This is a genomic window from Streptomyces sp. NPDC058534 (genome assembly GCF_042717365.1).
GTDB lineage: Bacteria > Actinomycetota > Actinomycetes > Streptomycetales > Streptomycetaceae > Streptomyces.
In genome coordinates this window covers 1-56,218 of record NZ_JBHXNW010000031.1, presented here as the reverse complement: position 1 = coordinate 56,218, position 56,218 = coordinate 1, and the positions used below count along the sequence as shown (strand labels likewise).

General features: G+C 72.1%; 49 protein-coding genes. 25 read left to right on the top strand and 24 right to left on the bottom strand.

The genetic code is table 11. The features are described from left to right. Nucleotides 1–272: 272 nt before the first annotated feature. Genes ACFWR9_RS20345 through ACFWR9_RS20335 form a run of 3 tightly spaced genes read right to left on the bottom strand, consistent with a single transcriptional unit; the run spans nt 273 to nt 4,510 of the window. Nucleotides 273–1,643: a carboxyl transferase domain-containing protein gene (locus tag ACFWR9_RS20345; RefSeq protein ID WP_383843954.1), complete on the bottom strand. Its 1,371-nt coding sequence runs from the start codon at nt 1,641–1,643 to the stop codon at nt 273–275. Next, a complete protein-coding gene (locus tag ACFWR9_RS20340) occupies nt 1,636–3,081 on the bottom strand; it encodes an acyl-CoA synthetase (protein ID WP_383843951.1) in 1,446 nt (481 codons plus the stop codon). The genes ACFWR9_RS20345 and ACFWR9_RS20340 overlap by 8 nt, the downstream gene beginning before the upstream one ends. 49 nt (nt 3,082–3,130) lie before the next feature. Continuing rightward, a complete protein-coding gene (locus ACFWR9_RS20335) occupies nt 3,131–4,510 on the bottom strand; it encodes an SLC13 family permease (RefSeq protein ID WP_383843948.1) in 1,380 nt (459 codons plus the stop codon). Between the two features lie 191 nt (nt 4,511–4,701). Between ACFWR9_RS20335 and ACFWR9_RS20330 the strand changes: the two genes are divergently transcribed. Then, nucleotides 4,702–5,409 carry a FadR/GntR family transcriptional regulator gene (locus ACFWR9_RS20330; protein WP_383843944.1) on the top strand — a complete coding sequence of 236 codons (708 nt, stop codon included), beginning with the start codon at nt 4,702–4,704 and terminating at the stop codon, nt 5,407–5,409. A 19-nt stretch (nt 5,410–5,428) separates the two neighbouring features. On the opposite strand, the gene ACFWR9_RS20325 is transcribed toward ACFWR9_RS20330, so the two are convergent. After that, entirely contained in the window at nt 5,429–6,067 is a 639-nt protein-coding gene (locus ACFWR9_RS20325; RefSeq protein ID WP_383843940.1) for a hypothetical protein, read from the bottom strand. Between the two features lie 212 nt (nt 6,068–6,279). Between ACFWR9_RS20325 and ACFWR9_RS20320 the strand changes: the two genes are divergently transcribed. Beyond that, complete coding sequence (locus ACFWR9_RS20320) at nt 6,280–7,053, top strand: IclR family transcriptional regulator (protein ID WP_383843938.1); 774 nt, start codon at nt 6,280–6,282, stop codon at nt 7,051–7,053. Next, on the top strand, nt 7,050–7,913 hold the full coding sequence (locus tag ACFWR9_RS20315) for an SMP-30/gluconolactonase/LRE family protein (protein ID WP_383843935.1): 864 nt from the start codon (nt 7,050–7,052) through the stop codon (nt 7,911–7,913). Before ACFWR9_RS20320 ends, ACFWR9_RS20315 begins: the two co-directional genes overlap by 4 nt. A 308-nt stretch (nt 7,914–8,221) precedes the next feature. On the opposite strand, the gene ACFWR9_RS20310 is transcribed toward ACFWR9_RS20315, so the two are convergent. The 5 genes from ACFWR9_RS20310 to ACFWR9_RS20290 all read right to left on the bottom strand — a co-directional run bounded on the left by ACFWR9_RS20310 (nt 8,222) and on the right by ACFWR9_RS20290 (nt 13,944). Beyond that, on the bottom strand, nt 8,222–9,628 hold the full coding sequence (locus tag ACFWR9_RS20310) for an NAD(P)/FAD-dependent oxidoreductase (RefSeq protein ID WP_383843932.1): 1,407 nt from the start codon (nt 9,626–9,628) through the stop codon (nt 8,222–8,224). Continuing rightward, nucleotides 9,618–10,829: an MAB_1171c family putative transporter gene (locus tag ACFWR9_RS20305; RefSeq protein WP_383843929.1), complete on the bottom strand. Its 1,212-nt coding sequence runs from the start codon at nt 10,827–10,829 to the stop codon at nt 9,618–9,620. Before ACFWR9_RS20305 ends, ACFWR9_RS20310 begins: the two co-directional genes overlap by 11 nt. 31 nt (nt 10,830–10,860) lie before the next feature. Continuing rightward, nucleotides 10,861–12,081 (bottom strand): MAB_1171c family putative transporter, encoded by a 1,221-nt coding sequence (locus ACFWR9_RS20300; protein ID WP_383843925.1) that lies wholly within the window; start codon nt 12,079–12,081, stop codon nt 10,861–10,863. Then, a complete protein-coding gene (locus ACFWR9_RS20295; protein ID WP_383843922.1) occupies nt 12,078–12,605 on the bottom strand; it encodes a toxin in 528 nt (175 codons plus the stop codon). The genes ACFWR9_RS20300 and ACFWR9_RS20295 overlap by 4 nt, the downstream gene beginning before the upstream one ends. Nucleotides 12,606–12,696: 91 nt before the next feature. After that, nucleotides 12,697–13,944 carry an MAB_1171c family putative transporter gene (locus ACFWR9_RS20290; protein WP_383843919.1) on the bottom strand — a complete coding sequence of 416 codons (1,248 nt, stop codon included), beginning with the start codon at nt 13,942–13,944 and terminating at the stop codon, nt 12,697–12,699. A 256-nt stretch (nt 13,945–14,200) separates the two neighbouring features. On the opposite strand from ACFWR9_RS20290, the gene ACFWR9_RS20285 reads away from it, so the two are divergent. From ACFWR9_RS20285 to ACFWR9_RS20265, 5 genes are read left to right on the top strand one after another with little or no spacing between them, the layout of a single operon-like run. After that, on the top strand, nt 14,201–15,559 hold the full coding sequence (locus tag ACFWR9_RS20285; protein WP_383843916.1) for an extracellular solute-binding protein: 1,359 nt from the start codon (nt 14,201–14,203) through the stop codon (nt 15,557–15,559). Further along, complete coding sequence (locus ACFWR9_RS20280; protein ID WP_383843913.1) at nt 15,556–16,497, top strand: carbohydrate ABC transporter permease; 942 nt, start codon at nt 15,556–15,558, stop codon at nt 16,495–16,497. Before ACFWR9_RS20285 ends, ACFWR9_RS20280 begins: the two co-directional genes overlap by 4 nt. Continuing rightward, nucleotides 16,494–17,357: a carbohydrate ABC transporter permease gene (locus ACFWR9_RS20275; protein ID WP_383843910.1), complete on the top strand. Its 864-nt coding sequence runs from the start codon at nt 16,494–16,496 to the stop codon at nt 17,355–17,357. The genes ACFWR9_RS20280 and ACFWR9_RS20275 overlap by 4 nt, the downstream gene beginning before the upstream one ends. Next, nucleotides 17,354–18,325: an arabinan endo-1,5-alpha-L-arabinosidase gene (locus ACFWR9_RS20270; RefSeq protein ID WP_383843907.1), complete on the top strand. Its 972-nt coding sequence runs from the start codon at nt 17,354–17,356 to the stop codon at nt 18,323–18,325. The genes ACFWR9_RS20275 and ACFWR9_RS20270 overlap by 4 nt, the downstream gene beginning before the upstream one ends. Nucleotides 18,326–18,382: 57 nt before the next feature. Continuing rightward, nucleotides 18,383–19,888, top strand: coding sequence for an alpha-N-arabinofuranosidase (locus ACFWR9_RS20265; RefSeq protein ID WP_383843904.1), 1,506 nt, complete (start codon nt 18,383–18,385; stop codon nt 19,886–19,888). 24 nt (nt 19,889–19,912) lie between these two features. Here the strand turns inward: ACFWR9_RS20265 and ACFWR9_RS20260 are convergent, their stop codons facing one another. Beyond that, entirely contained in the window at nt 19,913–22,666 is a 2,754-nt protein-coding gene (locus tag ACFWR9_RS20260; RefSeq protein ID WP_383843901.1) for a beta-galactosidase, read from the bottom strand. Between the two features lie 94 nt (nt 22,667–22,760). Here ACFWR9_RS20260 and ACFWR9_RS20255 point away from each other — a divergent pair, with 94 nt between their 5' ends. Both ACFWR9_RS20255 and ACFWR9_RS20250 read left to right on the top strand, forming a co-directional pair. After that, on the top strand, nt 22,761–23,219 hold the full coding sequence (locus ACFWR9_RS20255; protein ID WP_383843899.1) for an RrF2 family transcriptional regulator: 459 nt from the start codon (nt 22,761–22,763) through the stop codon (nt 23,217–23,219). A gap of 207 nt (nt 23,220–23,426) precedes the next feature. Beyond that, nucleotides 23,427–24,080 carry a DUF4360 domain-containing protein gene (locus ACFWR9_RS20250; protein WP_383843896.1) on the top strand — a complete coding sequence of 218 codons (654 nt, stop codon included), beginning with the start codon at nt 23,427–23,429 and terminating at the stop codon, nt 24,078–24,080. A gap of 29 nt (nt 24,081–24,109) precedes the next feature. On the opposite strand, the gene ACFWR9_RS20245 is transcribed toward ACFWR9_RS20250, so the two are convergent. From ACFWR9_RS20245 to ACFWR9_RS20220, 6 genes are all read right to left on the bottom strand, one after another. Beyond that, complete coding sequence (locus ACFWR9_RS20245) at nt 24,110–24,778, bottom strand: histidine phosphatase family protein (RefSeq protein ID WP_383843893.1); 669 nt, start codon at nt 24,776–24,778, stop codon at nt 24,110–24,112. Nucleotides 24,779–24,829: 51 nt separating this feature from the next. Continuing rightward, nucleotides 24,830–25,000 carry a hypothetical protein gene (locus ACFWR9_RS20240; protein WP_383843891.1) on the bottom strand — a complete coding sequence of 57 codons (171 nt, stop codon included), beginning with the start codon at nt 24,998–25,000 and terminating at the stop codon, nt 24,830–24,832. 43 nt (nt 25,001–25,043) lie between these two features. Next, nucleotides 25,044–26,255, bottom strand: a complete 1,212-nt coding sequence (locus ACFWR9_RS20235) for a helix-turn-helix domain-containing protein (RefSeq protein WP_383843888.1) — start codon at nt 26,253–26,255, stop codon at nt 25,044–25,046. A 183-nt stretch (nt 26,256–26,438) separates the two neighbouring features. Next, nucleotides 26,439–27,380, bottom strand: coding sequence for a hypothetical protein (locus ACFWR9_RS20230; protein ID WP_383843885.1), 942 nt, complete (start codon nt 27,378–27,380; stop codon nt 26,439–26,441). Between the two features lie 54 nt (nt 27,381–27,434). After that, entirely contained in the window at nt 27,435–29,060 is a 1,626-nt protein-coding gene (locus tag ACFWR9_RS20225) for a DUF6801 domain-containing protein (RefSeq protein ID WP_383843882.1), read from the bottom strand. 124 nt (nt 29,061–29,184) lie between these two features. Next, the gene (locus tag ACFWR9_RS20220; protein ID WP_383843879.1) at nt 29,185–29,826 is read right to left on the bottom strand and encodes a hypothetical protein; all 642 of its coding nucleotides are present in this window, start codon (nt 29,824–29,826) and stop codon (nt 29,185–29,187) included. 653 nt (nt 29,827–30,479) lie between these two features. Between ACFWR9_RS20220 and ACFWR9_RS20215 the strand changes: the two genes are divergently transcribed. From ACFWR9_RS20215 to ACFWR9_RS20150, 14 genes are read left to right on the top strand one after another with little or no spacing between them, the layout of a single operon-like run. Further along, on the top strand, nt 30,480–31,490 hold the full coding sequence (locus tag ACFWR9_RS20215; RefSeq protein WP_383843876.1) for an ABC transporter ATP-binding protein: 1,011 nt from the start codon (nt 30,480–30,482) through the stop codon (nt 31,488–31,490). Continuing rightward, nucleotides 31,487–32,251, top strand: a complete 765-nt coding sequence (locus ACFWR9_RS20210) for an ABC transporter permease (RefSeq protein WP_064727728.1) — start codon at nt 31,487–31,489, stop codon at nt 32,249–32,251. The genes ACFWR9_RS20215 and ACFWR9_RS20210 overlap by 4 nt, the downstream gene beginning before the upstream one ends. A gap of 6 nt (nt 32,252–32,257) precedes the next feature. Next, the gene (locus tag ACFWR9_RS20205) at nt 32,258–33,064 is read left to right on the top strand and encodes an MlaE family ABC transporter permease (RefSeq protein WP_383843873.1); all 807 of its coding nucleotides are present in this window, start codon (nt 32,258–32,260) and stop codon (nt 33,062–33,064) included. 1 nt (nt 33,065) lies between these two features. Continuing rightward, the gene (locus ACFWR9_RS20200; RefSeq protein WP_383843870.1) at nt 33,066–34,322 is read left to right on the top strand and encodes an MCE family protein; all 1,257 of its coding nucleotides are present in this window, start codon (nt 33,066–33,068) and stop codon (nt 34,320–34,322) included. Next, nucleotides 34,319–35,383 (top strand): MCE family protein, encoded by a 1,065-nt coding sequence (locus tag ACFWR9_RS20195; protein WP_383843867.1) that lies wholly within the window; start codon nt 34,319–34,321, stop codon nt 35,381–35,383. Before ACFWR9_RS20200 ends, ACFWR9_RS20195 begins: the two co-directional genes overlap by 4 nt. Beyond that, nucleotides 35,380–36,420, top strand: a complete 1,041-nt coding sequence (locus ACFWR9_RS20190; RefSeq protein WP_383843865.1) for an MCE family protein — start codon at nt 35,380–35,382, stop codon at nt 36,418–36,420. Before ACFWR9_RS20195 ends, ACFWR9_RS20190 begins: the two co-directional genes overlap by 4 nt. After that, nucleotides 36,420–37,442 carry an MCE family protein gene (locus ACFWR9_RS20185; protein ID WP_383843862.1) on the top strand — a complete coding sequence of 341 codons (1,023 nt, stop codon included), beginning with the start codon at nt 36,420–36,422 and terminating at the stop codon, nt 37,440–37,442. The genes ACFWR9_RS20190 and ACFWR9_RS20185 overlap by 1 nt, the downstream gene beginning before the upstream one ends. After that, nucleotides 37,439–38,578, top strand: a complete 1,140-nt coding sequence (locus tag ACFWR9_RS20180; RefSeq protein ID WP_383843859.1) for an MCE family protein — start codon at nt 37,439–37,441, stop codon at nt 38,576–38,578. Before ACFWR9_RS20185 ends, ACFWR9_RS20180 begins: the two co-directional genes overlap by 4 nt. Next, nucleotides 38,575–39,855 (top strand): MCE family protein, encoded by a 1,281-nt coding sequence (locus tag ACFWR9_RS20175; protein ID WP_383843856.1) that lies wholly within the window; start codon nt 38,575–38,577, stop codon nt 39,853–39,855. The genes ACFWR9_RS20180 and ACFWR9_RS20175 overlap by 4 nt, the downstream gene beginning before the upstream one ends. Next, a complete protein-coding gene (locus ACFWR9_RS20170; protein WP_383843854.1) occupies nt 39,852–40,367 on the top strand; it encodes a hypothetical protein in 516 nt (171 codons plus the stop codon). The genes ACFWR9_RS20175 and ACFWR9_RS20170 overlap by 4 nt, the downstream gene beginning before the upstream one ends. Further along, nucleotides 40,364–41,014, top strand: a complete 651-nt coding sequence (locus ACFWR9_RS20165) for a hypothetical protein (RefSeq protein ID WP_383843851.1) — start codon at nt 40,364–40,366, stop codon at nt 41,012–41,014. The genes ACFWR9_RS20170 and ACFWR9_RS20165 overlap by 4 nt, the downstream gene beginning before the upstream one ends. Before the next feature lie 23 nt (nt 41,015–41,037). Further along, complete coding sequence (locus ACFWR9_RS20160) at nt 41,038–41,586, top strand: hypothetical protein (protein ID WP_383843848.1); 549 nt, start codon at nt 41,038–41,040, stop codon at nt 41,584–41,586. A gap of 49 nt (nt 41,587–41,635) precedes the next feature. Then, nucleotides 41,636–42,382 carry a hypothetical protein gene (locus tag ACFWR9_RS20155; RefSeq protein ID WP_383843845.1) on the top strand — a complete coding sequence of 249 codons (747 nt, stop codon included), beginning with the start codon at nt 41,636–41,638 and terminating at the stop codon, nt 42,380–42,382. Between the two features lie 47 nt (nt 42,383–42,429). Then, the gene (locus ACFWR9_RS20150) at nt 42,430–43,704 is read left to right on the top strand and encodes a lytic transglycosylase domain-containing protein (RefSeq protein ID WP_383843842.1); all 1,275 of its coding nucleotides are present in this window, start codon (nt 42,430–42,432) and stop codon (nt 43,702–43,704) included. Nucleotides 43,705–43,724: 20 nt separating this feature from the next. Here the strand turns inward: ACFWR9_RS20150 and ACFWR9_RS20145 are convergent, their stop codons facing one another. The 8 genes from ACFWR9_RS20145 to ACFWR9_RS20110 form a co-directional block, all read right to left on the bottom strand. Continuing rightward, the gene (locus ACFWR9_RS20145; RefSeq protein ID WP_383843839.1) at nt 43,725–45,347 is read right to left on the bottom strand and encodes a pyridoxal phosphate-dependent aminotransferase; all 1,623 of its coding nucleotides are present in this window, start codon (nt 45,345–45,347) and stop codon (nt 43,725–43,727) included. 134 nt (nt 45,348–45,481) lie between these two features. Then, entirely contained in the window at nt 45,482–46,630 is a 1,149-nt protein-coding gene (locus ACFWR9_RS20140; protein WP_383843836.1) for an aldose epimerase family protein, read from the bottom strand. Between the two features lie 63 nt (nt 46,631–46,693). Next, complete coding sequence (mmsB, locus tag ACFWR9_RS20135; RefSeq protein ID WP_383843834.1) at nt 46,694–47,938, bottom strand: multiple monosaccharide ABC transporter permease; 1,245 nt, start codon at nt 47,936–47,938, stop codon at nt 46,694–46,696. Then, a complete protein-coding gene (mmsA, locus tag ACFWR9_RS20130) occupies nt 47,935–49,494 on the bottom strand; it encodes a multiple monosaccharide ABC transporter ATP-binding protein (protein WP_383843831.1) in 1,560 nt (519 codons plus the stop codon). The genes mmsB and mmsA overlap by 4 nt, the downstream gene beginning before the upstream one ends. 32 nt (nt 49,495–49,526) lie before the next feature. Then, nucleotides 49,527–50,636 (bottom strand): multiple monosaccharide ABC transporter substrate-binding protein, encoded by a 1,110-nt coding sequence (gene chvE / locus ACFWR9_RS20125; RefSeq protein ID WP_383843828.1) that lies wholly within the window; start codon nt 50,634–50,636, stop codon nt 49,527–49,529. A 98-nt stretch (nt 50,637–50,734) separates the two neighbouring features. Then, complete coding sequence (locus ACFWR9_RS20120) at nt 50,735–51,706, bottom strand: hypothetical protein (protein ID WP_383843825.1); 972 nt, start codon at nt 51,704–51,706, stop codon at nt 50,735–50,737. A gap of 146 nt (nt 51,707–51,852) precedes the next feature. Continuing rightward, nucleotides 51,853–52,863, bottom strand: coding sequence for a zinc-binding dehydrogenase (locus ACFWR9_RS20115; RefSeq protein ID WP_383843823.1), 1,011 nt, complete (start codon nt 52,861–52,863; stop codon nt 51,853–51,855). Further along, entirely contained in the window at nt 52,860–54,026 is a 1,167-nt protein-coding gene (locus tag ACFWR9_RS20110) for a mandelate racemase/muconate lactonizing enzyme family protein (protein ID WP_383843820.1), read from the bottom strand. The genes ACFWR9_RS20115 and ACFWR9_RS20110 overlap by 4 nt, the downstream gene beginning before the upstream one ends. Before the next feature lie 219 nt (nt 54,027–54,245). On the opposite strand from ACFWR9_RS20110, the gene ACFWR9_RS20105 reads away from it, so the two are divergent. Further along, nucleotides 54,246–55,517, top strand: coding sequence for an RNA-guided endonuclease InsQ/TnpB family protein (locus ACFWR9_RS20105; protein WP_383843817.1), 1,272 nt, complete (start codon nt 54,246–54,248; stop codon nt 55,515–55,517). The last annotated feature ends 701 nt before the right edge of the window (nt 55,518–56,218 follow it).

Below are 56,218 nucleotides of genomic sequence, written 5' to 3'. Positions count from 1 at the left end.
CCGCGCCTGCGTTTGGGGCGCGTGGCGGCGTGGGTGCGGTCGCGCGCTGCGGCGCCCGCGCGGGGGGGGGGGGGCCCCCCCGCCGCCGGGTTCTCGGACCGTCAGACCAGCCAGCCGACGAAGTGGACGATGCCGGCGAGGATGTCGGTGAGAAGGTTCATGATCGTGCAGCTCCTTGCGCTGTGCATGTGTGGGACCTACTTGGGACATGTGCGTCAACTACGGTCTGCAGCCCGTTGCTTGCACACGGTTAGTATCGTTGGTCCCTGCAGTCACATACGCTCTTCAGAGCGACGATCACCTGTTCCAGGGAACAACTGATCGCCTGTTCGGATCACGCCCAGCTCGGCCAAGTCCTGTGGACGCAGTCGCAGTTGGTCCGCCGTGGCCTCCACCTCCCCGGGCGGCCGCTTCAGGATCGCCGCCGCGAGCTCCGGCGCGATGACGGAGAAGTAGCTGTCCGGGGTGGCCCAGGTGCGGCCGGGCGCCGCGAGCGCCAGCGCCCCGCCCGAGCCGCCCTCGCCGATCACCAGTGTGGTCACCGGCGTGCGCACCGAGGCCACCGCGCCGAACAGCTCGGCGATCGCCGCGCCCACGCCCTGCCGCTCCGCCTCCGCGTCGTTGGCCGCCCCCGGCGTGTCCACCAGGGTCAGCACCGGGATGCCGAGCCGCTCCGCGAGACGGATCAGCCGGGTGGCGGTGCGGTACCCGGCGGGCCCGGTCGCCGTACCCGTCTGGGCGGCGTACGCGACGGTCCGCCCAGCGTGCTCGCCGAAGCCGCACAGCATGCCGTCCGGGTCGGTGCCGCCGCAGCGGTCCCCGGAGAGGGCGACGCGGTGGGTGAAGTAGGCGTCCAGGTACGCCCCGGCCCGCGGACGGCCGGGCGCCCGGGCCCGGCGGACCGCGTCCCAGCCGGTGGCCGGGAGGCCCCGCGCCCCCAGCGGTCCTGGCACCGGCGCCGGATCGCCGGACGGTGCCGTCAGCAGCCGCAGCCACCGTCCCAGCGTGCCGCGCAGCTCCCCGGCCGGCACCACGGCGTCCGCGCTGCCCGCCACCACCTGGGCCTCCGCCGTGTACGCCGCCGGATCGGCGTCCGGCGGCCGGACCCGGGAACCGGCGAAGCCGACCTGGGCGCCGGGCAGCGCGAGGACCACGTCGGCACCCGCGCCCAGGGTCGCCCAGCCGCCGCCCGTGGCCGGGTCCCGCACCACGGCGATCTGCGCCAGCCCCGCCTCCCGGGTGAGCGCCGACTCCCGGGCCACCCGCTGGAGCTGGGTCAGCGCGAGCATCCCCTCCTGCATCCGGCTGCCGCCGGTGGCGACCAGCGGCACCACCGGGAGCCGGTGTTGGCGGGCGTAGGTGTACGCGGCCTCCAGCCGGTCGCCGGTGCGCCGGCCCAGCGAACCGCCGAGGAACCCGAACTCGAACGCGACGAGCACGGCCCGCACGCCCGCCACGTGCCCGGTGCCGCAGACCACCGACTCCTCCTCGCCGGTCCGCTCGGCGGCGCGGGCCCGGGCGGCGTCGTAGCCCGGCCAGCCCAGGGGGCCGTCGGGCGCCGACCGGCCGCCGGGGTGGGGGAGTTCGGTGAAGTCGTCGGTGACGACGGCCAGGAACTCCCGCGCCGACGGACGGTCAGTCACGGTTCAGCGCCCGCTTCATGATCTTCCCCATGTCGTTGCGGGGCAGCGCGTCGAGGTACCGGACCGCACGCGGCCGCTTGTGCGGGGCGAGCCGGGCGGCCACGTGGTCGGCCAGCGTCTCCAGCGCGGGCGGCGCCTCCGGGTCGGCCGGCACGATCCACGCCACGATCCGCTCCCCGAGGTCCGGGTCGGGCTCCCCGGTGACGGCCGCCTCCCGCACCGCCGCGTGTTCGAGGAGCGCGTTCTCGATCTCGCCGGCCCCGATCTTGTACCCGCCGCTCTTGATCAGGTCGGTGGCCTTGCGGCCGACGATGCGGACATAGCCGTCGGGGTCGCGCACCGCCATGTCGCCGGTGCGGAAGAAGCCGTCCCCGGTGAAGGCGGCGGCGGTGGCGTCGGGGCGGTTGAGGTACTCGGTGAACAGGTTCGGGCCGCGCACCTGGATCTCGCCGACGCTTTCCCCGTCCAGCGCCGCGATCGGCGTGCCGTCCTCCTCCACCAGCCGCAGCTCCACCCCGGGCAGCGGCACGCCCACGGTGCCGGCGCGCGGCTCGCCGTCCGCCCGCACGCTCGTGTTCATGAGCGTCTCCGTCATGCCGTACCGCTCGATCACCCGCCGGCCGGTCGCGGCGGCGATCCGCTCGTGGTCGTGCACGGGCAGCGCGGCCGACCCCGAGACCAGCAACCGGGCCCCGGAGAGGGCCTTCGCCAGTTCCGGGTCGCCGGGCAGGGACTCGGCGATCCGGTGGTACATCGTCGGCACCCCGAACAGCATGGTCGCGCCGTCGTTCAGCTCCCGCGCCGCGCCCTCGGTGGAGAACCTGCCCAGGTGCCGCACGGAGCCGCCGCGCCGCAGCGGCCCGAGGACGCCCAGCACCAGTCCGTGCACGTGGAACAGGGGCAGCCCGTGCACCAGTACGTCGTCGCCGGTCCACTGCCACGCGTCGGCGAGCGCGTCCAGGGTCGTCGCGAGCGCGCGCCGGGGGATGACGGCGCCCTTGGGCGGGCCGGTGGTGCCGGAGGTGTAGACGACGAGCGCGGGGTCCCCGTCGTCGGAGCGGTCCTCGGGCACGGGCCCGGTGGCGTGCGCGTCGACGTCGACGCGCCCCAGGGCGCCCAGGGCCGACGGGAGTTCGGCGTCCGGGGCGGCCAGGACCAGCGACGGCTCGCTGTCGGAGAGGATGTGCGCCAGTTCCTTGTCGCCCGACTTCGGGTTGAGCGGTACGGCGGGGACCCCGGCCAGCAGCGCCGCCACCACGGCGACCGCGGTCTCCATCGCCGGTGTCGCCCAGACGGCGACCCGGCCGGCGGTCCCGATCCGCCCGGCCGTGGCGCCCGCGGCGGCGGCGAGTTCCGCGTACGTCAGTGAGCGCTCGCCGAACCGCAGGGCGGGCCGGTCGGCCGGGGCCGGGGAGAGGGCCGGGAAGAGAGAGGACACGCGTCGTACTCCTTAGCTGTTGCTCACGATTGCCGGTCTTCCGAGGGGCCTACCCGAAGCCGGGCACGACCAGTACGAGCCACGCCAGCGCGGGCACGGCCGCCACCACGATCCCGCCGTACACCATCAACTGCCGGAAGAAGCGGTCCCGGTCGACGTCCGGCGCCGCGGCCAGCACCAGCGCGCCGTTGGTCGAGAAGGGACTGACGTCCACGACCGTCGCCGACACCGCGAGCGCCGCCACCATGCCGACCGCGCCGATCTCGCCCTGCGCGAGGAACGGCACCGCCAGCGGGATCAGCGCCCCCATGATGCCCACGGAGGACGCGAAGGCCGACACGATCGCGCCGATGTAGCAGAGCAGCACCGCGGCCAGCAGCGGGACGCCGATGCCGCCGACGCCCTCACCGGCCCAGGTGATGGTGCCGATCTCCTCCAGCACACCGACGTAGGTGAGCACGCCGCAGATCAGCAGGACCGTGGACCAGGCGATCTCACCGACCGCGCGGCGGCTGTCGTCCGGCCAGGCGGTGCTCAGCACCACGGCGAGGCTGACCGCGGTCAGACCGGCGTCCAGATCGAACCCGAGGACGGCCACGACCAGCGCGACCAGGGCGACGAGCGTGGCGGTCCGGGCGGGGGTGAGGCGGGTGGCGCCGCCGGTGCCGTCGGCATCCTGGTCGGGGCGTACGGCGACGGCGGTGGGGGCGGTGGGGGCGGTTCCTCCGGCGCCGGTGCCGGACCCGGTGCCCGCGCCCCCGCTCGTACCGGTCCCGGTCGTCTTGGTCCCCCCGCCCTCGCCGTCCACCGGCACCGACCCCCGCGCCCACAGCTTCCGCCCGCCGAGCACCGCGAACAGCACGGACGCGATGAGGAGGTTGGCGATCAGTGAGGCGAGGAAGAGGCCGACCTCGCTGCCCGGCAGGTCTTCGCGCTCGACGATGCCGTTGACGATCGAGCCGTAGATGCTGATCGGCGAGAACCCGCCGGCCTGCGCGCCGTGCACCACCATCGTGCCCATGAGCAGCGGGCTGATCGAGTAGCGGGTGGCGAAGCTCAGCGCGATCGGCGCGACGATGGCCACCGCGGCCGGGCTGACCGCGCCGATCGCCGTGAGCGCCCCGGTGAGCGCGAACATCACCCAGGGGATCAGCGCGACCCGCCCCCTGACCAGCCGGACGGCCGCGTGCACCAGCCAGTCCGTGGTGCCGTTGGCGCGGGCGATCGCGAACAGATAGGTGACGCCGACGAGGACGACGAACAGATCGCCGGGGAAGCCGGCGAAGATGCCGTCCGCGTCGAGGTCGGCGACGAGCGTGCCCACCCCGAAGGCGGCGGCGAAGGCGAGCGCGCCCATGTTGACGGAGCGGGTGGTGGCGATGACGAACACCACGACCAGGACGAGGATCGAGACGAGTTCGGGGGACATGCGGGGGCTCCCGGGTGCTGTCCTGCTGGAAACCTGAATGGCCGAGTGGCTGAGCCACTGTGCCTTGGAAGGTGCGGTTGGCAGGTCAGCGTGGGCCCCGACCGGAGCGCCGTCAAGGGGTCGCGCAGAAATTGGCTCAGCCACTCGGCCATCGGGCGCCCGGTGCTACGCTCCCGGCGAGAGGGGGATCCGTGACCGACGCCCTGCGCCCCATGACCAAGCAGCGCCTCTACGAACAGGTGCTGGAGCGGCTGCGCCAGTACGTCACCGACGGCGGCCTGCGGGCCGGCGACCGGCTTCCGCCCGAACGGGACCTCGCCCAGCGCCTCGGCGTCAGCCGGGCCTCCGTGAAGCAGGCCATCGTGGTCCTGGAGGTCCAGGGCCTGGTGGAGGCGCGGCACGGCGGCGGGACGTACCTGGTCCGGGACAGCCTCGACGTGGAACCCGTCGAGAGGATGGTCGAACGCCGCCGGCGCCTGCCGGACGTCCTGGAGGCCCGCGAGGCGCTGGAGACGAAACTCGCCGAACTGGCCGCGGAGCGCCGCACGGAGGACGACGTGGCCGCGATGCGGGCCGCGCTGACCGTGATGGCCGAGGAGATCGAGCGGGGCGACCACGGGGTCGAGGGGGACCGCCTGTTCCACGCCGCGGTGACGGCGGCGGCGCACAGCAGTCTGCTCGCCGAGTTCATGCGCTCCATCGCCCACCAGATCGCCGAGAGCCGCACCGAGTCGCTGCGCCAGCCCGGCCGGCCCGGCCGCTCGCTGGCCCAGCACCAGGCCATCCTCGACGCGATCGCCGCCGGGGAGCCCCGGCAGGCGGCCACCGCGATGCGCCGCCATGTCCGCACGGTCGCCAAGGTCCGGCTGCTGGATTGGGACCCCGAGGAGGAGCGCTGACCGTGGCGCCGGACGGCCGCTAGCCGGGGGGCGCTTGGCCGGCGACCGCCGTGCGCTGGAGCAGCCCCCACGTGAACTCCGCGACCACCTCGTGCCGTACGCCGTCCCGGTCCGGGGCGGTGAAGGCGAGGCCCCAGCGGGTCGGCGCCGAGCCCTGGAGGGGGCGGGCGGGGGAGAAGGCGCGGGCCGCCTCGTCGACCGTGCAGGACCACGGGGTCAGGTCGTCCAGGGTGCGCAGGTCCGGTGCCTCGGCGCCGGGGGCGCGCACCAGCCACGCGTTCCAGACCACGCCCTTGTCCGCGACGAGCACCTCGAAGCGCAGGTCCGGCCAGAGGGGCAGCGCCCACCGCCGGGCCTCGCACTCCAGGTCGCCGATCCGGCGGGGAGTCGCCGACTCGGGTTCGCCCAGGACCGAGCGGATGGGGGTACCTCCCATGCCCTTAAGGCAATGGGGGAGGGCGGCGGCCGAGCGGGAGCGCGGCGAGCGGAGCATCGCCTGCCAGCGCTTGTTGGCCTCCCTCATCTCGGCCGGCGAGGCGCCCAGCTCGCGGCGGGCGTCCTCCACCGGGCCGGGGTTGTGGTCGGCCATGCGGCGCAGCAGCACCAGCTGGAAGTCGCGCGGGGTGAAGGGGCCGGCGGGCTGCTTTCCGGTGGGCATGGACCCCATCGTGGACCATGCGGTCGCCGCCGTGTGGCCATGCGCGGCGACGCACGCCCATTGCCCCGGCAAACGCGGTATGAGTAGCCTGTGTTCGCGATTACGACCGCTTGTTGAAATCTCGAACACACCGAACACGCCGAACACACCGAACACACCGAACACACCGAACACACCGAACACACCGAACACACTTAGGGAGGGGACCGGACATGGGACGTCTCGTACCCGCCGTGACCCGGGCTCTCGACATTCTGGAGCTCTTCCTCGACGGGGACGGCACGCTCTCCGCCCCCGACATCGTGCGCCGGCTCCAGCTGCCCCGCACCACCGTGCACGAGCTGGTCACCACGCTCGCCGCCCGCAAGTACATCGTCCAGGTCGCCGGGCAGCCCGGACGGTACCGGCTGGGCGTGCGTCCGTACCAGCTCGGCGCCCGCTACGCCGAGCACCTCGACCTCGCCGCCGAGGGCCAGCAGGTCGCCCGGAGCGTCGCCGAGACCTGCGACGAGACCGTGCACGTGGCGATCCTGGAGGACACCGACGTCATCTACATCGCCAAGGTCGACTCCACGCACGCGGTGCGCATGGTGTCCGCGGCCGGACGCCGGCTGCCGGCCCACTGCACGTCCGTGGGCAAGATGCTGCTGGCCTCGCTGCCCGAGCCGGAGGTCGCCGCGCGCTTCCCGGACGGCACCGAGCTGACCGCGATGACCCCGAACAGCATCACCGACCCGGCCGCCCTGCGGGAGGCCCTGGCCGGCGTCCGCGAGCGCGGCACGGCGGTGGAGAGCCGCGAGTCCAACCCGGACGTCTCCTGCGTGGCCGCCCCGGTGCGCGACCGCACGGGCCGGGTCGTCGCCGCGCTGTCGATCTCCGTGCCCATGATCCGCTGGAGCGAGGAGCGCCTCGGCGAGCTGGAGGAGCTGGCCGTCAAGGGCGCCGCCGACCTGTCCGAGCGGCTCGGCCACCGGAGCGCGGCGTGACGGCGGGCGGTACGGCGTACGAGGTGGCCGTCCGGGCGGAGGCGGCCCTCGGCGAGGGGCCCACCTGGGACCCGGCGACCGGCCGGCTCCTGTGGATCGACATCCTGAACTCCCGCGTCCACACCTACGACCCGGCCACCGGGCGGCGTACGGTGCGCCGCACCGACCAGCACGTGGGCGCCGTCAAGCCGCGCGCGGGCGGCGGCCTCGTCCTCAATCTGCGCGACGGGATCGGCCTCCTCGACCCCGACGGCGCTTTCCGCTGGCTGCACCGCGAGGCCGTTCCCGGCCGCCGCGCCAACGACGCCGCCGTCGCCCCCGACGGCAGCCTCTGGGCGGGCACCATGCGCTACGACGAGGCGACCGGCGGCGGCACGCTGACCCGGTTCACCGCGGACGGCACGGCCGAGGTCGTCCTCGACGACGTGACGGTGAGCAACGGCACCGGCTGGAGCCCCGACGGCCGGCTGATGTACTACGTCGACACCCCGACCTGCCGCATCGACGTCTTCGACACCGACCCCGCCGACGGCCGGATCACGGGCCGCCGCCCGCTGGCCGTGATCGAGGAAGGCGCCGGCTTCCCCGACGGCCTGTGCGTCGACGCGGACGGCAGCGTCTGGGTCGCCCTGTGGGACGGCGGCGCGGTACGCCGCTACACCCCGTCCGGCGACCTCGACCGCGTACTCCCGCTCCCCGTCCCCCGGGTCACCGCCTGCGCCTTCGGCGGCCCCGGCCTGACCGACCTGTACATCACCACGGCCCGCGTGGGCCTGTCGGCCCCGCCCCCGCTCGCGGGTTCCCTCCTGGTGATCCCGGACGCGGGCCGTGGTCTGCCCCAGCCGGCGTTCGCGGGCTGAGCGGCGCGTTCGCGCCGGGCGCCCTGCGGCCCCCGTTCCCGGGTGCAGCTGCGGTCGGCGTTCGCGCGGAGAAGCGCGTGGCCCGCGGCGGGTGGACCCGGGTGAGCGCGTCAGGCGCCCCCGTCCCCGGGGGCACCCCCAGCCGGCGTTGGCGGGCTGAGCGGCGGCGCTCGCGGCGGGCGGACCTCGGCGCGCCGCTTGCTGCGGGCGGACCCGGGCGAGCCCGTCGGCCTCCCCGTCCCCGGGGCCGCCCCAGTCGGCGTTCGCGGGCTGAACCGGGGCTCCCGCAGTGGACGGGTGAGGGGCCGTCAGGCCCCCGTGCGGTCCAGGGTGCCCAGTACCCCGCGTTCCTCCGGCGTCAGGGGCGGGCCGGACAGTGGGGGGAGGGGCGAGCCCGTCAGGGCGGCCACGGCGGCGTCGGGGCGGAACATGCGGGTCGGGGGTGTGCGCATGCTCGTGACGTCCCAGATCGCCGAGGCCGCCGCGAAGGAACCGGTCGCCGCCCTCGTCATGCGCCGCGTGTACGCCGTCACCACCCGGTCGGTGGCGCCGGGCCGCCCGCCGCGCACTCCGGGGTAGAGGACGTCCTGGCCGACGGCCATCGACCACGCCGCGTCCACCGAGCGGGCCGCGCCCCGCAGCGCCCGCCGGGCGAGACCGGGCGCGTCGACGCCGTCGGCCCGGTCCAGTTCGCGGCCGAGGACGCGCGCGCCGAACGCGGCCACCGACATGCCCTGCCCGTAGGCCGGGTTGAAGGTGCCGAGCGCGTCACCGAGGACCACGAAGCCCTCCGGCCAGAGGGGCGCCTTCTCCAGGTAGCGGCGCACGTTGCTGGTGGACCGGCTCAGGTGGATGTCGGTGAGCGGTTCCGCGCCGGAGATCAGCCGCCCCACGATCGGGTCCGGCAGATCGAGCGTGTACCGCAGGAACCCCTCCGGGTCGGCCGGCGGTTCACCGCCGCGCGAGCCGCCGCAGCTCACCAGCCAGCGGTCGCCCTCCACCGGCATGACCATCGCGCTCCGGGCCGGCCGGGACACGTACGGGTTGGCCTGCACGATCGTGAGGGGGAACCGCGCCGCTCCGGCCGGTACCCGGTACACGCGCGAGGCGTTGACCAGCCCCGAGTCCACGGTCCGCGTCCGGACACCGGACAGCCCGAGGCCCTCCAGCCAGCCGAGGACCCGGGTGCCGCGCCCGCTCGCGTCGACGACCAGGTCGGCGTCGAGGTCCGTGTCCCCGCCGGGCGCCGCGATCCGCACCCCGCGCACCCGCCCCGCGGACCCGGTCAGTCCGACCACGGTGGCCCTGCGGACCTCGACCGGCGCCTGTTCGAGCACCGCGGCCCGCACCGTCCAGTCCACCAGCGCCCGGGTGCAGGTGAGCATGACCGGCCCCTCCCGCCGCCACCGGCGCAGCCAGCCCTCCGGGGTGAGCGCCAGCATGCCCGAGCTGAGGGATATCTCGTGGGCCCCGGCGGCCAGCAGCCGCTTGCGCAGGCTCACGCCCGGCACGATCTCCTCCATGGCCGCCAGCCCGCCGGTCATCAGCAGATGCGCGTGCCGCCCCTGCGGCAGCCCCCGGCGCTGGTGCGGCCCCTCGGGCAGCTCGTCGCGGTCCAGCACGACCACCTCGTCCACCGCACCGGCGCTGGACAGCACGGCCGCGGCCAGCATGCCGGCCAGACCGGCACCGACGACGACAGCTCTACGCGACATGGGGCTCCTCGGGTTCGGTCAGGGTCCTGGGCAGGGCGGACGGTCCGGCGCCGTCGGGCGCGGTGGCCCGCCCGGGCGGGTGGTGCAGTGCCTGCGCCAGCTCCACCAGCCCGCTCGGGCCGGGCACTTCGGTGGCGTGCAGCCGGTAGGTGGCGGCGCTCTGCGGCGGTTCCTCGCGCGCGGCGGCCCGGCGCGCCGCGTCGGTGAGCATGGCGGCCTCCGCCGCCAGCCGGGCCTGGTGGGGGGAGCGGCCCGCGCGCAGGGCGGTGTCCCGCACCCGCTCACGGACCTGGTGGTCGAAGTACGGCGCCAGCGTGAGCAGGGCGTCGTGGATGGACACCTCACGCCACTGGAGCCGGGCCTGCGGGAGCTGCCACCAGGTCGCCGGGGGCTTGGGGGCGGTGGACACCGACCGCACCAGCGACCACAGCGGATCCAGCCGCCGGTAGTCGTCCAGCCCCCGCCAGTGGGCGACCACGGGCGGCAGCAGCCTGGGCAGCACGAACCCCGCCGAGCACAGCAGCGCGGCCAGCGAGGCCATCGGCGGGGCCACCGAGGTGGACAGGAAGTCGAGGTCGTGACCCGACCAGCGCGCCACGACCGCCGTGTACTTGGTCAGCTGGAACCCCACCACGTCCAGCGCCGCGCCCAGCAGGATCAGCCGCAGCCCGACCCGCAGCAGGCCGCCGACCTCGCGGCCCCACTTGACGCAGACGGCGCACATCACCAGCATCGCCGCGCTGTGCCCCAGCAGGTACAGCAGGATCATCTCCCGCATGAAGGGCGTACCCGCGTAGTACGTGTCGAGGTCGGTCAGCCGCTCGGTGTCCGCGTCGGCGAGCAGGAACAGTACGACGATGGCGACCACCAGCAGCCCGTAGGCGGCCATGCTGCGCAGCACCATGCGCCGCACCCGCGCCCGGGGCCCGCCCCGCCAGTTGATCAGCAGCACCAGCACGGCGCAGCTGTACGCGGAGAGCATCCCGTAGGTCAGCGGGGCCCCGAAGTTGGGGACGCCGGTGAGTTCGTTGACGGTGGCCAGGGTGGCCGGCGCGGCGCACACGAAGACCAGGGCGCCGAGGACGATCGCCACGCAGGTGGACAGCGTCAGCGGGTTGCGCATGGCTGTGCGCGGCCGCCGGAACAGCAGCACGGAGGTCATGCCGAACACCAGCGCCGCCAGGTACACGACGAGACTCATGCCGGACAACTCCTCTCGTGCGGGACTTCGTTCACGTGGTCCCCGCCGTGGTCGCACCGCTCGGCACGGCGGCGAGGGCCGGCACCGGCGGGGCGGTGGCCAGCACGTCGGCGATCCGGCCGAGGGCGGCCGGGCCCGGCGCCCGGCCGCGGGGAGGGCCGGGGGGAGGGCCGGGGGGAGAAGCGGGGGGAGAGCCGCCGCCCGCGGCCGGCGCGAGCACCCGCCGCGGGTCCGCCTCGCGCCGTACCGCCTCGGTGATCACCGCGGCCCAGGCGGCGGCCTCGGCCCGTTCCGGGTCGCCCGTCGCCGCCAGCACACCGGCACGGGTCCGGTCGTACAGGTCCCGGTCGAGATAGGCGTCCAGATGGCCGAGCGCGTTGTGGATGCTGGTCTGGCGCCACATCAGGCGGGTGGCGGGCGAGGCGAACCGGGGCCGGGGCAGCCGCAGTGCCCGCCGGGCGAGCAGGTCGTCCAGCACCCGCTCCAGCGGCCCGAGCCGGGCGTACGTCCGGCCCGCCCGCCGCCACTCGGTCACCCGGGGCGCCACCAGCGGGACGAGCACTCCGACGACCGTCAGCAGGGCGCCGAGCCCGGCGGCGGCCGGGGAGACGGTGGTGCCGAGCGCCGACCAGTCCCGCCCGGACCAGCGCGCGCCCACCGCGACGAGCTTGGCCGTGCTGTACCCGGCGCCGCACAGCGCGCCGGTCCCGAGGAGGGTCAGGCCCGCGCGCAGCCCGCCGCGCACTTGTCGCGCCCAGCGCAGCGCCGAGAAGGTCGTGACGGTGACCGCGGTGAGGTGCGCGACCAGGTACAGCACGATCATCTGGGCGATGAACGGGGTCGTCGCGTAGTAGGTGTCCAGGTCGGTACGGCGCTCCACGGGCGCGTCGCCCAGCGCGAACAGCACCCCGAGGCCGAGGACCACGGCGGCGTAGGCGAGCGTCCACCGGCGTACCGTCCGGTCCACCCGGGGCCCGCCGCGCCAGCGCACGATGAGGACCTGGGAGGCCGCGCAGTACCCGGTGATGGCCGCGTAGGTGAGCGGTGCCGCGAGGTTGGGCACCCCGCTGAGCCGGTTGACGGCGCCGACCGTCGGCGGCGCCCCGAGCAGGAAGCAGAGCCCGGCGAGCGCCAGCACCGCGCAGATGGCGCCCAGATACGGGTCGCGCCGGTGCCGCAGCAGGTCGGGTGCCTTCACCACCAGGCAGAGCCACAGCACTCCGCAGCTGACGTAGTTGATCAGGCCGTTCATCTCGTCGTCCCGCGGTAGTTGAGCGCGGCCCCGATGCGTCCGGCGAGGTCGGGCGGGTCCTCCGGTCCGTCGCCCTCCGCCGCGAACACCGAGTCGGTGGAGGCCTCCAGCCAGGTGCGCAGCCGGCCGCCCATCAGCATGCCGAAGCGGTCCGCCTCCTGCTCCTCGGCCAGGGAGAAGTCGGTGCGCGCGGCGACCGGCCCGGGCTGGCCGTCCGGGGCGCCGTCCGGCTCCGCCTGCCTGCGGCTCATGTGCCACACCTCGTGGCAGAGGATGACGATCTGGTGCCACATCGCGGCGCGTTCGTCCACCACGATGTCGTCGTGGTGCTCGCGCTCCAGCCACAGCCCGCTCGCGGTGTGCGGCGGGAACGCCGCCCGGTGCACGACCACCTCGCGGCCCCGCCACGCGCTCACGGACGCGACGAGCGCCTCGAAAAGGACTTCGGGATCCGCCGGCACGGGAACCCGGATGGGGTCGATGAGGGCGTCAGCGAGCCGACGCATCTCCTTCCTGGTACGCACCGCTGTCTCCCCGTTTCCCCGGCTGCTGCTCGGTCACCAGTGCAATATGCCAAGACGGGTGCCGTCCGGGCCAGTTCCAGGTGTGTCTCGGTCACTCGGTGACCGCCATGGTGTCCCCGGGTGCCATCGCGCGCGCCCGGACCTCCCGGATCACGTCGGGGTGGCCGAGGGCGCGGGAGACGGCCCCGATCCCGCTCAGGAGGTCCGTGGTGTCGGGTTCGCCGCCGCTGCCCTCGCCGCCGCGGTCGTCTTCCGTGCCGGGACGGGTGTCGACCGCGTCGAGGACCACCACGGCCGCGGCGAGCGCCTTCGCCCGTTCCGGGGCGAACCCCAGACCGAGGGCGGCGTGGTACGAGCGCGCGCCCAGCCGCTCGTCGGTGCGGCGGGCCAGCGGCAGCAGGACGTCGCGGATGAAGGTCTCGCGGCGGGTCAGGCGCAGTTCGGGGCTGGCCCACAGCACGACCGGCACCCCGGAGCCGTGCACGGAGCGCATCAGCCGGTACAGCGGCCGCAGTTCGCGGTGGGCCAGCCGGATCCGCCGCCGCTCGCGCAGGTACTGGCCGGCGTGCGGCAGGATGAAGCCGACCGCGATCGACACCGCGGACAGACAGGCCAGGGCCGGGGCCACGTCCAGGCTGAGCCAGTCCAGGTCGTTGCCGGTCCAGCGGGCCACGACGGCGGTGAGCTTGGCGGCGTCGAAGGCCAGGTTGAGCGCGTAGCCGACGCCCAGGAACCGCAGTCCCCGGCGCAGCCAGGCGTCGAATCCGCCGGTGCGGATCCAGTTCCAGATCAGCCGTGAGGTGATGAGGACGGCGGTGGTGTGCGCGAGCAGGTAGAGCAGGATCTCCTCGCGCATGAAGGGCGTGTTGGCGTAGTAGGTGTCCAGGTCCCGGGTGCGTTCCACGGGCACGTCGGCGAGGGCGAACAGCACCCAGAGCGCGACGATCACACCGCCGTAGACGGAGACCACCCAGCGGGTGGCCCGGCGGGTCGGGGCCGAGCGTTCGGACAGCCCGTCGCGCCAGGCGATGATCAGCACCAGGCAGGCGCCGCAGAACGCGGTGAGCAGCGAGTACACCCAGGGCGCCGAGATGTTCGGCACGCCGGTGACGTGGTTGACCCAGACGATGGTCGAGGGGGCGACGAACACGAACACCGCGCAGGCGAGCAGGAGCAGACCGCCGACCGCGCGCAGCAGCGGGTCCTTCCAGAGCCGGATGATCGTCGGCAGTTTGATCGCCAGGGCGGTGGCCAGGACCGCGGCGGGGATCCACCAGTAGGACGTGTAGAAGGCGCTGAGGAACGAGGCCGGACCCGTGGCCGCGTTCGCGGACTCCATCGCGTCCCTCCGCTCTCGCTCGCCGCCGCATCCAGGGCCGTTCGAGCCTACGCGGCCGGACGTGTCCGCGTCAGGCGAGTTCCGTTGTCCGGAGGGCTGGATTCCGGAGTTCTGGCCCGGGTTCCTGCGCGAACCATTGACGCGAAAGCGCTTCACACCTACGGTCCCGTTCGAAGTTACGAGCGTCATTCGAGATTTCGAACAAGGAATCCCGAACAAGCAATGTCGGGCAGATGTCGAACAGATAGGGCAGGGCATGGGACGACCTGGCCTCGATCGCAGGCACTTTCTGGCCGCGGCGGGCGGCCTCACGGTCGCGGGCAGCTTCGGCTTCGCGGCGCTCGGCACCGGGGCCGACGCGCTCGCCTCCGGAGCGGACACCCGCGTGCGCTACTGGAACCTCTTCAGCGGCGGCGACGGCTACAACATGATCGCCATGCTGGACTCGTTCCGCAGGGACAACCCGGGCATCGACGTGAAGGACTCGACCCTCCAGTGGGGCAGCCCCTTCTACACCAAGCTCGCCATGGCGGCGGCCGGCAACCGCGCACCGGACCTCGGCGTCATGCACCTGGGCCGCGTCACCGGATTCTCGCCCGGCCGCCTCCTGGACCCCTGGGATCCCGCACTGCTCGCCAAGTACGGGGTGCGGGAGAGGGACTTCAACCCCGAGCTGTGGAAGCGCGCCGTCATCGACGGCAAGCTCTACGCCCTGCCGCTCGACATCCACGTCCAGCTCTGCTTCTACCGCCGGGACGTGCTGAAGAAGGCGGGCCTGCTCGGCGCCGACGGCCGGATGGTGCCCGTCACCTCACCCGAGGCGTGGTTCGACATGCTGAAGGAGGTCAGGAAGGCCACGGCGAAGGGCCTGCAGACCATCGGCATGTGGCACAGCGACCAGAACTTCCAGTGGTGGTTCTTCGTCGCCTTCTACACCCAGCTCGGCGGCACCTGGTTCGACGACGCCCGCACCGAGGTCACCTTCGACACGGACAAGGCCACCGAGGTCCTGGAGTTCCTGCGCAAGCACGTCGCCGACGGCTACGCCAACCCCGCCTTCGGCGGCGGCGCCGGCGCGGAGCAGTTCGTCAACGGCTCCCCCTTCGCCTGGGAGGGCAACTGGTCCGTGCCGGTCTTCGACGCCGCGGAACTCGACTACGGGGCGACCCCGTTGCCGCCCGTCTTCGGCAGGCAGGCCACCCACGCCGAATCCCACGCCTTCGTCCTGCCCCACCAGTCGGACCGCGGGGGCGCCGCCAACGAGGACGCGCACCGCCTCGCCGCCTACGTCGTCCAGCACGCCCGGCAGTGGGCGGCCGGCGGCCACATCCCCGCCTACACCCCGACCCTGTCCACGGCCGCCTACCGCGCGCTGCGGCCGCAGAACGAGTACGTCTCGGCGATGGACCACCAGGCCACCGAGCCGAAGGTGTGGTTCGCCGGGTCCACCGGCATCCTCGCCCAGCGCGTCGGCCCGGTCGTCGTCTCCTCCACGACGGGCTCGGCGAAGCCCGAGGCCGCCGCCCGCCGGATGCGCAGCACGCTCGCCGAACTGCTCGCCATGAAGAACCCCATGGACGGCGGCACCGCCGCGCGGGGAGGTGCCGCCACATGACCGCAACCAGTGCCGAGACGATCGTCCGCCCGGCGCGCGCGAGGACCGCCGCCGACAGTGCCACGCTCCGCCGCCGGCAGGGCTTCCAGCACGGCGGCTGGTTCGTCGCCCCGTTCCTCGCGCTGTTCACGCTCTTCGTGGTGTGGCCGCTGCTGCGCGGCCTCTACCTCAGTTTCACCGACGCCAACATCTCCGGCGACGACGCGAGCTTCATCGGCCTGGACAACTACCGCGAGGCCCTCCAGGACCCGCTGATGTGGGACGCGCTCGGCCACAGCGCCTACTTCACGCTGCTCGTCGTGCCCTGCATCACCGTCCTCGCCTTCCTCCTCGCGATGCTCGCCCACCACATCGAACGCGGCAAGTGGCTGTGGCGGCTCTGCTTCTTCCTGCCGTTCCTGCTGCCGTCAACCGTCGCCGCCAACCTGTGGCAGTGGCTGTTCAACCCCGGCACCGGCATGGTCAACCACGTCTTCGGCATCGACACGCCCTGGCTGACCGACAAGTCGTACGCGATGCTCGCGGTCGTCATCACCACCCTGTGGTGGACCGTCGGCTTCAGCTTCCTGCTCTACCTCGCCGCGCTCCAGGGCATCCCCGCGCACCTCTACGAGGCCGCCGAGCTGGACGGCGCGAACGCCTGGCACCGCACGGTCCACATCACCCTGCCGATGCTGCGCAACATCACCGGCCTCGTCGTCGCCCTCCAGGTCCTCGCCTCGCTCCAGGTCTTCGACCAGGCCGTCGTGATCCAGGACTTCGGGCCGGGGCCGGAGGAATCGACCCGCACCTTCGTGCAGTACACCCTCGAACAGGGCTTCACCAGCTACCGCGTGGGCTACGCCTCCGCGATCTCCATCATCTTCTTCGTGCTCATCGCGGCCGTCGCCCTCGCCCGGATGTGGCTGCTGCGCAACCGTGAGGAGGGCGGCCGATGACCACCGCGGCGACGCAGACCCCGACCGGACCCCGCAGGTCCTGGACGCCCGGCCAGATCGTGCTCACCCTGCTCGGCAGCGCCGTCTCCGCGGTGTTCCTCGCCCCGCTCGCCTGGGCCCTGTTCACCTCGCTCAAGTCGGAGACCGAGGCCGTCGAGGTGCCGGCCCACTGGCTGCCCGAGGACTGGACGGGCCAGGCGTGGCAGGCCCTCTTCGAGGCCGGCAACATCACCAACTGGTTCGTCAACTCCCTGGTGGTGTCGGTGTGCGTGACGACCGTCGTGCTGCTGGTCTCCGCGCTCGCCGGATACGGCTTCGCCCGCACCGAGTTCCGGGGCAAGGGCGTCCTGATGGGCGCGGTGATGGCCGGACTCATGATCTCCCCGGCCGTGCTCGGCGTCCCGCTGTTCACCAGCGTCCAGCAGATGGGGATGGTCGACACCTACTGGGGGATGATCCTGCCGCAGTGCGCGCCCGCCGCGATGGTCTACATACTCTACAAGTTCTTCCAGGGCATCCCACGCGAACTGGAGGAGGCCGCCTTCATCGACGGCGCGGGCCGCTGGCGGGTCTTCTTCACCATCATCGTGCCGCTCTCCCGCCCCTCGCTGGCGGCGGTCGGCATCTTCACCTTCATCAGCTCGTGGAACAACTTCCTGTGGCCGTACATGGTCACCAACAACCCCGACCTGATGACCATGCCCAACGGCATCGCGACCGTCATGAACTCCTACGGCATCCAGTGGGCCCAGCTCATGGCCGGCGGCCTGATGGCGGGCCTGCCCCTGATCATCGTCTTCGTCTTCTTCCAGCGGCAGATCGTGGCGGGCGTCGCCCACACGGGATTGGCGGGCCAGTGACCGTACACAGAACCCTCGCCGCCGCGGGGACGGCCACCCTGATGGCCCTGCTGCCCAACGCGGCGCAGGCATCGGAGCCTTACCCCGAACCGCGCCCCATCACCGGCCAGCAGATCATCCACGATCCCACCGTCATGCGCCTGAAGGGCGGCGGCTACGTCGCCTACTCCACCGGTGGCGTCATCGGCGCCCGGCTCTCCGAGGACGGCAGCCACTGGGACGACGCGGGCAACGCCTTCGCGAAGCCCCCGGGCTGGTGGTACGAGTACAACGACACCGGCGACCCGTGGGCCCCCGACCTCTCCTACCGCGCCGGCCGCTACTGGCTCTACTACGCGGTCTCGTCCTGGGGCACCAACCACTCCGCGATCGGCGTCGCCACCTCCCGCACGGGCCTGCCCGGCACCTGGACCGACCACGGCAAGGTCTTCTCCTCCGCGACGACCGACACCTGGAACGCCATCGACCCGGCGATCATCCGTGCCGACGGCCGCCTGTGGATGTCCTTCGGCTCGTACTGGAGCGGCATCCGCATGGTCGAGCTGGACCCGCGCACCGGCAGGGCGGCCGAGGGCGCGAAGGTCCACCACCTCGCCACCCGCCCCGACGAGCCGTACGCCGTCGAAGGCCCGGAGATCGTCAAGCACGGCCGCCATTACTACCTCTTCGCCTCGTACGACGCGTGCTGCTCGGGCGTGAACAGCACGTACAAGATCAAGGTCGGCAGGTCCACGGAGATCGAGGGCCCGTACGTCGACAGCACGGGCACCCCGCTGCTGGAAGGCGGCGGCGACCTCCTCCTGGAGGGCCACGGCCGCTACATCGGCACGGGCGGCCAGTCCGTCTTCCGCGACCGGGGCCGGGACCGGCTGGCGTACCACTACTACGACGCCGAGGACGAAGGCACGCCCAAGCTCGGGCTGAACGCCTTGACCTGGACCAAGGACGGCTGGCCGAAGGTCTCCTAGGGCCACGGCCGGCCACAACGAACCCGCGGACACACGCGAACCTCTGGAAAGGCAGACATGCGCACCGCCCGCTTCACCCTCGACCCCGCCTTCACCGTCGGAGACGTAAGCCCCCGTCTCTTCGGCTCCTTCGTCGAACACCTCGGCCGCTGCGTGTACACCGGCATCTTCGAACCCGGCCACCCCGCCGCGGACGCCGACGGACTGCGCCAGGACGTACTGGACCTCGTCCGGGAACTCGGCGTCACCGCCGTCCGCTACCCCGGGGGCAACTTCGTCTCCGGGTACAAGTGGGAGGACTCGGTCGGTCCGGCCGAGGACCGCCCCCGCCGCCTCGACCTGGCCTGGCGCTCCACGGAGACCAACCGCTTCGGCCTGTCCGAGTACATCGGCTTCCTCAGGAAGGTCGGCCCGCAGGCCGAGCCCATGATGGCGGTCAACCTCGGCACCCGCGGCGTGGCCGAGGCGCTCGAACTCCAGGAGTACGCCAACCACCCCGCCGGCACGACGCTGTCGGACCTGCGGGCCGAGCACGGCGACAAGGACCCCTTCGGCATCAGGCTCTGGTGCCTCGGCAACGAGATGGACGGCCCCTGGCAGACCGGCCACAAGACCGCCGAGGAGTACGGCCGGCTCGCCGCCGAGACCGCCCGGGCCATGCGCCAGATCGACCCGGACGTCGAACTCGTCGCCTGCGGTTCGTCCGGCCAGTCCATGGAGACCTTCGCCGAGTGGGAGGCGACGGTCCTCAAGGAGACGTACGACCTGGTCGACCACATCTCCCTGCACGCCTACTACGAGCCGCTCGACGGTGACGTCGACTCCTTCCTCGCCTCCGCCGTGGACATGGAGTCGTTCATCGAGAACGTCGTCGCCACCTGCGACCACATCGGCGCCCGGCTCAAGTCGAAGAAGCGGATCAACCTCTCCTTCGACGAGTGGAACGTCTGGTACATGTCGAAGTCGCAGGCCGAGGTGAGCGCCCTCGACTGGCCCGAGGCGCCCCGCCTGCTGGAGGACAACTACAGCGTCATGGACGCGGTCGTCTTCGGCTCGCTCCTCATCGCCCTGCTCCGGCACGCCGACCGCGTCGCCGTCGCCTGCCTCGCCCAGCTCGTCAACGTCATCGCGCCGATCATGACCGAGCCGGGCGGCCCGGCCTGGCGCCAGACCACGTTCTTCCCGTTCGCGCAGGCCGCGCGGTACGGCCGCGGCGAGGTCCTCGACGTCCGGGTGGACTCTCCGACGTACGGGACGGCGAAGTACGGCGAGGCCGACCTGCTGCACGCGACGGCCGTGCGCGCCGAGGACGGCTCGGTCACCGTCTTCGCCGTCAACCGCTCCCGCACCGAGCCGCTGCCGCTGGACGTCGCCCTCGGCGCCCTGGGGCTGACGGACGTCGTCGAGCACAGCGCCCTCGCGGACGCCGACCCGGACGCCCGCAACACACTCGCCGAGCCCGGACGGGTCGTCCCGCACCGGGTGGACGGCACGGCGCTGCGGGACGGCACGCTGACCGCCGTACTGGAGCCGCTGTCCTGGAACGTGATCCGGCTGCGCTGAGCCCCGGCGGATCGGGCTCGGCGGTCAGGCGCGGCGCCGGCCGGGGGAGGCGACGGGCTTCACCGGCACCCCTCCGGCCGCGCTGCCCAGCAGCTCCAGGCGTACCGTCCCGGGCCCCGGCGCCGACTCGCCGTCGGCCAGCACCGCGAGGGCCAGGGTGTTGGCGGCGGCGCGGGTGCGCAGGATGCCGTTCGGCAGGACGAAGGTGTGCGCGGCGCCGCTGCGGCCGGCCGCGTACTCGCCCATGTTCCAGCCGTTCAGGAAGACCTGGACGCGGTGGTCGCCGTCCGGGGCGTCGTCGAGGACGAGGCCGACCGAGGCGTCCACTTCCGGCGGGACGTCCAGCCGGAACGTGGTCCGGTACCAGGTCACGCCCTGGCGCCGGTCCTCCCGGGGGAAGCCCGGCGCGGACACCTTCTCCCAGTCGCCGTCGTCGTACCCCGGCAGATACCAGCCGTGCCGTTCCCCGTACAGCCCGCCGTGGTTGAGCGGCCCGCGCACCGGGTCGGGCGTGACCGCGCCCCGGATCCGCCAGCGCACGTCCGGCGAGGCCCCCTCGAAGGCGGCCGACGTCAGTCCGCGGGCCGCCCGCGGGTCGTCCTGGCCGTGCTGGGTGCGCCGGACCAGGACGGACAGGACGGCCGAGTCGCCGCCGTCGGGACGCTCCCGCCGGGTCCCGCGCAGAGCCGCCGGCACTCCCAGCTCGGCCGTGCCGGTCCAGGTGCCCGACCCGTCGTCCCCGCCGTCCGGACGGTGGCCGCCCAGCGGCTCACCGTCCAGCCACGCCAGCAGCAGGCCGCGCGCGCCGGTGGCGTAGGACAGGGACACCGACGCCAGACCGGCGGCCCCGGTGAGGCGTGCGCGGTACCAGACGTCGCCGTAGTGGTAGCCGTAGTCGTCGGCGAAGAGCACGGGCTGCCCCTCGGGCACCGGGGTGGTGCTGTGCGAGGTCCGCCGGTCGGCGACCGTCCACCCCGAGTCGCCGTAGTCCGGCGCGGACTCGGGGTTCTCGGTGCGGCGCCGCCAGCCGTCGAGTTCGGGCAGCGCCACCTCGGGCACGCCGGGCAGCGGCCATACCGTCATCAGGCTCTGGGCGCGGCCGAAGGACGCCTGCACCGCCGTGCCGTTCCAGGTGACCCGCGTGATGCCGCGCGGCGCCCACACCTCCAGCTCGCGCTCGTCGACGCTGTCACCGGTCAGCCGGATCGTGTCCCCGTCCAGCGCCGCCTCGCGCAGCAGCTCCGGGCCGCGGACCAGGATCCGGCCCGACGGCGTCTCGTACGGCCACAGCCGCAGGGAGGCGGCGTCGTCGGCGAAGAGCAGGAGCAGGGTGCGTTCGGACTCGCCGCTGCGCACCCGCACCCGGCTCAGCCGGTCCTCCTTGAGTGGCACGGTCACGTGCAGTTTCCCGTGGTCGTACGCCCAGGCGGCCTCCTCGTCCAGCCGGGTCGGCCAGGGTTCCGAGGGGCAGTCCATTACCAGGTGCGCCATCTCCCCGGCCCGCCCCACGAAGGCGGCGATGTCCACCCGCCCCACGCTCAGCGACAGCATGGGCTGCACGGTGGCATGCGCCAGTTTCCGTCCGGCGCCCAGGTGGAGGCCGGTGGCGAGCAGCTTGGCGTCGCGGGCCGGGACCGTGACCTCGACGTCGGTCCCGTCCATCGGGACGGTGGAGGTGACGGCGGCGGCGGAGTCGTTGCGCAGTACGTAGGCGTGGGCGCCGGTGTCCGGGTTGGCCAGGTGCCGCACCTGGACGCGGGCGTCCGCGGCCCGGACCTCCGCCGCCTCGTCGAGCCGGGTGAAGTCGGGGACGTGCCGCAGGAGGTGCCCGAGCTGGTGGAGCGGGGCGAGTTCGGCGGTGGGCCGGCGTGCCTCGTCGATGGCGGCGGCCGGGTCGTAGGTGGGGGTGGGCGCCGACGGCGCGGGCAGCCAGCCCCACGAGGTGCCGCCGAACGCCATGTGGACGTTGTGCAGTGTGGTCCCCCGTGCCAGGCCGTCGAAGTGCACCCGCCGCGCCTCGGCGGCGTCCCGGGTCCGCTCCGCCTCGTCCCAGGCGAGGGTCGTGCCGGCGTGCAGCAGGGGTACGTCGATGCCGTCGGCGCGGATCCGCTCGTGCAGGTGGGTCAGGTCGGCGCGCCCGGGGGCGTCGGCCCGGTAGAGCAGGACGGTGCCGGTGCCCCGGGTGAACTGGTGCCGGGCCACGACGGCGTTGACCCGGCTCAGCCACTCGTCGGCGTGGCGCAGGTAGGCGGGGTCGGTGGTCCTGGGCCGGGCGCCGGTGGCGGCCAGCCAGCCGGGCAGGCCGCCCGCGTCCACGTCGGCGCCGATGTACGGGCCGGGGTGGACCACGACGTACAGGCTGCTCTCCGCGGCCGTGCGCAGGAACAGGTCGAGGTCGCGGACGCCGGTGAAGTCGTACGCGCCCGGGGCGGGGGAGTGCTGGTTCCAGGCGAGGCGGACGCTGACCGCGTTGTGGCCGTACGCCCGCATCTTCTGGAGCACGTCCCGCCACAGGGACGGGCTGGGCAGCCGGAAGGGGTGCAGCTCACCGGACCACAGCGACAGCCGTCTGCCGTCCACCAGCAGGGAGTACCGGTCCAGGGCGACCCGGTGGCGCAGCCCGTCGGCGCCGGGCGGCCCGGGCGGCGGGCCGGTGGGCACGGGGCCGGGGGGACCGGTCAGCGCCGCGCCGCTCACGCTGCCGCCGAGCGCGAGCCCGAGGACGGTGGTGCCCGCGAGGGCGCTGAACGCTCGTCTGCTGAGACTGCTGAGCTCCAAGGGAGCATCTCCTGTTGCCGTGCTTGTGGTGCTGCCGCGTGAGCGGGACCGCCTGTGCCCCGCCATTCTTCCAGCGGACCCCACAATGGTCGGTATGAGGATCTCGGCGCGTGCGGACTACGCGGTGCGGGCAGTGCTGGAACTGGCCGTCCGGCAGGACGACCGGCCGGTCAAGGCGGAGGACGTGGCCACCGTCCAGGACATTCCGCACAAATTTCTGGAGGGGATCCTCGGCGATCTCCGGCGTGGCGGCATCGTCGAGAGCCGGCGCGGCGGGGGCGGCGGGTACCGGCTGGCGCGCGAGGCGTCGGCCATCACGGTGGCGGACGTGATCCGGGCGGTGGACGGCCCGATCGTCTCCGTGCGCGGGGAGCGGCCGACGGGGCTGGTGTACACGGGCACGGCGGGGCCCCTGCTGCCGCTGTGGGTGGCGCTGCGCGCCAATGTGCGCCGGATCCTGGAGGGCGTGACGATCGCCGACCTCGCGGCGGACGCGCTGCCGGACCCGGTGCGGGAGCTGGCGGCGGAACCGGCCGCCTGGGAGAACCCGTAGGTCACCCGTAGGTCACCCGTAGGTCACCCGTAGGTCACACACCCACGGGGTGGGAACCGGCCGGTGTGAATGGCCGGGGAGGCATCTGTCCGCACCCGGCGGGGATCCCTACGATGCGGATGTTGCGTAGATGTCATGTGCAGAACATATGTAGATGGCGAACGCATTAAACGACATCCACCCCCCACTGACCGGGATGGGAGACCCATGGCCACGGGCCTGCTCCTGAGCGGCACCATCGCCGCGCTGCTCACCTCCGCGCTGCCCGCGCAGCACCAGCCCTCCGACGGGTTCGAGGACCCGCCGCCGGACAAGATCGTCATCAAGGTCGCCACGGTGAACGGCTCCGGCTGTCCGCAGGGCACGGCGGCCGTCGCCGTCTCCGACGACAACACCGCGTTCACTGTCACCTACAGCGACTACCTCGCCCAGGCGGGCGGCGACTCCGCGCCCACCGACTTCCGCAAGAACTGCCAGCTCAACCTGCTCGTCCACGTCCCGCAGGGCTTCACCTACGCCGTCGCCAGCGCGGACTACCGCGGCTTCGCCGCCCTCCAGCCCGGCGCCACGGGCACCCAGCGGGCCTCGTACTACTTCCAGGGCTCCCCGAACACGGAGTTCCGCACCCACCCCTTCGGCGGCCCGCTCAACGACAACTGGCAGGCCACCGACTCCACCGACTGGGCCCAGCTGGTCTGGGCGCCCTGCGGGGTGCAGCGCAACTTCAACATCAACACGGAGCTGCGGGTGAGCACGGGCACGTCCGACCCGAGCAAGGTGAGCTTCATGACGATGGACTCGACGGACGGCGAGATCAACACGGTGTACCACCTCGCCTGGAAGGAGTGCCCGGAGTCCTGACCGGCGGCCGGCCCGCGGGCCCCCGGCGGTCAGCCGGCGGCGTCCTCGACGCTCTCCCCGGCGGGACCGCCCTCGCGCGGACCGCCGTCCTCGGGACCGACGGGCCGGCCTTCCCAGTGCAGGACGCGCCACCCCGCCTGCGGGGCGCCGGACAGGATGACGACACCGGTGTTCCCCAGCCCGTGGGCGGCGGCGAAGGCGGTGTCGATGTTCTCCGCCCGGGCCGCCGTCCACGTACGAATCACGGCGCCGTGACTGACCATGGCCACGGTCCCGGCTCCGGTGGCAGCGGCCTCCTCGACCACGGCGTCGAAACGCGCCAGCGCCTCCACGCCGTTCTCCCCGCCCGGCACGCGGCGCGCGGTGTCCCCCGCCGACCAGGCGAGCGCGGTGGTCAGGTACGTCTCCACGGCCTCCCGGTCGCCCCGCATCTCCAGATCACCGGCGGACAGCTCCCGGATGCCGTCCCGCACGACGATCTCCAGCCCCGTCCGGGCCGCCAGCGGCGCCGCGGTGAGCCGGGTGCGCAGCAGCGTCGACGCGTAGAGGGCGTCGATCCGCTCCGCCGACAGGGCCTCCGGGAGCGCGTCCGCCTGCTCCTGCCCCAGCGGGGTCAGCGCGGGACCGGGTGTGGCCGTGTCCAGCAGGTGCTTGAGGTTGGACGGGGTCTGGCCGTGCCGGATGAGCAGCAGTCGCATCGACGGATCAGTCTCCCTTGAGCCGGGTGCCTCCACTGTGCCATCCCCGCCTCATGCCCCGTCCGGCCGGCACAGCAGGGGCTTGTCCAGTTCGGAGCAGGGGCGGTGGCCCTGGGAGCGGATGACGTCCTTGCCGACCTCCTCGGCGAGGTAGCGCAGGAGGACTGGCGGCGGAGGGGCGAAAGGGCCCGCGGATTCGGTGAGTCTGCTGTTCGAATTCACGCGCTGGTCATCTGCGACACCCGGTGTTCTCCGGACTCGGGGATCACTCCGTGCCGTCGTGGCCGCGCAGGTGCAGCGAGCGGAGGGCCACCTCGAGGGCGAAACGGTGGTCGGGGTCGGCGAGCCGGTCGCCCAGGTGGGCGTCCAGCGTCCGCAGGCGGTAGCGGACGGTCTGGGCGTGCACGCCCAGCACCTCGCCGACCTGCTCCGCCGGTGCCCGGGTGGATACGTGGACGCGGAGGGTCTCCACGAGCCGGTCGCGCCGTCTGGCGGGCAGCTCGTCGAGCGGGGCCAGTTCACGCGCCGCGATCCGGTCGACGAGGGCGGAGTCGGACAGCAGCCACAGGGTCGTCAGGTGATCCTCGCAGCGGATCAGCGGAACGTCGGGTATGACATCGTCGTCAACGAGCTGCAGCACACGGCGGGCCCAGCGGACGGAGTCGGCGGCCTGCGCGATCGGTACGGTCAGGCCCAGCGCGGCGCGGGCGCCGGCCAGGGCCGTACGGAGCATGTCGAGGCGGGCGGGGGTGAGGTCCCCGGGGACGAGCAGGTGCGGCTGCGGAATGTCCAGGTCGGTGAGGACGTCCCGGTCGAGCGCCGCCTGGATGTGTTCCGGCGCCGGATGGTCCAGGGCGACGAGGAAACACGACCGGGGCAGCTCCCAGGCGGCGGCCTTGCACAGTTCCGAGATGGTCGTGCGGGGCAGCGGCGAGGCGGTCAGCAGGAAGTGCAGTAACTGTCTTCGTAACGCGGACTCCTCCGAGGCCGCCCGCTCCCGCACCTCCGCGTATCCCTCGCGGGTGATCGCCTCCAGCTCCTCGACGTAGGCGAAGAGGGCGTCGGCGAAGGCGAGGATCAGCGCGGGGGAGAGGCTGTACTGCCGTCCCAGGGTCTTGGCCCGGCGCAGTGCGATGCGGGCGCCGAGCCGGTAGGCGCCTCGCAGGACCTCCAGGTCGCGGCCCTCGTAGGCCTCCACCCGGCCGAACCTGCGCAGCAGTTCGTCCCGCAGCTCCGAGCTGCTGCCGGGGTTGTCGACCCGGTCCACGAAGGCGGTCAGCGCCTGCTCGACCCCCTGGCGGATCGCGTCCCCGTCCGGGCCGTTGAGCAGCCTGCCGTACACCGGGTAGCTGCGGGTGACCTCGATGCGTATCTCGTTCAGCAGCCCCGGGAGCAGCGGTCGCATGAAGGCCGCGAACTTCTTGGGAAGGGGGTCGAGCGGTTCACCGAGCACCGAAGGACGCGCGATGGAGGGCATGAGTGTTCCCTTGCTCTGCGACATGTCCGGTGGGGTGGCCGGCCGGGCTCCGTTCGCGTGGGGCGGAACCTGGGCCGGTCCACCAGGCGTTCACCGGCTTGGCAAGCCGACGGTAAATCAACTTCGTTGTGATGTACATCTCTTGGGGAGCAATCGTGCCACTGTTGTGTGGGCTCGTGGCCGTTACTTGACGGCGGAGTGCCAGTTCTCAGCCAGTACCCGGCCGGCGTCGGGGACGACGGTCCCGGGCGCGTTGAGGCCCGTGAGATGGGTCTGCGTGTTGGCGAGGGTCAGGCTGTTGTTCCCGGCGGCGGAGGGCAGTCCGGTCTTCGCGTTGACCGCCGCGTTGATCAGGCCGACGTTCAGGCCGCAGCCGGTGGCGCCGGGCACCGCGAAGGTGCTGTCGTTCTGGGTGGCGCCGGTGAGGTTGATCCGGCTCATCTCGCCGGCCGCGTCGACGGTGCCGTCACCCTGGAAGAAGGTCATCCCGAACTCCGGGTAGGTGCGGTTCTCCGGCCGCAGGACGATCGGGTCGGCGGCGGTTCCGATGTAGCACTTGTCGCCGAGGAGCGGGTTCTCCAGGTGGATGCGGACCGGCAGGGCGACGATCGGCATGTCGGTGAGGACGCCCGCGGTCTGGTCGAAGGCGTAGGGCGCGCCGACGGACTCCATGGTCGCGGTGATCTTGTTGAGGCTGGAGTTCTCCAGCGACTCGCAGATGCCCGTGATCACGAATATGTCGCTCGGACACATCAGGCCGAGCAGTCCGCCGGGCACGGCGGCGGGTTCGGCGACCAGCGCGCCGGAGGCCGGGGCGGCCACGCTGCTGGTGCCGTCCGCGTTCTGTACGACGCCGATCTGGAGGTTGGTCCGGCCCGTGACCACGGTGGTGTTGCCCAGTTTGATCGAGCCGCCGGCGGAGGTGGACACGACGCACTGCGGGGTCTTCTCGAAGCCGTCGGCGGCCAGCATCGCCGGGGCGTCGACGGGGCAGCGGGTGAAGGGGGCCCACTCGCCGTTCAGCGTGGGGCCGGCGGCGGTCGCCGTGCCCAGGGAGGCGAAGGCGCCGAGGGCGGTCAGCGCGGACACGGTGGCGAGTCGGGTGCGGGTGGAGGTCGGACGCATGGTGGTGGCCTTCCGTGGAGGTGGGGAGGGGGGAGGTGGGAGGGACAGGCGGGCTCAGCGCTCGGCGACGGGGATCTCGTAGGGCTGGAGGTCTTCCGTGCACTGGCCCGGGGTCTCGGGGGTCGGGAACACCGGGGCGGCGATCGCGCACGTCTGGCCCTGGACCTGCTTGACGTGGTTGCCGGGACCGGAGACGGAGGCGGTGAGCAGACGGTCGAGGTCCTCGCCGTCCGTGCCGCAGCCGGTGAAGGCCGGGATGCTCGTCTCGCCGGACAGCGCGCCGCCGCTGAGTAGCAGGTAACCGGTGGCATCCTGGCCGAGGATCTGCTCCCCCCGGCCGTAGAGCACCAGGTGGTCACCGGGATGGTTGGCCGGATCCGGGTCGACGGAGGTGAGGGACGTCTCGGTCCGGCAGCCGGAACCGACGTCCAGGGGCGTCCCGTTGACCTCCAGGTGGGTCACGTGCAGGACCAGCGGCGCCCGGACGTAGGTGTCCGTGACCGTGGTGAAGTCGGAGAGACGCAGCTTGATGCGCGAGTCGATCCTGATGGGGCCCGTCTGCTCCAGCACCATGGTGGCTTTCACCGGGGCGAAGTCGAAGGACAGGAAGGTGCTCTGGAACGGCGGTGTCTGCTTGCGCTCCTGGTAGTGGAAGTTCGCGTACGACACGGTGTCGAAGATGATGTGTTCCGGGTCGGGGGGGCCGTTCACGGGGAGCCCCTGTTCGATCAGCAGGCAGGACGGCGGGAGGTACGCGGCGCCCTTCATCTTGTTCACGTTGGCGTAGCCGGTGACGTAGGCGTCGAGCGACACGTCCGTGGGCGGGTGCTGCTCGTCGTAGCGGCACGGCGGTACGTCGTCGCGGTCCGCGGCGGCGCCGGGCACGGTCTCCAGCACCTCCGGCGACCGGTCTCCCTGCCGCTCCTCCTGCTGTCCCTGCCCCCGCGCTTCCCGGTCCGGGCTCCGGGAGGCCCCGTCCGGACCGGACGGGGACGGCGAACCGCCCGGGCTCGGCGAACCGCCCGCGTCGACAGGTACGGTGGCCAGCAGCCCCTGGCCGGGCGCGTCCTCGGCGAGGGCGCAGCCGACGGTGAGCGAGCCGGGCCCGTTGGCGGCGGGCCGCGTGGCCGCAGGGTTCGCGGTGGCCGGGTCCGCAGCGTCGAGTGCCAGGTCGATCGAGAGGGTGCCGGCGGAGAACGTCAGGTCTCCGTCGCTCCGTCCGGCCACCGAGGGGACGTCGCCCTTCGAAACCAGCGTCAGCGGCCCCGACTCGGGCAGCGCGACGGGCTCCGCGCCGCCCCGCCAGGTCGCCTTCGCCGTGGCCGCGTTCTGGGCGACGCCCACCTCCAGCCGGGTCGCCGCCCGTACCTCGGCCGCGCCGCGCGCGGTGAGGTCCGCGACGGCCTCCGCCGGGAGCTGGACGGCGGTGGTGACGCCGGACGGCGAGAACGCCTCGCCCGCCCCGGCCCGTTCCGGGAACTCCGCCGAGACCCGTACCGTCGCGGGCAGTTGACCCGACGGGAGGGTGCAGACGTAGGGGAGTTCGACCTCGATCTCCTGGGTGCCCGAGGCGGAGGCCGTGGTCGGGATCAGGGCGGCGAGCACGACGAACGCGGCGATCGACGTGGTCCGGGCGCGGACCCGGGGCGGCCGGGGTGCGGCGGCTCGTTGGGCTTTCATGCGACTCCGCTCGGATGGCTCGGGCAGCGTGGGCAGGGTCGGGCACGGTCGGGTACGGTCGGGCGGCTCGGGCCCGCGAACGCCCGGCCGGGGTGCCGGCCGGGCGCACGTGAGGGGCGGTGGGCTACGGGTTGGAGCCGACGATCGTCGGTATGGCGTTGGTGCTCTTCACCTTGACGGCGTAGTTGCCCTTGAAGGTGGGCTTGGTGGCCGTCGTGACCACGGCGCCGCAGTTGACCGGCGCCGGGCTGCTGCTGACCGTCAGGTCGCCGACGGCGCTGTTGACCGCCAGGACGCCGGTGGAGTTGGTGTAGGTGGCCGAGGCCTTGCCCACCACCGTGAACTTGCAGGCGCCGGCGGTGACCTGCGCCTTGACGTTGCCGACGTGGCCCGTGGTGACGCCCGTCGAGGCGTTGTAGTCCACCGCGACGACGTCCCAGGGGGTGACCGAGGTGGTGGTGACGTTGCCCAGGACACTGGTACACGGTGAGGCGGACGAGCCGAAGGTCATCGTGGTGATGTCGGCGACGTCCCCGGGGTTGCCGGTGGTGCTGTTCATCGAGCCCTCCGCTCCCGAGACCGTGCAGGTCATCGGGATCGTGGCGGTCAGCACGATGTTGCCGGCGTTCGTGGCCTTGAACGCGGCCGGCGAGGGGGTGACGGTCCACACCGTGGAGGGCACCGCCGAGGACGGGCCGACGGCGAGGCCCAGCGCCGACGCTGCCGCGCAGACCACGATGGCCGACCTTCTCGTGTTCTTCTTCATGGCTCGGGACTCTCCTTGAGGGTTGACCGGCGAAGACGGGCCTGACGTTACTCGCGGGAAACTTAGCCGAACAATGCGGTAGTCCATGATTCTTTTAAAAGTGGGACCACCTGTTTCCGGGGTGAGTGATCCGCGGTTCTCCTTGCTCACGTGACGCCAAGTCCGGGAAATGTGAACGGCGTCCGGGCTGTTCACAGCGGTGTCGCTCCCATCGGGTCCTGATGCTCACCGGCCGACAAGTTTCCGAGAGGTTTTTGTGTCCTGCCTGACAGGTTCCCGATGGCTGAAGTCGGCATCCCGGAAAACTCCGATTCCGGTGTTGCCCGCCGAGGTTACTCGGCCGTAACGTGCCGGTGTGGTGCTCGGTTCCAGGTCGGTGGCCCCCGTCGGCCGGAGCCATGACGGACACTTTTCGGCCCACCCTCCATCGGGCTCGGGTGTCCGTCGGCAGGGTCCCGCGGGGCCACACCCCCCGGACCCGCGCGACCCTGCCCTGTCTCCCCGGAGACAAGTCCGGCGCCGCCGTATTGTCTGCGCGGTGACAAGTTCGGCAGGCCTGCCGAAGATCCGGTGCCGACCCGTTGTCAGTGCGCTCCGCGCCGAATTAACGTGCGCCCGCAGCGCGTATCCGATTGACGTCCGCTGGAGGTGATATGGGAATCGAAGTAGTGGTCGAGGGTCTGACCAAGTCCTTCGGTAAGCAGAGCATCTGGCGGGACGTTTCACTCACTCTTCCGGCCGGAGAGGTCAGCGTGATGCTGGGCCCGTCCGGAACTGGTAAGACCGTTTTCCTGAAGTCGCTCATAGGGCTGCTCAAACCCGAGAAGGGCCGTGTCCTCATCAACGGAGTGGACATGGTGAACAGTCCGGAACGAGACATCTACGAGACCCGGAAACTGTTCGGTCTCATGTTCCAGGACGGAGCCCTCTTCGGGTCCATGTCCCTTTTCGACAACATCGCCTTCCCGCTGCGCGAACACACCCGCAAGAAGGAGTCCGAGATCCGTCGCATCGTCATGGAGCGGATCGAGGTCGTCGGACTCCTTGGCGCGGAGGGAAAGCTCCCCGGGGAGATCAGCGGAGGCATGCGCAAGCGGGCCGGACTGGCCCGCGCGCTCGTCCTCGACCCGCAGATCATCCTGTGCGACGAACCGGACTCCGGGCTCGACCCGGTCCGCACCGCCTACGTCTCCCAACTGCTGATCGACCTGAACGCGCAGCTCGACGCGACGATGCTGATCGTCACCCACAACCTCGACATCGCCGCCACCGTCCCCGACAACATGGGGATGCTCTTCCTGCGCGAACTGGTCACCTTCGGCCCGCGCGAGGTGCTGCTCACCAGCGACGAACCGGTCGTGTCCCAGTTCCTCGGCGGCCGGCGCGAGGGCCCCATCGGGATGTCCGAGGAGAAGGACGCGGCCACGCTCGCCGCCGAGGCGGGCGCCGTCTCCGCCGTCCCCGCCGCACCCCGGGTGATCGTCCCGCAGCTGGAACCGTCGCCCGGCCTGCCGCCGCGCAAGGCCGTCGCCCGACGGCGTGAGCGTGTCATGGGCATGATCGACTCGCTGCCGTCCGCCGCGCGTTCCGCCATCCGGGAGACCTACGCGAAGAACTCCGAGGCGGCCACCCTGCCGATGCCCGCCGCCGGGAGCGGCGCGTGATCACCGGCGCGCTGCGGCAGACCGGCCGGCTCTTCGCGCTCGCCGCCGAGGTCGTCCGGGCCGTCTTCCGAAGACCCTTCCAGTTCCGCGAGTTCGTCGAACAGTTCTGGTTCGTCGCGAGTGTGACCATCCTGCCCGCCGCCCTCGTGTCGATACCCTTCGGCGCCGTCATCGCCCTCCAGGTCGGCTCGCTCACCGAGCAGCTGGGAGCCCAGTCGTTCACCGGGGGCGCCAGCGTCCTCGCCGTCGTCCAGCAGGCGAGCCCGCTCATCGTGGCCCTGCTGATCGCCGGCGCCGGCGGCTCGGCCATCTGCGCCGACCTCGGCTCCCGCAAGATCCGCGAGGAACTCGACGCCATGGAGGTCATGGGCGTCTCACCGGTGCAGCGACTCGTCGTGCCCCGGGTCCTGGCCGCCATGGGGGTGGCGGTCCTGCTCAACGGCCTGGTCTCCGTCGTCGGCATCCTCGGCGGCTACTTCTTCAACGTCGTCATGCAGGGCGGCACCCCCGGCGCCTACCTCTCCAGCTTCTCCGCCCTCGCCCAGCTGCCCGACCTGTACGTCAGCGAACTCAAGGCGCTGGTCTTCGGGTTCATCGCGGGCATCGTCGCCGCCTACCGCGGCCTCAACCCGCGCGGCGGCCCGAAGGGCGTCGGCGACGCCGTCAACCAGTCCGTCGTCATCACCTTCCTCCTGCTCTTCTTCGTCAACATGGTGATGACGGCCGTCTACCTCCAGATCGTCCCGCCGAAGGGAGGCTGAGCTCCGATGGCCTCCCCGCTCGCCTGGCTCGACCGGTCCGGCGACCAACTGCTGTTCTACGTACGGGCACTGCTGTGGATACCGCGGACCCTGCGCCGCTACCTCAAGGAGGTGCAGCGCCTCCTCGCCGAGGTGGCCTTCGGCTCCGGCGGCCTCGGCGTCATCGGCGGCACCATCGGCGTGATGATCGCGATGACGCTCTTCACCGGGACCGTCGTCGGACTCCAGGGCTACGCGGCCCTCGACCAGATCGGCACCGCCGCGTTCACCGGATTCGTCTCCGCCTACTTCAACACCCGGGAGATCGCCCCCCTCGTCGCCGGACTCGCCCTCTCCGCGACCGTCGGAGCCGGCTTCACCGCCCAGCTCGGCGCCATGCGCATCAACGAGGAGGTCGACGCCCTGGAGGGCATGGGCATCCGCTCCATGCCCTACCTCGTCACCACCCGCATCATCGCCGGCGTGGTCGCCATCGTCCCGCTCTACGCGATCGGGCTGCTCTCCTCCTTCCTCGCCTCCCGCTACGTGACCGTCCTGTTCAACGGGCAGTCACGCGGCACCTACGACCACTACTTCAACCTCTTCCTCTCCCCGACGGACGTGCTGCTCTCCGTACTGAAGGTGCTGATCTTCAGCGTGATGGTGATCGTCGCCCACTGCTACTACGGCTACCGCGCCTCGGGCGGCCCCGCCGGCGTCGGCGTCGCCGTCGGCCGGTCCGTGCGCAACGCCATCGTGCTGATCAGCGTCACCGACTTCTTCCTGTCGCTGGCCCTGTGGGGCGCGACCACGACCGTGAAGGTGGCGGGGTGACATGAGCGGACCGCGGGGAAAGACGCTGGGCCACCGGTCCGCCGGGGTGGTGTTCCTGCTGGTGCCCGCCCTGCTGATCTGGCTGGCCGTCGCCGTCTACGACAAGGAGTTCACCGACTCCGATCCGGTGGTCGTCGAGACCGGCAGCGCCGGCAACCAGATGCACCCGGGCGCCGAGGTCAAACTGCGCGGCGTCGTCGTCGGCGAGGTCCGCGCCATCGACGCCACCGGTGCCGGGGCCCGGCTCACCCTCGCCATGAAGCCCGGCTCGCTGGACCACGTACCGTCCGACGTGCGCGCGCAGATGCTGCCGACCACCCTGTTCGGCGAGCGGTTCGTGGCCCTCGTACCGCCAGAGAACCCCTCGGCCGAGCCCCTGGCCGCCGGAGCCGTCGTCCCCCAGGACCGCTCCGCGAACGCCATCGAGCTGCAGCAGGTGCTCGACAACGTCCTGCCGATGCTCACCGCCGTCCAGCCGCAGAAGCTCGCCGCGACCCTGTCGGCCGTCTCGCAGGCCCTGGAAGGGCGTGGGGAGCGGCTCGGCGAGACGCTGAGCCTGCTGGACGAGCACCTGGAGGAGTTCAACCCCAACCTGCCCGCCCTCAACCGGGACCTCAAGGAACTCGTGAAGGTCAGCCACGTCTACGCGGACGCCGCGCCCGACATCATCACGGCGCTCACCGACTTCACCACCACCAGCGGCACCCTCGCCGAGCAGGAGGCCGAACTCGCCGCCACCCTCGGCGCCACCACCCGGACGTCCGAGGACGTGACCGCCTTCCTGCGCAAGAACCGGGACAACATCATCCGGCTCAGCGCCACGAGCAGGCCGACCCTGGAACTGCTCGCCGAGTACTCCTCGGCCTTCCCCTGCACCCTGCGCGCCCTCGCCGAGTTCGTCCCGGCCATGGACAAGGCGCTCGGCAAGGGCACCGACCGGCCCGGCATCCACGTCGACGTCACCACCGTCCCCTCGCGCGGCGCCTACCGCCCCGGCCGCGACACCCCGGTGTACGACTCCGGCGGCGGCCCCCGCTGCCCCTCCGTGCCGTACGTCGGCTCACTGCCCCGGCCCACCGCGCGGACCGCCTCCGCGGCGGCGGAGCAGGACCTCGGGCCCGCCAACTCCCCGTCCGAGAACGACCTCGTCAACGAACTCCTCGCCCCCGCCGCCGGCAAGAGCCCGAAAGACCTGCCCGACTGGAGCAGCCTGCTGGTCGGCCCCGTCTACCGCGGTACGGAGGTGACACTCGGATGACCGGGGCCGAGAACGCGCACACCCGGCGCCGCCCGCTGACCGGGCCGCTGCTCAAGTCCCTCGTCTTCGTGGTGGTCACCGCCCTCGCCACGACCGTGCTCGGCCTCGGCGTCGCCGGCAGCGGTGCCGGCTCCGGCACCGGCAGCAGGACCTACAAGGCCCTGTTCACCGACGTCACCGGGCTCATGGACGGCGACAGCGTGCGGATCTCCGGTGTGACGGTCGGCGAGGTGACCGACGTACGCGTCGTGCACCGGCGCACCGCCCAGGTCACCTTCACCGTCCGCGAGGACCGCACGCTGCCCCGGTCGACCACCGCCGCCGTGAAGTACCTCAACATGGTCGGCCAGCGCTACGTCGCCCTCGGCCGCGGCAGCGGCGACCTCACCGGCACCCTCCCGGAGGGCGGCACGGTCCCGCTCGACCGCACCGCGCCCGCGCTCGACCTGACCCTGCTCTTCAACGGCTTCAAGCCGCTGTTCGAGGGACTCTCCCCGAAGGACGTCAACGAACTCGCCGGATCGATCGTGCAGGTGCTCCAGGGCGAGGGCGCCACCGTCGACAGCCTGCTCCGCCACATCGGCTCGCTCGGTACGACCGTCGCCGCCAAGGACAAGGTGATCGGCCAGGTCGTCCAGAACCTCACCACCGTCCTCGACACCCTCAACGACCGCGAGGACAGCTTCGACGACCTCGTCGTCACCCTCCAGCAGCTCGTCACCGGCTTCAACGAGGACCGCAAACCCCTGGGCAAGGCCGTCACCGCCATGGGCGAACTCACCACCGTCACCGCCGGCCTCCTCGAGGACGGACGGGAGCCCCTCAAGAAGGACATCCGCGAACTGGGCCGGCTCTCGACGAACCTCGGCGAGCACACCCCGCAGATCGAGGACTTCCTCGAACGGACCCCCGCCAAGATGACCGCCCTGACGCGCCTCTCCTCCTACGGATCGTGGTTCAACCTCTACCTCTGCGAGGCCCGCGTGAGCGGAGTGACCACCTCCGACGGCTCCGAACCGCCGACCGGTATCGCGATCACCGAATCGAGGTGCCGCGGATGAGGCGCCCGCACATCAAGCCCGTCAAGGAACGCAACCCCGTCGCCGTGGGCCTCGTCGGGCTGCTCGTCCTCGCCGTGATCGCCGTCCTCGTCTACAACGTGGACCGGCTGCCGCTGGGCGGCTCCACCTCCTACAGCGCCGACTTCTCCGAGGCGGCGGGCCTGGACGAGGGCGACGAGGTGCGCATCGCGGGCGTCAAGGTCGGCAAGGTCACCGGCGTCGCGCTCGACGGGCCCAAGGTGAAGGTCACCTTCGAGGTCGAGGACGCCTGGCTCGGCGACCGGACGACGGCCGCCATCGCCATCAAGACCGTCCTCGGCGACAAGTACCTGGCGCTCGACCCGCTCGGCGCCGGCCGGCAGGACCCCGGCCGCCGCATCCCCCTGACCCGCACCACCTCCCCGTACGACGTGACCCAGGCGTTCCAGGACCTCAGCGGCACCGTCGACGACATCGACACCCGGAAGCTCGCGGAGAGCTTCGAGACCATCTCCGACACCTTCGCCGACTCCCCGCCCCACGTGCGCAAGGCCGCCACCGGCCTGTCCGACCTGTCCCGCTCCGTCTCCAAGCGCGACACCGAACTGTCCGAACTCCTCAAGGGCAGCGCCAAGTTCAGCAAGACACTGGAGAACAAGAAGTCCAGCTTCGAGACCCTCATCGAGGACGGCGGCTCACTCCTCGGCGAACTGCGGGACCGCCGCGCCGCCATCAGCGCCCTGCTCAAGGGCAGCCAGGACCTCGGCATCGAACTCGGCGGCCTCGTCAAGGACAACGAGAAGCAACTCGGCCCGACCCTCAAGGCGCTCGGCCGCGTCACCGCGGTCCTGGAGAAGAACAACACCCAGCTCGGCAAGACCCTCGCGCTGGTCGGCCCGTACTACCGCCTGGTCGGCAACACCCTCGGCAACGGCCGCTGGTTCGACAGCTACCTGTGCGGAGTCGTGCCCCGCGACTACCTGCCCGAGACCTCCCGGCCCGAGACCGGATGCCTGCCGCCGAAACAGCCGGCCGCGGCCCAGGGGAGCGGTGAGTGATGAACCGACGCCGAAAGATCCTCACCGGTCTGCTCGCCTTCGCGGTGCTCCTGGCCGGCGGCCTGGTCACCGTCCGCGCCCTCGACGCCGACGGCACCCGCGTCACCGCCTACTTCGACCGCACCATCGGCGTCTACGCCGGATCCGACCTGCGCGTCCTCGGCGTCCGGGTCGGCGAGGTCGAGTCGGTGCGGCCGCAGGGCACCACGGTCCGCGTCGGCCTCCGCCTGGACGAGGGGGTGCGGGTCCCGAAGGGCGCGCGGGCCGTCGTCGTCGCACCGAGCGTCGTCTCCGACCGCTACGTCCAGCTCACCCCCGCCTACGACACGGGCCCCGCCCTCGCCGACGGCGCCGTACTGCCCGCCTCCCGCAACCACGTCCCCGTCGAGATCGACCAGATCTACGACTCCATCACCGAACTCGGCGACGCCCTCGGCCCGGACGGCGCCAACTCCGAGGGCGCCCTGTCCGAACTCCTTCGCACCGGCGCCGCCAACCTCGACGGCAACGGCGAGGCCATCGGCGACGGCGTCGAGGAGTTCGGCAAGGCGGCCAAGACCCTCGACGGCAGCAGCGGCGACCTGTTCAAGACCCTCGGCAGCCTCCAGACCTTCACCACCATGCTGAAGAACAAGGACACCGACGTGCGCACCGCCCAGGAACGCCTGGACGAGGTCGTCAGCTTCTTCGCCGACAACAAGGACGACCTCACCGGTGCGCTGGAGGAACTCGGCAAAGCCCTCGGCCAGGTCAAGACCTTCATCGAGGACAACCGGGGCGAGCTGAAGAAGAACGTCGACCGGCTCGTCCCCATCACCCGGACCCTGGTCGAACAACGGGCCTCGCTGGCCGAGGCGCTGGACGTGGCACCACTGGCCGCGGGCAACGTCGTGAACGCCTACAACCCCGACACCCGCACCCTCGACGGCCGCGCCAACCTCAACGAGATCAGCATCGGCGGCCCCCTGCTGCCGCTGCCCGTGGCGGGCGCGACCGACGGGAAGAAGGGAGACGGCCGATGAAGCGCGGCACCCTCGCCGCCGGCCGGGCCGCCGGCCTGACCGCGGGCGGACTGATCGCCCTCGGTCTCGGCTTCGCCCTGGCCCTCGGCGGGATCACCGTCGTGCCGAGCGGCTTCGGGGGCATCGACGACCTGCCGCTGCCCGGCGGCGCCGACCTCGGCGACCACCCCCGCACCGTCACCGCGGAACTCCAGGACGTGCTCAGCCTGGTCCCGCACTCCGCGGTACGCGTCAACGACGTCGCCGTCGGCCGGGTCACCGGCATCGAACTCGGCGAGAACGACTGGTCGGCGCGCGTCACCATGGAGATCAACGGCGAGGTGCGGCTGCCCGCCGACACCACCGCACGGCTCGAACAGTCCAGCCTGCTGGGAGAGAAGTACATCCAGCTCGTCGCACCCGCCAAGGAGACCGGAGCCGGCCCCCTGGCGGACGGAAGCGTCATTCCGCTGGCCCGCACCAGCCGCAACACCGAGGTCGAGGAGGTGTTCGGCGCGCTGTCCCTGCTCCTCAACGGCGGCGGCGTCAGCCAGCTCAAGACCATCACCCGGGAACTGGGCGCGGCGCTCGGCGGCCGCGAACCCGAGGTCCGCTCCATGCTCAAGCGGGTCAACACCCTGGTGAGCGACCTCGACGACCACCGGGGGGACATCACCGACGCCCTCGACGCCGTCAACCGGCTCTCCTCCACCCTCGCCACCCGCAAGGAGGACGTCGGCACCGTCCTCACCGGCCTCTCGCCCGGGCTGAAGACGCTGGAGAAGCAGCGCGGCTCACTGCTGACCATGCTGCGCTCCCTCGACACGCTCTCCGGCGTCGCCGTCTCCACGATCAACGCGAGCAAGGACGACATGATCGCCGACCTCAAGGCCGTCGCGCCGACGCTGAAGGCGCTCGCCGACGCGGGCACCGACCTGCCCGACTCGCTCCAGGTGCTGCTGACGTACCCGTTCACCGACGAGGTGCTGCGCGGGGTGAAGGGCGACTACCTCAACACGTACCTGAGCATGGTCGCCGTGCCCGGGACCCAGGTGATCCCGCCGATCGTGCCCGAGGGCACCCCGGCGAGGAAGCAGACCTCCTCGCCCCTGCCGCTGCCCTCGGTGTCCGAGCCCGGAGGAGGTGAGCGCGGGTGATCACCCTCGCCGTACGGCTGAAGAACCTCGCCTTCCTCATCGTCGCCGTCCTCGCCCTCTCCTACCTCGGCATCCGCTACGCCGATCTCGGCCGGTACGTGGGCGTCGCCGACTACTACACCGTCGACGTACAACTCCCGCGCACCGGCGGCCTGTTCACCCACTCCGACGTCACCTACCGGGGCGTCTCGGTGGGCCGCGTCGGCCCGATCGACCTCACCGCAGAGGGCGTCGTCGCCGAACTGCGCATCAAGAAGTCCGCCCCCCGCATCCCCGCCGACACCAAGGCCGTGGTCGCCGGGCTCTCCGCCGTGGGCGAGCAGTACATCGACCTGCGGCCCGAGAGCGACGGCTCCCCCTACCTCGCCGACGGCGCCCGCGTCGCACAGGCCGACACCCAGGTGCCCGCACCCGTCACCGACGTCCTCACCAGCGTCGACGACCTCGTGGGAGCCGTCCCGCTGGAGGATCTGCGCACCGTCGTGGACGAGTTCGGCAAGGCATTCGAGGGGCACGGCGACGACCTCCAGGTGCTGCTCGACAGCGGCAGCGGCTTCGTGGAGGCCGCCGACCGGGCGCTGCCGTCCACCACGCTGCTCATCAACGACGGCGAGACCGTCCTGCGCACCCAGGCGCAGGAGTCCGAGGCCATCCGCGACTTCGCCGTCGGGGCCGAGGAACTGGCCGCCGCCCTCAAGGGCTCGGACGCCGACCTGCGCCGCCTCCTCGCGGTCACCCCCGAGGCCGCCACCCAGGTCAGCGGCCTGCTGCGGGACCTGGACCCGAGCCTGGGCGTCGTCCTCGCCAACCTCCTCACCACCTCCGAAGTCGCCGTCACCCGGCAGCGCGGCATCGAGGAACTCCTCGTGAAGTACCCGGCGGCGGTCGCCGCCGGCGCCACCGCCGTCGACGGAGGGAAGCTGAACCTCGGCATGGCCGTCACCTTCTTCACCCCCCTGCCCTGCACCGACGGATACGGCGGCACGCGCTACCGCAACGGTCTCGACCTCGGCACCGCGCCCGCCCTCAACACCGACGCGGCCTGCACCGCCCCGGCCTCCAGTGGGTCGAACGTGCGTGGCTCGGCGAACGCCCCGAAGGGCGGCGCGGTGCCCGATCCGGCCAGGCCCGGCTCCCTGCCCTCGGGCGGCGCCGGCACCCCGAAGAGCGGCGGTGGCTCGGCACTCCCCGGCGCCCTCGCCCTGCCCGGACAGAGCGGCGAGGCGCCGTCCGACCTGGCCCCTCTCCTCGCCCCGGCCACCGGCGGTACGCGATGAGGCGGGCGCGGATCCTCACCGGAGCGGCGCTCGCACTGGCCCTCGGCGTCTGCTCCACCGGCGCCTGGACGTACGCGCAGGCACGCACCGACGACTCGCTCGCGTACGGCCGGGAACGGGACGAGGCGCTCGCCGACGGCCGCGAGGGCATCGCCGTACTCACCACGCTCGACGCCTCCACCCGGCAGCGGGCGGAGCGGAGCATCCGGGACTGGCGCGCCGTCTCCACCGGGCCGCTGCGCAAGGAACTCGGCGACACCGAGCCCGCCGTGGGGGCCTCGGCGCGCGCCACGGTCACCGAGGCCGCCGTCACCGCGCTCGACACCCGGTCCGGCACGGCCAAGCTCATCGCCACGGTCCGCGTCGAGGTCACGCCCGCCACGACGAAGAAGCCGGCCACCGACCGCAAGCGCCTGGAGGCGGTCCTGGCCCGCACGGGCGAGGGGGAGTGGAAGGTGCGGGCGCTGAGCGCCGTACCGGTCGAGGGGGAGAGGGAGGGCGAGGAGCGATGACGCCTACGTGGCTGCTGCGCAGGGGCGGTGCACCGGAGCCCGGCACGGAGACGGAGGCGGACCCGGCCCCGGAGACGGACCCGGCCCCGGAGACGGACCCCGCGGACGCGTCCGGTGACGCCCCCGCCGGCCGGCTGCCGGGCGGGCGCCTGCGGCGCGCCGTGCCGACCGGGACCATCGCCCTCCTCGTCCTCGGCGGCTGCGGCCTCTTCTACGCGGCCCACCAGGTGACGTCGGCCGCGCCCGCCCGCAACCACGCGCTCACCGACACCGAGGCCACCTCCCGCGTCGCCGGCGACGTGGGCAACGCCCTCGCCCGGATCTTCTCCTACACACCGGACGGCACCGCGGCCGCCGAGCGCTCCGCACGCACCGTCCTCGACGGCCGCGCCGCCCGCCAGTACGAAACCCTCTTCGCCCGGGTCCGCGACGACCTCACCGAGCAGCGCGTCACCCTGAGCACCCGGGCCGTCCGCACCGGAGTGATCGAACTCGACGGCGACCAGGCCCGCCTGCTGGTCTTCCTCGACCAGACCTCCCACCGCGGCAAGGGCAAGGGCGAGACCACCACCGCCGCGGCCCAACTCACGGTCACCGCACGGCTCCAGGACGACCGCTGGCGGATCGTCGACCTCAAGGCCCGCTGAACATGCGGCAGACGGGAGTACCCATGAAACGCGCGGTCCGCGTCCGCACCGCACTCCGCCTCCGGCCGCTGCCGGCCCTGGCCCTCGCCCTCACCCTCGTCGCGGGCGGCTTCGCGGCGTGGGCGGGCCAGGACTGGTACGGGGCGGCCCACGACGAGCAGGCCGCCTACGCCGCGCAGCGGGACGCGGCCCTCACCGCCGGGGAGCAGGCCGTGCAGAACCTCAACACGCTGGACCACCGCGAGCTGAAGCGGGGCCTGGACCTCTGGGAGTCGTCGACGACCGGCGAACTGCACGAACAACTGGCCTCCGGCCGGGCCGAGTTCACCGATCAGGTGAAGGAGGCGAAAACGGTCAGCACGGCCCGGGTGCTCTCGGGCGCCGTCACCGAACTCGACGACCGCGCCGGCCGCGCGCGTGTGCTGGTCGCCCTGCGCGTCACGGTCAAGGCGTCCAACGGATCGAAGTCCGACAAGGACAGCCGCATGCTCGGCGAACTCACCCGGTCCGACGGCCGGTGGAAGCTGAGCGCCCTGGGCCAGGCACCCGTGGGCGGCACACCGGCCGGCTGACCCGGTCCCGTACCCGCAGAAGCCTGCCGCAGCGAGGAGGACACCGCACATGTCGACGACCCGTCACCACATCAACCGCCAGCGGCGCCGCCAGGCCCGCGAGACCCGGCCCACCTCCGGCGGTACGGCCGTCCTGACGTCCCCGGAGGCCGCCGACGCGCCGCCACCGTCCTCCGCGCGGAAGCCGAAGCCGTCCTCCGCGCGGAAGCCGAAGCCGGCGACGACCACCCCGGCCGGACGGCGCCGGCCACTGGGCCTCGTGCTGCTCTGCGCGCTGACGCTGCTCCTCGGCGCCTTCGCGGGCTGGGCACACGCGGAGGCCGAAGGGCTCAGGGACGAGCCCGCGCGGAGCAACACCGCGCTGACCGACCTCGCCCGCACCAGCGAGATCAAGGGACAGGCGGCCAAGGCCGTCGACCGGCTCTTCTCCTACGACCACGCCGACCCCGGCGCCCTCGACAAGGCGGCGCGGGACCTCCTGACGGGCAAGGCCGTCGCCCAGCACCGGGACCTGCTCGCCGACGTCCGCGAGCGGGCCGACCGGCAGAAGGCGGTGATCACCACGACGGTCACCGAGAGCGCCGTCGAACGGATCGACGGCGACCGGGCCCGGGTCCTCGTCTACGCCGACCAGAGCAGTGTCGCCACCACCGGCAGCAAGGCAGGCGAAAGGGCGGGCGACAAGAAGGACGCCGCCAAGGACGAGGGCGTGTACGCGGCGGCCATGCTCGCCGTCGACGTCGTGCACCGCGACGGACGCTGGCTGGTCTCCGCCCTCGACACCTTCGGCCGCTGAGGCCCGCCCCCACGACGTCTCCGACGGATCCGACAGGAGTGACGACCATGTCCGTACGCCGTGCCCGACACCGGTACGCCGGCCGGAGCCGCAGGCGACTGCGCACCACCGCCCTCGCCGTGGCGGCCATGGCGGCCCTCACCGCCTCCCAGGCCCCCGGCGTCACCGTAGACGCGAAGGACACCCACGCCGGACCGGCCGCCGACGACCTGAACCTGTCGCCGCCGGGCGGCCCCTTCGCCGCCCTCGCGCCACCGGGTGACGGCTCCTACCACACCGAACTCCCGCCCCTGACGACGCGGAACGGCACGCCGGCCGCGCCGGTGCTCGGGCGGGAGATCCGCGCCCAGTCCGGCATCCCCGCCACCGTGCTGCGCGCCTACCGCGCCGCCGAGACCACCGTCGGCGGGACGGACCCCGGCTGCCGGCTGCCCTGGGAACTGCTCGCGGCGATCGGCAAGGTCGAGTCCGGCCAGGCGCGCGGCGGCGCGGTCGACCGGAAGGGCACGACGCTGAGCCGCATCACCGGGCCGCCGCTGAACGGCCGGGGCTTCGCCCTGATCCGGGACACGGACGGGGGCGCCCACGACGGTGACACGGTCTACGACCGGGCGGTGGGCCCGATGCAGTTCCTGCCCTCCACCTGGGCCCGCTGGGGCGCGGACGGCAACGGTGACGGCCGCGCCGACCCCAACAACATCTTCGACGCGGCCCTGGCGGCCGGGCACTACCTGTGCGCCGGCGACCGGGACCTGGGCCGGGCGGCGGACCTGGACCGGGCGATCCTCAGCTACAACAACTCCCGCTCCTATCTGGAACTGGTCAGGTACTGGCTGGAGTTCTACCGCCGGGGCGTCCACACCGTCCCCGACGGCAAGGGCGTCGTCCCGAAGAGTCCCGGCGCGGGCGGCGACACCCCGGCGACCGAACCCGTCGACGGCGAGGACGGCGGCAAGGAGGACGGCGGCAAGGACGGCGGCAAGGACGACGGCATCGTCATCGGCCCGGACCCGACCACGACGCCGGGAGGCGCCGAGCCCTCGCCTTCCCGCCCCGTACCTTCGGGCGGCCCGGACCCGTCCACCCCCACGGTGCCCCCGACGAGCCAGGGGCCCTCCACGCCGCCCACGGAGACACCCACCGAGAGCCCCACGGGGACTCCGTCACCGTCGCCGGACCCGACCGACCCGAGCCCTTCGCCGACCGCGACGGACGACTGCTCCCCGGCACCGGGAACCCCGTCGCCCGACCCCACGGCCTCCCCGACCGCCTCACCCTGCCCGACCCCGTCCACCACCTCGCCCACTTCGACGGAGCAGTAACGATCGATGCAGCTCGGCGCTCAGCCCGCCCGGCCCATCCCGGCGGCGTTCGGCCAGCCCGTCGCCGGGACCGACTCCAGTCCGTTGGTCCCCCTGACCTGGGCGGCCGTGAGGCCACCGTGGGCGGGGACGCCGGGCGGGGTGGGACCCATGGGCGGGTAGGGGGCCGCGGCCGCCGGTACCGCCGCCGGGGCGGGGGCGGGCGCGGGCATCGGCATGGGCGCCGGTGCGGGCATGGGCTGGGGGACCGGTGCCGGCTGGGGGACCGGCGCCGGCCCGGGGTACGGCGCCGGCTGGGGGACCGGCGCCGGGGGCGGGACCTGCGGGGGCACCGCGGCGGGGAGCGGCATGCCGGTGCCGGCGGCCGGAGCGGCGGCGATCCCCGGGACGCCGGCACCGGCGGCCTGTGCGGCGATCGCCCGCAGGCCGGCCCCGTTGGTCTGGGTCATCAGGCGGTCCACCGCCGCCGTGCCCGAGCTGTAGCCGGTCCCGGTGGCCGGCTCGGGCACGGCGGCTCCCCTCCTGGACCCGTAGAGCACCTGCTCCAGGCCGGACACCAGGCGACGTACATCCACCTGGGGGCGCACCACGAGACGCAGGAAGCGGCTGGACGAACCGATCTTGTTGCCGCACTCGCGGACCAGGACCCGGTGCTCGGTGAGCATGCGGTCCCGGACGACGGTGCCCTCCGCGCCCACCGGGAGGCGCACGAAGAGGAAGTTGCCCTGGGAGGGGTAGACGGTCAGTCCGGGCAGCGAGGACAGCCGGCCGGTCATCTCCAGGCGGTCGCGACGGACCTGGTGCAGGCTCTGCGCGTACTCGCCGCCGTGGTCGCGCAGCATGAACACCACGTACTCCGCGAAGGAGTTGAGGTTCCACTTGGGGAGCATGGCGCGCACCCGGCCCGCGAGCGCCGGGTTGGCGACCAGGTAGCCGAAGCGGATGCCGTGCAGGCCGAAGTTCTTGCCGAGGCTGCGCAGGACGACGACGTTGGGGCGCAGCATCGCCTCCTGGACCACACTGGGTTCCGCCTCCGCGTCGGCGAACTCCAGAAAGGACTCGTCGACGACGACCAGGTCCCGGTCCGCCATCGCGTCCATGAACTGCACCAGCGCCTGCTTGTGCAGATAGCCGCCGTCGGGGTTGTTGGGGTTGCAGATCACGGCGACCCGGGTGCCGCGGGCCCGGATGAACTCCGCGTACCGCGCGAGGTCGAGGGCGAAGCCGCTGGACTCCTGGAGCGGGAACATGTCGACCCGCTTGCCGGTCTCCATGGGCTGGTCGGTCCAGCGGCCGAAGGTGGGGACGGGGACGGCGAGGGACTCCCGCACCAGCAGGTGGTCGATCCAGGTGATCAGCTCCGTGGAGCCGTTGCCCATCGCCACGCACTGCGGCGGAAGCTGGAGCAGGCTGCACAGTTCGGCGGTGATGGTGTCGGCGCTGCTCGGGTAGTACGTGATGATGTCCCGCAACCGGACGGCCATCTCGTCGAACATCGCCGGGGTGGGGAAGTACGGATTGCAGGGAATGCAGAAGTCCACCGGGCCGGCGCCCGCCTCGTCCCCGCCCTCCCGCGTCAGCGCCGCCATCGACGGGCTGTGCGCCGCGGTGCTGCGGAACAGCGAGGTGACGTTGCCGGACAAATGGACCTCCGTATGTGGGCGGCCCGCGCGGGGAGGTGCGGGCCGCCCTTACATACGGAGGCGGACGGGACGTCGTTCAACGCGTGTGAAGAAAGTGTGCCCTCACGCCCTCACGCCCTCACGCCCTCACGCCCTCACGCGTCGAACGAGTGCACCGTCGAGGTCCGGTACGTCTGTCCGGGCCGCAGCACCGTCGACGGGAACGACGGCTGGTTCGGCGAGTCCGGGAAGTGCTGCGTCTCCAGGCACAGGGCGTCGCCCTGCCGGTAGAGCGCACCGCCGGTCCCGGTCAGGGTGCCGTCGAGGAAGTTGCCCGAGTAGAACTGGAGGCCGGGCTGGTCGGTGGCGATGCGCAGGGTGCGGCCCGAGGCGGGGTCGCGCAGGGTGGCGACGTGCTCGGGGCGGTCGGTGACGCCCTTGTCCAGCACCCAGTTGTGGTCGAAGCCCTTGGCGGTGACCAGCTGCGGATGGTCGTCCCGGATGTCCCGGCCGACGGGCTTGCCCCGGCGGAAGTCGAAGGGCGTCCCGGACACCCGCGCCCGCTCACCGGTCGGGATCAGCCCCGCGTCGGTGGGCGTGTAGCGGGAGGCGGCGATCGACAGTTCGTGGTCCTCGATGGTGCCGCTGCCCTCACCGGCCAGGTTCCAGTACACATGGCTGGTGAGGTTGACGACGGTGGCCTTGTCGGTGGTGGCCGCGTAGTCGATGCGCCAGTCCCCGCGCCGGGTGAGCGTGTACGTCACCCTCGCCCGGAGCGTGCCCGGGTAGCCCATCTCGCCGTCGACGCTGATGTAGTGCAGGACCAGGCCGACGTCGGGGCCGTCGGTGAACGGCTCGACGTCCCACACCCGGTGGTCGAAGCCGAGGGCGCCGCCGTGCAGGGAGTTCTCGCCGTCGTTGACGGAGAGCTGGTACCGCCTGCCGTCCAGGGTGAAGCGGCCCTTGGCGATCCGGTTGCCGTACCGGCCGATCAGGGCACCGAAGTGCGGGCTGCGGGCCACGTAGTCGTCGAGGTTGTCGAAGCCCAGCGAGACGTTCGCGTGGCGGCCCCGGCGGTCGGGGATCTCCAGGGACTGGACGGCCCCGCCGTAGGAGAGCACCTTCATCCGCGTGCCGCCGTTCTCCAGCGACCAGCGGTACACCTTCGTCCCGTCGGCGAGTCTGCCGAAGAGTTCCTTCACCGGCTTCGTGCCTCCCGTGGCGTGTGCGGTGCCGCCGGCCGCGCCGGCGGTGATACCGGCCGCGGCGGCCGATGCGAGGACCGTTCGTCTGCTCAGTTCCATGTGCGGCTCCTGTACTCCCGGGAAAGAAGCGGGCCCCGCCTCGACCGGCGGGGCCCGGGGGACCTACGAACCGACCCTGCGTTTGTTCCACACGTCGAATCCGACCGCGGCCAGCAGCACCGCGCCCTTGATGACCTGCTGCCAGTCGGTGCCGATGCCGACGAGGTTCATGCCGTTGTTCAGCACACCCAGGACCAGACCGCCGATGATCGCGCCGAGGACCGTGCCGACGCCGCCGCTCATCGACGCGCCGCCGATGAACGAGGCCGCGATGGCCTCCAGTTCGAAGTTGAGGCCCGCCTTGGGGGAAGCCGCGTTGAACCGGGCCGCGAAGACCAGGCCGGCCAGGGCCGCGAGCATGCCCATGTTCAGGAAGACCAGGAAGGTGACCTTCTTGTCCTTCACGCCCGACAGCTTGGCCGCGGGCAGGTTGCCGCCGATGGCGTAGATGTGGCGGCCGAGGATCGCGTTGCGCATCAGGTAGCCGAAGCCGACGACCAGCACGCCCAGGATGAGCAGCACCACCGGCGCGCCCTTGTAGCTGGCGAGCAGCAGCGTGACGGTGAGGACGGCGGCGACCAGCGCGACCAGCTTGAGCAGGAACAGCTTGGCCGGCGGCACGTCGAGGGAGAACTCCTGCTGCCGCCTGCGGTCCCGGACCTCCTGGTAGATCACGAAGGCGATCAGGGCGAAGCCCAGCAGCAGCGTCAGGTTGTGGTAGTTGGTGTTCGGACCGACCTCGGGCAGGAACCCGTTGGCGATCTTCTGGAGGTCCTTCGGGAACGGGCCGAGCGTCTGGCCCTTCAGGAAGATCTCCGTCAGACCGCGGAAGAGCAGCATGCCCGCGAGGGTCACGATGAAGGACGGTATGCCGAGATAGGCGATGAAGAACCCTTGCACCGCGCCCGCGGCCGCGCCGATGGCGAGGCAGAGCACCACCGCGAGCGGCCAGGGGAGGTCGTTGTCGACCATGAGTACGGCGGCCATCGCGCCGATGAACGCCGTCAGCGAGCCGACCGACAGGTCGATGTGGCCCGCGATGATGACGAGCATCATGCCGATCGCGAGGATCAGGATGTAGCTGTTCTGCAGCACCAGGTTGGACACGTTGCGCGGCAGCAGCAGGTCGCCGTCGGACCACACGGCGAACAGGGCCACGATCAGGCCGAGGGCCATCAGCATGCCGTACTGGCGCATGTTGCGGCGCATGCCGTCGAGCACCAGCCGCAACAGGCCGTCGCCGGCGGTCGGCCCGCCCTTCCCGGGCGGCGCGGGGGCCGGGGTCTTGGCGGTCACGTCCGTGCTCATCGCGTTACCTCTTTGTCCGTCTTGTCCTTCGTCATCCGACGCATCAGCGCTTCCTGCGAGGCCTCGGCCCGCGAGAACTCACCCGTCAGCCGCCCCGCGGCCATGGTGTAGATGCGGTCGCACATGCCGAGCAGCTCCGGCAGCTCGGAGGAGATGAAGACGACCGCCTTGCCCTGGGCGGCCAGCCGGTCGATGACCGTGTAGATCTCGTACTTGGCGCCCACGTCGATGCCGCGCGTGGGCTCGTCCAGGATCAGCACCTCGGGACCCGCGAAGATCCACTTGCTGAGGACGACCTTCTGCTGGTTGCCGCCGGACAACTTGCCCACCGGCTCGAAGACGGTCGGCGCCTTGATGTTCATGGACTTGCGGTACTCCTCGGCGACCTGCCGCTCGTCGTGCTCGTCGACGACACCCCGCTTGGCGACCTTGCCCAGCGCGGTCAGCGAGATGTTCCGGTTGATGGTGTCGATGAGGTTGAGGCCGTAGTGCTTGCGGTCCTCGGTGACGTACGCGATGCCGTGCTTCACCGCTTGCGGGACGGTCTTCGTACGTATCTCGGTGCCGTCCTTGAGGACGGTGCCGGCCGCGTGCCGGCCGTAGGTGCGGCCGAAGACGCTCATCGCCAGCTCGGTGCGGCCGGCGCCCATGAGCCCGGCGATGCCGACGATCTCGCCGCGCCGGACCTCGATGGAGACGTCGTCGACCACCTTGCGCTGCTGGTCGATGGGGTGGTGCACGGTCCAGTTGCGGATCTCCAGGGCGGGCGCGGCCCCCTCCTCGGGGTGGTGCGGCGTCCGGTCCGGGAAGCGGTTCTCGAGGTCGCGGCCGACCATCCCGCTGATGATCCGGTCCTCGGTCGTCTCGGCCGCCTTCACGTCGAGCGTCTCGATGGAGCGCCCGTCGCGCAGGATGGTGACCGAGTCGGCCACCCGGCGGATCTCGTTCAGCTTGTGCGAGATGATGATCGAGGTGATGCCCTGCTCCTTCAACTGAAGGATCAGGTCGAGGAGTTTGCCGCTGTCCTCGTCGTTGAGCGCCGCCGTCGGCTCGTCGAGGATGAGCAGCTTCACCTTCTTGGAGAGCGCCTTGGCGATCTCCACGAGCTGCTGTTTGCCCACGCCGATGTCGGCGACCCGGGTCTCCGGGTGCTCGTCCAGACCGACCCGGCGCAGCAGCTCGGCGGCGTGCCTGAGGGTGTCGTTCCAGTTGATCAGCCCGCGCTTGGCGTGCTCGTTGCCGAGGAAGATGTTCTCCGCGATGGAGAGGTACGGCACCAGCGCCAGCTCCTGGTGGATGATCACGATGCCGTGCTGTTCGCTTGCCCGGATGTCCTTGAACCGGCAGGTGTCGCCCTCGAAGAGGACGTCCCCCTCGTAGCTGCCGTGCGGATGGACGCCGGAGAGCACTTTCATCAGGGTGGACTTGCCGGCGCCGTTCTCCCCGCAGATGGCGTGGACCTCGCCCTGGCGAACGGTCAGCGTGACGTCCGACAGCGCTTTGACACCGGGAAAGGTCTTGACGATCGAGCGCATTTCCAGGACGGGTCCCGCCATGGTCGTGCCTTCCAATCCTTGAGGGGGCCCGGTTACTTGAGGTCGTTCTCGCTGTAGTAGCCGCCGTCGACGAGGACCTTCTGGTAGTTGGCCTTGTCCACGCTGACCGGCTGGAGCAGGTAGGCGGGCACGACCTTGGCACCGTTGTCGTAGGACTTGGTGTCGTTGACCTCGGGCTTCTTGTCGTTCAGGACCGCGTCGACCATGTTCGAGGCGACCTTGGCGAGCTGGCGCAGGTCCTTGTAGACGGTCTGCGTCTGCTGGCCCGCGATGATCGACTTCACCGAGGCGACCTCGGCGTCCTGGCCGGTGACGATCGGCATGGGCTTGTCGGCGGAGCCGTAGCCGTCGGACTTCAGGGCGGACAGGATGCCGATGGAGATGCCGTCGTAGGGCGAGAGCACCGCGTCGATCCGGGCGCTGCGGTAGCTGGAGGTGAGCAGGTCGTCCATGCGTTTCTGCGCGGTGCCGCCGTCCCAGCGCAGGGTGGTGACCTGGTTGAGGGCGGTCTGCTTGGAGCGGACGACCAGCTGGCCCTTGTCGATGTAGGGCTTCAGGACGTTCATCGCGCCCTGGAAGAAGTACTGGGTGTTGTTGTCGTCGTTGGAGCCGGCGAACAGCTCGATGTTGAAGGGGCCCTTCTCGCCCGCCTTCAGACCGAGCTTGTCGACGATGTAGCCGCCCTGCAGCTCGCCGACCTTCTCGTTGTCGAACGAGGCGTAGTAGTCGACGTTCTCGGTGCCGAGGATCAGCCGGTCGTAGGAGATGACCGGGATGTCGGCGTCCTTGGCCTGCTGCATGACGTTGCCGAGGGACTTGTTGTCGATCGCGGCGACGATCAGGGCGTCCACGCCCTGCGTGATCATGTTCTCGATCTGCGAGACCTGCTGGTCCGGGTCGTCCTCGCCGAAGACGAGCTTGGTCTCGTAGCCCTTGCCCTTCAGTTCCTTCTCGACGTTGGCGCCGTCGGTGATCCAGCGCTCGGAGGACTTGGTGGGCATCGCGATGCCGATGGTGGCGCCGTCGGCACCGCCCTTGTCCTCCTCGCTGCCGCCCTCGCTGTTCTGGCCGCAGGCGGTCAGCGTGAGGGCGAGGGAGGCGGCGGAGGCTATGGCGGCGAGGGCGGCTCTGCGGTTGCGCATGGTCATCATCCTTGATGTGGGTCAGGGCTCGGTCCGAGAGCAGGTGTGTGGGATTGTGCGCGGCTGTGTCTTCTTTTGTGAAGAGAGTTTCCGGAACGTTATGACGAGATCTCGAACCGGTTGAGCGGACCGGGCAGCCGCGAGCCGAGCCGCGCCATGTCCCCGTCCGCCCCGTGCCGGGCGAGCAGGTCGAGCGCGAGCCGTCCGCGCCGCACCCGCTCCTTGGCGGTGGCCAGCGTCAGTTCGCGCAGGTGGTGGCCGTACGGATAGATGCCGGGCGTCTTGGCGAGGCCGAACTTCAGATACAGCGGGGCGCCGCGCCGGATCAGCTCGGCGATCTCGTACATGCGCACATAGCCGCCCAGATCGTCGGGGGCCTCGATGTACAGGTCCATGGGCGCGGCCGAAACCCGCCGTATTTCGGTCAGGTGATCCGGTGTCAGATCGCTGGGCACGTTGATGGAGTCGGCGCCGAGCCGCTCGTAGACCGCGTACGAGGCCGGGTTGACCGGGCCGACGAGCGCGGAGAGCTTGAGCGTGGTGCCGGCGGGCACGAGGCCGGCCGCCCGCGCCCGGTGCAGCGTCCACAGCACGCCCTCGTCGGCGACCAGCAGGCACTTCACGCCCAGCTCCGTGGCCCGGACGGCGTCCTCGACGCAGCCGGCGACCGCGTCGTGGCCGCGTGCCCTGAGGCCCGCCCCGCCCGAGTCGGTGCGGGTGGAACCGCCGATGTCCCAGGTGCCGCGCGGGCCGGTGAACAGGCAGAGCTCGATGTCGCGTTCGGCGGTGGCCTCGGCCATCTCGGTGATCTCGGCGTCGGTCAGCATCCACACGCCGCTGCCCTGGCTGATCCGGTGGATCGGCACGTCCAGCCGCGAGGACTCCTTCAGCACCACCCCCAGCGCCTCCGGCCCCTCGCAGGAAGGGATCTCGGTGCGCCAGCGGCCACCGTCCGGGAAGGAGTGCGGCGAGGCGTCGGCGGGATCGGGGGCGGGCGCGGCCAGCCCGAGAGCGGTGAGCGCCGGCTCACCTGGCCTGCGTACGGAGGCCGGGGCGGAAGCGTCGGTCACAAGCTGTCCTTAGTGTTCGATATGTCGGACGAGGTTCGCGGCTCAGGGCGCGAGCGGCGCGGCCCGGTGGGTGTACGCCGGTGCGGAGGCCGTCAGGTCGCCCCCGCACCGGCGTACGGCTCAGGGGCCGGGGTCAGGGGCCGGAGTCATGGACGCAGCAGCACCTTGCCGACCTTCGGATCGCCGGACCCCACCAGCTCGATGGCCTCCGGGAACCCGTCGAGCGGCAGTTCGTGCGTCACCAGCGGACGCGGATCGAGCAGGCCGGCCGCGAAGACCCGCACCGTGTGCGCCCAGGCGTCCGGCGGCGCCCCGAAGACGGTGCGCACCTCCAGCTGCCGCACCACCAGGTCGGTCGGGTCGAGACCGTCGGCGCCCGGCGCCGGGATGCCGGTCAGCACCAGCCGCCCGCCCCTGCGCAGCAGCGCGGCGGCCGTGCGGGCGGCGTCCGCGGACCCGGCGGTCTCGATCACGAGGTCGAAGCCGTCCGGGAGCGGCCGGTCCTTGGTGCGGAAGTCGCTCGCGCCGAACCGCCGCGACAGCGCCTCCCGGTCCCCGCGCGTGCCGACGACGAGCAGTTCGGCCGGGGAGGCGGCGCGCAGGAACTGCACGGCGAACATGCCGAGCGTGCCGGTGCCGACGACGGCGACCCGCTCGCCGGGCCGGGCGCCCGCCTTCAGCGCGGCGGCGGCGATGCAGGCCGCGGGCTCCAGCAGCGCGGCGGCGGTGAGATCGGCGTCGTCGGGCAGCACGTGCAGCAGGCGCGCGGGCAGGGTCAGCGTGGGTGCCATGGCGCCCGGCCGGGTGAACCCCGTCTCCTCGTACCCCGCCGTGCACAGCGTCGTCTCGCCCACGTGACAGCGGTCGCACACCTGGCAGTTGCGGAACCCCTCGCCCACGACCTTCCGGCCGACGAGCGACGCGGGCACCCCGGCGCCGGTCCGCTCCACGGTCCCGGACCACTCGTGTCCGGGGGTGAGCGGGTAACGCACGTATCCCTCGGGCCGGTTGCCCTGGTAGACCTCGCGGTCGCTGCCGCATATCCCGACGGCGTGCACCCGCACCAGTGCCTCGCCGGCGCCGGGTTCGCCGGGCTCGTGCGGCACCAGCCGGTGTGCCCCCGGCGCCTCGACGACGACCGCGACCGCGCCGCTCATCCCTGTGTCCCCTTGGGCTTGCGCTGCTCCCAGCCCTCGGCCCACAGGTCGAACCGGGCCTGCTGCTGCGGGAACTCGGCCGCCGCGTCGGTGTCCAGCTCGACGCCGAGGCCGGGCGCTTCGGACAGGTGGAAGCAGCCGTCCGCCGGGTCCACCTGCGGGGCGCCCTTCACCACCTTCTTGATCTCCGCGTCCGCGAAGTCGTTGAAGTGCTCCAGGATCTTGAAGTTCGGTGAGGTGAAGCCGACCTGGAGGGAGGCGGCGGTGAGGACGGGGCCCCCGACGTTGTGCGGCGCGACGAGCGTGTAGTGCGTCTCGGCGGTGGCGGCCAGCTTCCGGGTCTCCCAGATGCCGCCGATGTGGCCGACGTCGGGCTGGATGACGTCCACCGACTGGTCCTCGAACAGCTCGCGGAACTCGATCCGGTCGTGGATGCGCTCACCGGTGGCGATCGGGATGTCCACCTTCTCGGCGACCTTCCGCAGCGCCTTGAGGTTCTCCGGCGGGACCGGCTCCTCCAGCCAGGCCGGCTTGAACGGCGCGAGTTCGCGCGCGAGCCGGACGGCCGTGGAGGGCGAGAACCGGCCGTGCATCTCCAGCATCAGCTCGGCGTCGGGCCCGATGGCGTCCCGCACGGCCTCGATCAGCGACACGGCGTAGTTCGTCTGCCGCTGGTCCAGCTCGAAGTGCCCGGTGCCGAACGGGTCGATCTTCAGCGCCCGGTACCCGCGCTCCATGACCCCCTGCGCGGCCTTGTGGTACGCCTCCGGGGTGCGCTCGGTCGTGTACCACCCGTTGGCGTACGCCTTCACCTTGTCGGTGACCCTGCCGCCCAGCAGCTGCCAGACCGGGACGCCTAGGGCCTTGCCCTTGATGTCCCAGCAGGCCATCTCGACGACGGCGATGCCGGACATCACGATCTCGCCGGCGCGGCCGTAGTCGCCGTACTTCATGCGGCGCACCAGGTCCTCGACGGCGAACGGGTCGGAACCGAGGATGTGGTTCGCCTCGGCCTCCCGCAGATAGCCGACGAGCGCGTCGGTGTGCCCCAGCATCCGGGTCTCGCCGACGCCGGTGACGCCCTCGTCGGTGTGCACCTGGACGTACGTCAGGTTGCGCCACGGCGTCCCGACCACGTGTGTGCTGATTCCGGTGATGCGCACGGCGGCTGCCTCTCGCTCTGTTCGATATTTCGTCACTCGTTCGAAATGCTGGCGTGACAGTAAGGACGGGGTGGTCGGAGTGTCAATGGGTCGGACACATAACGGTTTCGGCAGTTTCGAAGGTGCGGCGCGGACACGACGAGAACGGAGTCGGTCGCTCATTCAGGTGAGCGCGGCCGGATTCAGAGAGGGGGCGGGTTGCTGAGCTACGTTGGCCGCATGTCGCGGTTCCGGATGTATCCGACGGGTGAGCAGGCGGGCGTTATGCTCGGGCACTGCACGCACGCCCGATATGTATGGAATCTGGCCGTCGAGCAGCACGCGAATTGGAAGCCAGGGAGGAAGTCCGCCCCGGGCTTTGCTGAGCAGTGCCGCCAACTCACCGAGGCCCGCCGCGAGAACGAGTGGCTACAGGCCGGAAACACTGATGTGCAGCAGCAGGCGCTGAAGGACTTCGCAAAGGCCAAGAGTGCGAAGGTCGCTTCCGGGTTTGGTGCTCCGACCTGGCGGAAGAGGTTCCGGCATGAGGGTTTCCGTGTCATTGGCACGGACCGGGCCCCAGAGTTCGAGTCGGATGGTTCACCCAAGCTGAACCCAAGGACCGGCAGGCAGGTGATGGGCCGGTCGGTGGTGATGCAGAAGCTGAACCGCAGGTGGGCGCAGGTGAAGGTGCCCGGCTGCGGCTGGGTTCGTTTCCGCCTCACCCGCACTGAGCTGCCCTCGGCGAAGACGTTTCGGGTCACGTTCCGCAGCAACCAGTGGCACATTGCCTTCGCCGTGATCCCCGAACCGGTCGAGGCGCCGGGCGCGGGCAAGACTGTCGGTATCGACCGCGGTGTAGCGGTTACCGCCGCTCTGTCTGACGGGCGGAGGCTGAACTGCCCGCAACTCACCACCCGGGAGCGGGCACAGATCCGCAAGCACCAGCGCCGCGCGGCCCGCGCGCCGAAGGGCAGTGACCGTAAGAGCGACGAGAACGCGAAAGTCGCCAGGTTGAAAGCCCGGGAGGCGGACCGCCGCAAGGACTGGTGCGAGAAGGTCTCGACCATGCTCGCTCGCACCTACCGCCTGATGCGGTTCGAGAGATTGAACATCAGGAGCATGACCGCCTCGGCGAAGGGGACGGTCGAGCAGCCCGGCAAGCAGGTGCGGCAGAAGGCTGGGCTGAACCGGGTGATACTCGCCCAGGGGTGGGGCCTGCTGCGCCGTCGTACCGGAGAGAAGGCTCCTGACAGGGTGGAGGACGTACCCGCCCCGTACACCTCGCTTCGTTGCAGTGCCTGTGGGTGGATCGAGAAGAACTCGCGCAAGAGTCAAGCCGAGTTCGTCTGCGTGTCCTGCGGGTTCAGCTGCAACGCCGATGAGAACGCAGCAGTAAACGTCGCGGCAGGACAGGGCGGCATTCCCCGCCCCCGGCGTGCAGCCGGTGCCGGAGGGATGACAGCGGCACCGACCGCTCGAGCGTCCGTGAACCTCAACCCCTCTGGGTAGGAATCCTCCTCATTTGACAGGAGGAGGATGTCAAACAACCTTCACAGCCGCTCTCTAGAATCCTCACCGTCGCGGAACTTAGCCTTCTCGCGTCATGGACTACTGCAACCCGTGCCGACGGCACCTCAACGGCGCCCTCGCCTGCCCGGGGTGCGGCACGCCCGTCGAAGAACTACGCACCGCCGAAGCGCCCCTGACGGCGACTGAGGCGGTCACCTCGCCCCGGCTGGCCGACGACACGGACGCGGCCGACGAGGCACCGGACGACGCCCCGCCCGGCGCCCGGTCCAGCCGCCGCGACCGCAAGGCCGCCGCGCACCGCAGGCGCCGCCGCCGGACCCTGCTCGTCACCGCGGGCTTCGTCCTGGCGGCCGGCGGACTCAGCCTCGCCGAACTCGGCACGGACGCCCCGCACTCGCCACCTCGCCCTGCCGCCGCCGGCGGCGAGACGGCGGACGGCGAGGCGACGAAGGAGGTGGAGGAGGGGTCGGCGGTCCCGGCCGACGCGACCTCGGGCACGACCACCACCTCGGACACCCCGTCCCCGGACGCCTCCACCTCGGCATCGGCGTCCCCGTCGAAGTCCCCCGACGCGGGGGGGGCGGCCGCCCCACCCCCGGGCGCCGCCCCCCCCCCCCCCCCCCCCCCCCCCCCCCACCCCCCCCCCCCCCCCCCCCCCCCCCCCCCCCCCCCCCCCCCCC

What these genes read in the sequence shown, in the direction of transcription:
- ACFWR9_RS20290 (WP_383843919.1), bottom strand. Translation starts at nt 13,944, where the DNA reads ATGGAGTCCGCGAACGCGGCCACGGGTCCGGCCTCGTTCCTCAGCGCC.
- ACFWR9_RS20190 (WP_383843865.1), top strand. Translation starts at nt 35,380, where the DNA reads ATGAGGCGCCCGCACATCAAGCCCGTCAAGGAACGCAACCCCGTCGCC.
- ACFWR9_RS20320 (WP_383843938.1), top strand. Translation starts at nt 6,280, where the DNA reads ATGGGACGTCTCGTACCCGCCGTGACCCGGGCTCTCGACATTCTGGAG.
- mmsA (WP_383843831.1), bottom strand. Translation starts at nt 49,494, where the DNA reads ATGGCGGGACCCGTCCTGGAAATGCGCTCGATCGTCAAGACCTTTCCC.
- ACFWR9_RS20115 (WP_383843823.1), bottom strand. Translation starts at nt 52,863, where the DNA reads ATGAGCGGCGCGGTCGCGGTCGTCGTCGAGGCGCCGGGGGCACACCGG.
- ACFWR9_RS20250 (WP_383843896.1), top strand. Translation starts at nt 23,427, where the DNA reads ATGGCCACGGGCCTGCTCCTGAGCGGCACCATCGCCGCGCTGCTCACC.
- chvE (WP_383843828.1), bottom strand. Translation starts at nt 50,636, where the DNA reads ATGCGCAACCGCAGAGCCGCCCTCGCCGCCATAGCCTCCGCCGCCTCC.
- ACFWR9_RS20160 (WP_383843848.1), top strand. Translation starts at nt 41,038, where the DNA reads ATGAAACGCGCGGTCCGCGTCCGCACCGCACTCCGCCTCCGGCCGCTG.
- ACFWR9_RS20170 (WP_383843854.1), top strand. Translation starts at nt 39,852, where the DNA reads ATGAGGCGGGCGCGGATCCTCACCGGAGCGGCGCTCGCACTGGCCCTC.
- ACFWR9_RS20185 (WP_383843862.1), top strand. Translation starts at nt 36,420, where the DNA reads ATGAACCGACGCCGAAAGATCCTCACCGGTCTGCTCGCCTTCGCGGTG.
- ACFWR9_RS20300 (WP_383843925.1), bottom strand. Translation starts at nt 12,081, where the DNA reads ATGAACGGCCTGATCAACTACGTCAGCTGCGGAGTGCTGTGGCTCTGC.
- ACFWR9_RS20280 (WP_383843913.1), top strand. Translation starts at nt 15,556, where the DNA reads ATGACCGCAACCAGTGCCGAGACGATCGTCCGCCCGGCGCGCGCGAGG.
- ACFWR9_RS20105 (WP_383843817.1), top strand. Translation starts at nt 54,246, where the DNA reads ATGTCGCGGTTCCGGATGTATCCGACGGGTGAGCAGGCGGGCGTTATG.
- ACFWR9_RS20155 (WP_383843845.1), top strand. Translation starts at nt 41,636, where the DNA reads ATGTCGACGACCCGTCACCACATCAACCGCCAGCGGCGCCGCCAGGCC.
- ACFWR9_RS20165 (WP_383843851.1), top strand. Translation starts at nt 40,364, where the DNA reads ATGACGCCTACGTGGCTGCTGCGCAGGGGCGGTGCACCGGAGCCCGGC.
- ACFWR9_RS20335 (WP_383843948.1), bottom strand. Translation starts at nt 4,510, where the DNA reads ATGTCCCCCGAACTCGTCTCGATCCTCGTCCTGGTCGTGGTGTTCGTC.
- ACFWR9_RS20205 (WP_383843873.1), top strand. Translation starts at nt 32,258, where the DNA reads ATGGCCTCCCCGCTCGCCTGGCTCGACCGGTCCGGCGACCAACTGCTG.
- ACFWR9_RS20255 (WP_383843899.1), top strand. Translation starts at nt 22,761, where the DNA reads ATGAGGATCTCGGCGCGTGCGGACTACGCGGTGCGGGCAGTGCTGGAA.
- ACFWR9_RS20275 (WP_383843910.1), top strand. Translation starts at nt 16,494, where the DNA reads ATGACCACCGCGGCGACGCAGACCCCGACCGGACCCCGCAGGTCCTGG.
- ACFWR9_RS20180 (WP_383843859.1), top strand. Translation starts at nt 37,439, where the DNA reads ATGAAGCGCGGCACCCTCGCCGCCGGCCGGGCCGCCGGCCTGACCGCG.
- ACFWR9_RS20325 (WP_383843940.1), bottom strand. Translation starts at nt 6,067, where the DNA reads ATGCCCACCGGAAAGCAGCCCGCCGGCCCCTTCACCCCGCGCGACTTC.
- ACFWR9_RS20140 (WP_383843836.1), bottom strand. Translation starts at nt 46,630, where the DNA reads ATGGAACTGAGCAGACGAACGGTCCTCGCATCGGCCGCCGCGGCCGGT.
- ACFWR9_RS20225 (WP_383843882.1), bottom strand. Translation starts at nt 29,060, where the DNA reads ATGAAAGCCCAACGAGCCGCCGCACCCCGGCCGCCCCGGGTCCGCGCC.
- ACFWR9_RS20195 (WP_383843867.1), top strand. Translation starts at nt 34,319, where the DNA reads ATGACCGGGGCCGAGAACGCGCACACCCGGCGCCGCCCGCTGACCGGG.
- ACFWR9_RS20215 (WP_383843876.1), top strand. Translation starts at nt 30,480, where the DNA reads ATGGGAATCGAAGTAGTGGTCGAGGGTCTGACCAAGTCCTTCGGTAAG.
- ACFWR9_RS20265 (WP_383843904.1), top strand. Translation starts at nt 18,383, where the DNA reads ATGCGCACCGCCCGCTTCACCCTCGACCCCGCCTTCACCGTCGGAGAC.
- ACFWR9_RS20310 (WP_383843932.1), bottom strand. Translation starts at nt 9,628, where the DNA reads ATGTCGCGTAGAGCTGTCGTCGTCGGTGCCGGTCTGGCCGGCATGCTG.
- ACFWR9_RS20230 (WP_383843885.1), bottom strand. Translation starts at nt 27,380, where the DNA reads ATGCGTCCGACCTCCACCCGCACCCGACTCGCCACCGTGTCCGCGCTG.
- ACFWR9_RS20150 (WP_383843842.1), top strand. Translation starts at nt 42,430, where the DNA reads ATGTCCGTACGCCGTGCCCGACACCGGTACGCCGGCCGGAGCCGCAGG.
- ACFWR9_RS20220 (WP_383843879.1), bottom strand. Translation starts at nt 29,826, where the DNA reads ATGAAGAAGAACACGAGAAGGTCGGCCATCGTGGTCTGCGCGGCAGCG.
- ACFWR9_RS20245 (WP_383843893.1), bottom strand. Translation starts at nt 24,778, where the DNA reads ATGCGACTGCTGCTCATCCGGCACGGCCAGACCCCGTCCAACCTCAAG.
- ACFWR9_RS20285 (WP_383843916.1), top strand. Translation starts at nt 14,201, where the DNA reads ATGGGACGACCTGGCCTCGATCGCAGGCACTTTCTGGCCGCGGCGGGC.
- ACFWR9_RS20200 (WP_383843870.1), top strand. Translation starts at nt 33,066, where the DNA reads ATGAGCGGACCGCGGGGAAAGACGCTGGGCCACCGGTCCGCCGGGGTG.
- mmsB (WP_383843834.1), bottom strand. Translation starts at nt 47,938, where the DNA reads ATGAGCACGGACGTGACCGCCAAGACCCCGGCCCCCGCGCCGCCCGGG.
- ACFWR9_RS20305 (WP_383843929.1), bottom strand. Translation starts at nt 10,829, where the DNA reads ATGAGTCTCGTCGTGTACCTGGCGGCGCTGGTGTTCGGCATGACCTCC.
- ACFWR9_RS20235 (WP_383843888.1), bottom strand. Translation starts at nt 26,255, where the DNA reads ATGCCCTCCATCGCGCGTCCTTCGGTGCTCGGTGAACCGCTCGACCCC.